This window comes from Saccharibacillus alkalitolerans (genome assembly GCF_011090185.1).
GTDB lineage: Bacteria > Bacillota > Bacilli > Paenibacillales > Paenibacillaceae > Saccharibacillus > Saccharibacillus alkalitolerans.
In genome coordinates this window covers 1-57,244 of sequence record NZ_JAAFGS010000007.1, presented here as the reverse complement: position 1 = coordinate 57,244, position 57,244 = coordinate 1, and the positions used below count along the sequence as shown (strand labels likewise).

Below are 57,244 nucleotides of genomic sequence, written 5' to 3'. Positions count from 1 at the left end.
AACCGACGTCCGCGATATGCACGCCCAGCACGTAGTTGCCGTTTTCCAGCCGCTCCACGTTGACCGCGTCGTCGAGGTCCTTGGCGTCTTCGCCGTCGATCGTCACGATCTGCTTGCCCCGCAGGTCGCGGCGTCCCGGGCTGTGGATCTCTTCTTCCGTAATCGTCTCCGGCGCCGCTTCCGCTTCCGCGAGCACTTCTTCGGGGAACGATTCCGGCAGTTGGTGCTTGCGGATGATCGACAGAATATCGACGCCCGGATCGCTGTTATAGCCCAGCACTTCGATGACTTCGCCCTGGGCGGCCGCCCGGCCTTCCGGATACGAAATGATGCTTACGACGACTTTCTGCCCGTTCAAAGCGCCGCCGGCCCGTCCGGCCGGAATGAAGATGTCGCGCGTGATGCGGCGGTCGTCCGGAAGCACGAAGCCGAACGATTCCTCGTCCTGGTAGGTGCCGACGATCTGCGTAATGGCGCGTTTGACGATCCGTACGACTTCGCCTTCCATGCGTCCGTTCGAAGAACGGCGCGACGCGATGCGGATCAGCACCGTGTCCCCGTTCATCGCGCTCAGCATGTCGTTCGCGTTGATGTACACGTCCGGATGCTCGCGGTCTTCGGGAATGAAAAATCCGAAGCCCTTGGCATGCGTCTGCAGCCGTCCGCGCAGCAGGTCCATCCGTTCCGGCACGCCGTAGCGCTGAGTGCGCGTCAAGACGATCTGCCCCGCTTCTTCGAGCGCGTTCAGCATTTTCATAAACTCCCGGAACTCCTCCGCGCCTTCGATGCCGAAGTGCTGTTCCAGCTCCTGGTAGGTCATCGGCTTGTACGCGCTCTCGCGCATGAAGCCCAGCAGCATATCTTCCGTTATCATCATAATCACCTCTAAATAGCTCCGGCTGCCCGCAGACCGCCCGGCCGGCTGCAGATCGCGTGTGCTCGATTTTTTGCTTCTTCTTAAATTCATTATACGTTAAAAGTACCCGTGACGGGACATGCTTAATCCGCAGCCTGCTCGGTGCATCTCCTTAAGCCGATACGCAAAAAAGCCTCCGTGTTCCTTGAATCCAAGGATCAACGAAGGCTTCCCCGGGCGGAAGGGTCCGCCCCGATCGTCGTTTAGTTGGTCAGAGCCGTAGTCAGGAGCGCGAGGATTACGAATCCCGCACCCAGTACGACGGTAATGCGCTCAAGAACCAGATCCAAACCGCGAGCTTTGGTTTTGCCGAACAGATGCTCCGCACCGCCGGAGATGGCGCCGGCGAGACCTGCGCTTTTTCCTTTTTGCAGCAGCACGACCGTGATCACGCCGACGGCAAAAATCACCAGCAGAATTTTCAGAAAGATTTCCATTGTAGTTCCACCTCCTAAGCGTAAGCAGCGTATCCTGTATATGAGTAGATTATTCCGGTTGCTTCATCGTCAATGTTGCTTAAACAAAACAGTACTTTTATTCTACCATAGCTCCAGATATTTGACAATCAAACAAAATGGCGCTTTCATCGGAACAACGTTAAAAAGCCGCGCCTCGGCTGAATGCTCCGCGGCACGGCTCGGTTCGATTGACGGTGTTGGGAACGTACCCGGGAGCGGCCCGCGCTTAGTTGCGCTGCTGCTTGCCTTGAACGGTACGGTCGGTCCACAGAATGTATCCGGCGGATACGGCCGTAAGGACCAGAATGGCCATGATGATCATGGCATCCGACATGCTCTCTTCCTCCTCTGCGATCTGGGTCTGGATGATTGGGTAAAAGGTCGCCTCTTCTGTGTCTGCTTGCTCCGAATCCCATCATCCTTTCCGAAATGTGGGCGGCATGCCGGAACCTTCGATTTCCGTCCGGAAATCCGGTGCCGTGACGCGGATGTCGGGATGACCGAAATCCGAAGAATACGCCGGCGCAATTCGTTTCGATTCCCCGAATCGCGAGGCTTTCATGAACCGTATCTTAACCCCTGCTGACACCCCGTGTAAAGGTTGAATCCTGCCTGTTTTGAAGGCTTTGAAGCCAATACCTGACACCAGAAAAACCCAGCGGGATAAAGCTTTCATTATCGCGAAAAATCTCCCGTTTGCTTCATTTTCCCCGGAAAAGGCGGCCGAAAAACGACGGATTTCCGATTTTTCGTTTTCTCGCGGTTCAACGTGCTCCGTTCGGCCGCTTTTCGTCGTTCAAAATCGCCCAGGCGCGCTCCAATTTTCGGTTGTACGCCGGGTCGTCCGCCGAGTTCATGAACCGCACCCGGCCGCTTCCGCCGCCCTCGATGCCGCGTTCGCCGAGGATGGCGGACACTCTTCGCACCGTCCCCGCGCTCCCGTCGATTACCCGGATGTGAGGAGGCAGAATATCTTCCAACATCCGCGTGTAATACGGATAATGCGTGCATCCCAGCACGATCGTTCCGTATTCGTTCAGATCGAACGGTTCGAACTTGCGCCGGAAATAGCCTCCGACCTCTTCGGGATCGAAGTTCAATCCTTCGCAGTAGTCCACCAGCTCCGGCATCGGCAGCGAATCGACGATGCCGTGGTCGTCCACCCGCGATACCAGCTGCATATATTTGGTCTGGCTGAGCGTAAGCTGCGTCGCCAGCACCAGCACGCGGCGGCCGCTGGCCCCGTTCATCTCGACGGCCGGCTTGACCGCCGGTTCCATCCCGATCACGGGCACCCGGTAGGCATGGCGCAGATCGGATACCGCCACGCTGGTTGCCGTATTGCAGGCGATAACCAGCGCTTTGACGTTTTCCCCGAAAATGCGCTCCGCCGCCTCGCAGACGTATTCCGTCACCTGTTCCTTCGTTTTGGGACCGTAAGGGACATGCAGCGTATCCGCGAAAAATAGGAAATCTTCATCCGGAAGCCGACGCGCCGCTTCGCGCAGAACGGTCAACCCTCCGATTCCCGAGTCGAAAAAAGCGATGCTCATGCTGCTTCCCCTGCCGTTTCGTTATTTTGGTCTCGTTTATCCTTTACGATTATAGACCCCCGGCAGCGAAAACGCCAAAAATTCCGCCCGCTCGGCCGAAAAACCGCCCGCCGCTCCCTATTCGGCCGATTTTCGCACCGTAAAGCGCAGCATCGGGCCGTCCCATTCCCGCTCGCGAGTCTCGAGCAGCTTCTCCGCCGCCTCGCAGGAGGCGATCGCCTCGCGCCAGAACGAAAGCGCCGGCGCATTCTCTTCCATCACGCCCAGCTTCCAGCGGCCGGGAAAGCGGCGGAACAATTCATCGGCCGCCCGGCGGCCGATGCCCTGCTTCCGATACTTTTTCATGACGAAAAATTCGACCATTTCGTATATGCCCAAGCCGTCCGCCTTCTCCGAGGACCCTTCGTCCGACGGGCCGATCAAGCGGATCAGCGCGAACCCCGCCAGCTTCCCGTCCGCGCGCAGCAGAAACGGATAGCGGCCGGGTTCGTTCCAGTAAGCGTCGAAATCGCGAAATTCGTACATCCCCGATTCGTCGACATCTTCGGGATCGAACTCGGTGAAATCGTATTTGTACAGCTGCAGCAGCTGCCGAAAGGCCGTTTTGTCCTCGTATCCGGCCGGTTGGCAGACCTCCGGAAGTTTTGCGTTCGTGTTCAATGTTCGACTCTCCTTTATCGTGGCTTCGGCCGCCGCCCGAACCGGCGGGCCGCAGGCGTCCTGCGCAAATATCCGTGAGCAGACTCGCTGCCAACCTTCTACGGATCGGTCCGGCAGGTCACCCGTGCGGTCACTCGAAATGACCTTTACGACTGCCTGCGCCGGTGCCTGTCAAATTGTTGCCTGGCCAATTAAACGATCGATTAGACGGCTGATTCTTCCGCCTCTCGAATCCGTTCCTTCATTTCCCGCGCGAACGCCGTTAACCGGTCTTCGGATATACTCGCCCTGTCGTCCGGCGTCCCCGTATATACGCCAAGATAAACGTCAAGCAGCGGGCGAATCACGTCCTGCCACTGCGGCAGCGACGCCAACCCCCACTCCCCGCCTTCTTTTTTCGACGCGATCCGGCTCTCTTTCAAGAACATCAGCACACGGCACAGATTGAGCGCCGTATAGACCGGGCTGCCCGAGATCTCCGCTTCCGCATTCGATACGTCGTGCAGAATGGAGCTCAGATAGTGCCGCGCGGGGATAGGAGGGTACAGCTCGCGCAGCGGCAGGCCGTGCAGCGCCATCCCTCGCTCGTAAGCCGCCGCGGCTTGGGCCGCCAGATCGGCGTCCTTATAGTCTCCGCAGACGTAATCGGGGTCGGACTCGTATCGGCTTCGATGTGCGGCCGAGTAATGGTAGAGGCAGGGGGCCGGATGTTCGAAATGCCGCATCGCCGACTCTTCGACCACGGTAAACTCGATATGCCGTCCTTCGGGCAGGCGGCCGTGCAGATCGAGCGCTTCCTGGGTCAGCCGCCGCAGCGCTTCCCGTTCGGGACGCCCCTTCAGCACGATCAGCAGGTCGATATCGCTTGCGGACGGGTTGAACCCGCCCATCGCCAGCGAACCGTGCAGATAAACGCCGCCGACTTGATCGCCCAGCGTCTGCAGGCATCGCTTCGTCATATCTTGGGCTTCGGCCAACGCCTCCCGGATGCTCCGGGCAGCTTCGGACAGGCGCGGGTCTCCAGGCTTTTTTTCTTTATCCACTCTGTGTCCTCCTGTCTCTGGCGGCGCGAAAAAGAAACCGGCCGTCGCCCCGCCGTGACCGCGAACTCCTTCGGCCGGCGTCATAATCTTATTGTAAAGGCTCACGGATGACGCGAATAGGCCGCGGACGGATTGAACGGTTCTCGGCGCATAGTCGATCCGACGATACGCGGTCACAGAAGAAAGCCGCCGCGGCAGAGCGACCGGTAAGACAACTTTAAGGAACCCTGATCACGCTATTCGCTCTTCGGGCGGCTTTTACGGATTGTAACGAACCGGGATAGCGTTATTTAGACCATATCGGCCTTAAACGGACCTTATCATAGCCAATAAGGATATGAGGGTTCGTTAGATTTAAAAAAAGGGCTGAAACGCGCGAATAGCGATAGGAGGGTTCGTTAGGGTGCCCAAAAGCACGCAGTGGCCGGAATTTTGCAGGCCGTGAGCCTTCTGCACCAATCGAATCGTGCGCGGAACTCAAAAAAGTCCCGTCTCCGGTAGACGGGACTTGCAAATAGACGAAACTTGCAAGCAGCCGGGGCGCTTAACGGCTTTTTCGGCGTTCGGCAGCGACAGCGACAGCGTTTAAACCAAACTTACAGAATAACGGATTGCGGATGCTGCCGTTGGCGCCGCTGTCGGTGCCTGCGCCTGCGTTTGATGCCGCGTGCCGTCTTGTCGTGGCGCATTTGTTCGCGTCAATCCTGGTCGGTCCGCGTCGGTCCACTTCGGTCCGCGTCAGCGCTCGTTAAGCGGCGCCGTGCCGTTCTTTTTCGCCCTGCGTCCGTAGCAGATTCGGCGCACCCGTTCCACGGACAGCGCATATCGGTCCGCCAGCTCCTCGATTCGCTCGCCTTTGAGGTAGAGGCGGACCATCTCGGCGTTGCGCGCTTCAAGCTCGGAGCGGCGGCCTGAGCATTCGCCCCATTTCTTTTTCGCGCTTCCGGGCGCGGGAACGTACAGCATTTCTCCGCCGGCGTAGCGCTGAAGCTCGCGCAGCAGTTCCGGCGGCAGGCATGCCGCCGCGTTGCGGTACAAGCTCCGTGATCCGGCTGCGCCGGGCGGTTCATTTCGATAATCGGACATGCGGCTCTCTCCTTCCCTATAGAACGGTCGGGTAGAAACAAAGCCTGTCCGGGTGATGCCGCCGTCGATCAGGCTCCATGCAGAGAGCGGCTCACGCCTTTACAGGCTTTGCATGGAGCGGCAGGGACGCGTGTCCCGTACGGTTTTGAAGCGATATGGGCAAAAAAACATGCACGAACCCTCCTTATAAATGTTAATCTGCGGCCGCCGCTTCAGCGCCCTGCGCTCAAAGCCTGATGCAGCGCGCCCACGGCTCCGCTGTAGGCGCCGTACTTCGGAATCTCCGCTTCGCAGCCGAGCATTTCGGTAAAACGCGCGGTCAGACCGCGCAGCAGTTCGTTGTCCTCGTACGAGGAGCCTACGTACACGACCCGGTTCGTGCCGTGCAGCCGCGCGGCCTGGACGCCGACCGTCACGACGATCTCCGCGACCATCCCGATCACGGCCGCCGCGTAATCCTGCGGCCGGACGCCGGCCGCGGGCGGATCGGGCCGCGCAAAATTCGCGGCGGTCAGGTCGCCGGCAATCGGCGGCGGCGCCGGGGCATAGATCTGCCCCACCGTCAGGTCCACCGCCTCCCGGTCGCCCAGCGGCGCCATCCGCGCGATTTCCGCGTAATCGCGCACCCCGCACAGCATGCCGGTCAGACCGACGATCGTGCCTCCGCCCAGACCGATCCCGCCGAGCCTCGGCCGCTCGGCCCCGTCGATCAGATGCAGCGACGTCCCGGTTCCGACGTTCACGAGCAGGAAAGGCCGCTCGGCCGGGTTCTCTTCGCCGCTCTCGTAGGCCAGAATGCGGACCGCCCCTTCGGTCGTCGCTTCGAATTCCGGTACGTCTACCGCGTTCAAGGCGTCCGGCAGCAGGCTTCTCAGCTTCGCAGCCTGCCCGCCCGCCAAGCCGATCGCCGTACCGGGAGGCAGATGATTTTCGATCCAGGCCGCCGCTCCCCCGATGTCGGAAGTCGGAAACTTGAACAGCCGGGGAACGCGGGAAGCGCGCTTCGCCTCTCTCCTGCCCGGCGCCGCGCCCTCCGTTTCCGCATCGTCCAAATAAGCGATCTTGATCAGCGTGCCTCCCGCGTCGATACCCGCGTATCTTGCCATATCCATCGTCCTCCCGCCCCGCGCCGTCGTCTCCCTGCGCTTTTGCCCGGTCCTTGCGCCGTCGATCGCGGCAGACGCAAGGCCGAACTTCCTCTTCTATCTTAAACGCCATTTCGCCGGCCGCCAAATTTTTTCGAATCTGCCCGTTTCCCCTCTTGATCTTTCGCCGCCGATCCTTTAAAGTAATACGAGTTGACATTGTATACCTCAATATAACGGTTTGAGGGTATCTACCGGGGACCATACCTCCCGACTACAAGTCGCGCCGAAGGCGCCTTTGCAGTCGGGAGTTTTTGCGTCCAATGCAGACTTCCGACCGCGATCGCGCGCACTAAGGCTTGTCTCAAACAAACGGAAGTTTTCCGCTCGCCTGAAACTCACTTGAATCGTGTGCGTTTCAGTCAACCGGGAAACTGATATCAAAGCGAGACAAGCCAATACTTCCGTGAAAAAGGAGCCCTGTCGCATCATGAACATCAAAGTCCTCGTTCTGACGATCGCCGCCTTCACCGTCGGCCTCGTCGAACTTATCATCGGCGGCGTACTACCGCAGATCGCCGGAGACCTGGGCGTCTCCGTCAGCACCGCCGGCCAGCTTATCACGGCCTACGCGCTGGTCTATGCCGTATCCGGCCCGACGCTGCTTGCACTGACGGCCAAAATCGAGCGCCGCAAACTGTACCTCTTGTCGCTGGTCGTCTTTATCCTGGGCAGCCTGCTCGCCTTCTGGAGCCCGAATTTCGGCGTCCTGCTGGCCTCCCGCTTCGTAACCGCGGCCAGCGGCTCGCTGATCACCACGCTGTCGCTGACTATTGCGGTCAAGGTCGTACCGGAAAACTTCCGCGCCCGCGTCATCGGCATCGTCTCCATGGGCATCAGCTCGGCCATCGTGCTCGGCGTGCCGCTGGGCGTGCTGGCCGCCGACAAGCTCGGCTGGCGCATTTTGTTCCTGTTCATCGCCGTTTTCGCCCTGCTGACCATGTTTGTCGTCTATAAGCTGATGGCTCCGATCGAGCCGCAGCAGGTCATGCCGCTTCGGCAGCAGTTGGCTTCCCTGAAGAACACCCGCGTCGCCGGCGCGCACTTGGTCACGCTGCTTATGCTTGCGGGACACTATACGCTGTACGCCTACTTCACGCCTTTCCTGGAAAACATCATGCATCTGAGCGCTTCCTGGATCAGCATCGTGTACTTCTTCTTCGGCCTCTCGGCCGTGGCGGGCGGCATGATCGGCGGCGTACTGTCGGACAGCCTCGGCGCCAAAAAGAGCATCCTGCTCGTCGTCGGCATCTTCGCCCTGTCGCTGTTCATTCTGCCGTTCACGGCTTCCCTGATCCCGCTGTTCGCGGTGCTCGTCTTCATCTGGGGGGCGCTCAGCTGGGCGCTGTCCCCGGCGCAGCAGAGCTATCTGATCGAAGCCGCGCCGGAAACGTCGGAGATTCAGCAGAGCTTCAACTTCTCCGCCCTGCAGGTCGGCATCGCGGCCGGCTCCGCGATCGGCGGCGTGGTGATCGACCGCGCATCGACCGTATCGGTCAACGCCTGGGTCGGCGGCGGCATCGTCGTGCTGGCCTTCGGCGTGGCGCTGTACACGCTGCTTCACAAGTCTTCGCCGCGCAGTACGGATGAGCGAGGCCGCAAGAGCGGTTCGAAGCTGGAACCGAACTTCGGCGGGGATTGAGACGGCAAGCCTCCGAAACGCAATGCAAAAGCCCCGCCGGCAGCGAGACTGTCGGCGGGGCTTTTCGATTCGCGATGCGGTTTTAAGAAACCAACTCTTCGCTTATTCAGAACGTTCATAAAGAACGCATATCTAATAAGGAGGTGCCTTTTTATGCTTTGGAGAACGCTCCTTTCCCTGATGCTGCTGACGTCCGCGATCGCTTTGACGGGCTGCGGAGACAAGAGCGGCCGGGAATTGATGATCGGCACTCGCGAAAGCAAAGACACCGTAAGTTTTGCCGAGCACCAAGCCGTCAAAGATCCGGAGTCCATCGAGGAATTCGTCTCTTTTGTCGAGAACGCTCCCCCTGCCGAAGCCGCAGCTGACGAAAAGAAAACCGATCCCGACTATATCGTCACGGTCAACGATTGGGACGATTCCGTCATGGAAACGTGGGTAAACTTATGGCTTCGCCCGGACGGCACGATCCTTTTCAATAAAGGAACAGGCAGCGGCGGCGCCGAATATTATGCGTTTGATCGAGAATCCAGCGACAAAATCAAAGAACGGCTCGGTCTTAAATAGGCCTTGCGGCAGGTTTGGAGGTTTTCAAGTGAATCAACAATTCGAATCGACGCTGGTCAGGCTGGCGCAGGGCGAACTGTCGCCGGAAGAATGGCGGGAATGGTGGGACCGTCATCGGGATTGGCTGGAAGGGCACTTATCCCGCGGCGTTTTTCTCAAACTCAAGCCGATTCGGCATGATTTCCGCTGGGCGCCTCTGCTGGCCAGCCAGCGGGGGGCCGCCGAATATTTGACCGCCCGGGGCGTCCCGTTTACGGAGTCGGACGAGTACCGACAGCAGCATGAACGGGAGTTCGCCGCTTTTCGTCTGGCCCAGCAAGAACGCAACAAAGCCCTTTTGGAGCAGCTGCGCGGCAAAGTGCCGGAATTGTTCCGCGTCTATCCGAAATTTGCCGCTTCGCTGCGGCATGTGTACACGGAATCCGACGTGCTGGATGCCGGCGCGCCGCTGCCTGAAATCGAGCGTATGGAAGAACTGCTCGATATGCGCCTGCCCGGCGACGTGAGGGAGCATTTTGCGGTCGCCGAAAACATTTCGATCGAAGGGATCCGCTTGGAGCTCGGCATGCTGCGCGATCTGGACATTAACGGCAAGCGCTATCTTTGTCTGGGCGAGTTCTGGAAAGAAGCCGACGGAGATCTGCTGCTGCTCAAGCCGGAAGCCGCGGACATATGCGCGGTTTATTATTACGCGCACGAACGAAACAAAGTATCCAAGCTCTGCAGCGGCATGAAGGCGTTGATGGAAAACAAATTCGCTTACTACAACCGCCGGTAAGCTCCTTTACCGGATCGGAATCGTTCGCCCGAGGTCCGCTCGCCGCAGCGGAAAACGCAAAAAAAGAGACGCCGCGTCCGGCGTCTCTTTTTTGTGCTGCGCGCTCCGTCCGGGCGTCCCCGGAAGAAAGCGTTCAGCGATCGGTCCGCCTTACGGCGGACCGTTTTTATTCAAGCTTCGCAAAGGTACGCGAAAGCTCTGATCGAAAATCCTGCTGCTCTAAAATCTTACTGGAATTTTTTCTGATCCAGGTTGTAGAACGATTTCAGGCCGTTGTATTGAGCCAGTTCGCCCAGTTGGTCTTCGATGCGGAGCAGTTGGTTGTACTTCGCAACGCGGTCCGTACGGGAAGGAGCACCCGTTTTGATCTGACCGGCGTTCGTCGCCACCGCGATGTCGGCGATCGTGCTGTCTTCGGATTCGCCCGAACGGTGCGATACGACAGCCGTGTAACCTGCGCGTTTTGCCATTTCGATCGCGTCGAAAGTCTCGGTCAGCGTACCGATTTGGTTAACTTTGATCAGGATCGAGTTACCGATGCCTTCTTCGATACCGCGGCTCAGACGCTCGGTGTTCGTTACGAACAGGTCGTCGCCGACCAGTTGGACTTTGTCGCCCAGTTTTTCGGTGAGCAGTTTCCAACCTTCCCAGTCGTCTTCGGCGCAAGCATCTTCGATCGTGATGATCGGGTACTTATCTACCCAAGCAGCCATGAGGTCGACGAACTCTGCGGAAGTGTAGGATTTGCCTTCGCCCGCGAGCACGTATTTGCCGTCTTTGTAGAACTCGGTGGAAGCGACGTCCATACCCAGGAAGATATCTTTGCCTGGCGTGTAGCCGGCTTTTTCGATCGCTTCGATGATTGTCGACAGAGCTTCTTCGTTGGAACCGAAGTTCGGAGCGAAGCCGCCTTCGTCGCCTACTGCCGTAGCCAGACCTTTGCTGCTCAGTACGGCTTTGAGGTTGTGGAAGATTTCCGCACCCATGCGCAGAGCTTCTTTGAAAGTAGGCGCGCCTACCGGCAGAACCATGAACTCTTGTACGTCAACGTTGTTGTCGGCATGCTCGCCGCCGTTGACGATGTTCATCATCGGTACAGGCAGCTGCTTCGCGTTGAATCCGCCCAGGTATACGTACAGCGGCAGGTCCAGAGCGTCTGCTGCAGCGCGGGCTACTGCCATCGAAACGGCCAGGATCGCGTTGGCGCCCAGTTTGCCTTTGTTCGGCGTTCCGTCCAGAGCGATCATCGCTTTGTCGATGCCCAGTTGGTCGAGAGCGTCCATGCCGATGACTTCCGGAGCGATCGTTTCGTTTACGTTTTTAACGGCGTTTTCCACGCCTTTGCCCATGTAACGGCCTTTGTCGCCGTCGCGAAGCTCAACCGCTTCGTGAACACCCGTGGAAGCGCCCGAAGGTACGATCGCGCGGCCGATTGCGCCGGATTCCAGGTACACTTCAACTTCTACTGTAGGGTTACCGCGGGAGTCGAGGACTTCGCGTGCGTAAACGTCAGAAATAATCGTCATTTTAAGTATCTCCTTTGAGTTCGTTTTATTGAAGGAGCCGAGTCCGTTCGCGGAACGGACGGACGCCGTTGCTCCATGTTGCCCTTTAAAAATTCGCTCTACCGTTAACTATGCCACATTCGGGCTTTAGTTGGAAGTTTTGCGAGCGGAAATGACCGACTTGCCCGTCATTTCGGCCGGCTGCGGAACCTGCATCAGATCGAGGATCGTCGGCGCGATATCGGCCAGGATGCCGCCTTCGCGCAGCGTGACATCTTCGCTCGTGACGATGAACGGAACCGGGTTCGTCGTGTGCGCCGTCTGCGGGCGCCCGAACTCGTCGATTTCCGTTTCCGCGTTGCCGTGGTCCGCCGTGATGATCGCCACGCCGCCTTTGGCGAGAACCGCGTCTACGACGCGTCCCACGCACTCGTCGGTCGTCTCGACGGCTTTGATCGTCGGCTCCATCATGCCGGAGTGTCCGACCATGTCCGGATTGGCGAAGTTCAGGATAATGCAGTCCTGTCTCTCCGCTTCGATCTCGGCCACGCAGGCGTCGGCCACTTCGCGCGCGCTCATCTCCGGCTGCAGGTCGTAAGTCGCGACCTTCGGCGAGTTGATCAGGATGCGCGTTTCGCCTTCCAGCTCCACGTCGCGTCCGCCGCTGAAGAAGAACGTCACGTGCGGGTATTTTTCCGTTTCGGCGATGCGAAGCTGCGTTTTGTTGTTGCTCACGAGCACTTCGCCCAGCGTGTTGGTCAGGTTTTTCGGCGAGTACGCCACGCTGCCCTGCACGTTGACGCTGTACGTCGTGAACGATACGAAGCTCAGCGTTTCCGGCTGACCTTCTCCGCGCTCGAAGCCGGCGAATCCCGGGCTTGTCAGCGCTTCGGAGATCTGAATCGCGCGGTCTGGACGGAAGTTGATGAAGATGATGGAGTCTCCCGTCTGAATCTTCGCGGTCGGTTGTCCGTCTTTCGTAATGACCGTCGGCAGCACGAATTCGTCCATGACTTCCTTCGCGTACGATGCTTCTACCGCTTCGAGCGGGCTCGAGGCGAATTCGCCTTCGCCGTAAACCATCGCGCGGTAAGCTTTCTCGACGCGTTCCCAGCGCTTGTCGCGGTCCATCGCGTAGTAGCGGCCCTGCACGGTCGCGATTTGGCCTACGCCGATCTCGGCGATCTTGTCGACCAGCTGCTGCATGTATTTCTTGCCGCTGTCCGGAGCGACGTCGCGTCCGTCCATGAAGGCATGGATGTAGACGTTATGGAAATCCATTTTCTTCGCCAGCTCGAGCGTCGCGAAGAGATGGTCGATATGGCTGTGCACGCCGCCGTCGGACAGCAGTCCGAGCACGTGGAGCGCTTTGCCGTTATCTTTGGCCGATTGAACGGCGCCGACCAAAGTCGGGTTCTCGAAGAACTCGCCGTCGCGGATCGACTTGGTGATGCGGGTCAGGTCCTGATACACGATGCGTCCCGCGCCGATGTTCAGGTGGCCGACTTCGGAGTTGCCCATCTGACCTTCCGGCAGGCCTACGGCTTCGCCGCATGCCGTCAGCGTCGTGTGCGGATACTTGCTCATGAAACGATCGTAGTTCGGCTTCTTCGCTTGGGCAACGGCGTTGCCTTCGGCGCCTTCGCGCAGACCGAAACCGTCCATGATGATCAATGCTACCGGTTTTGGAGCCGTCATTACTTCGCCCCCTCAACCAGGGCCACGAAGGAGTCAGGCTGCAGGCTTGCGCCGCCGACGAGTGCTCCGTCGATATCGCTTTGGCCTAAGTATTCCGTTACGTTCTCCGGCTTCACGCTGCCGCCGTACTGAATGCGGATGACGTCCGCCGTCGCTTGGTCGTACAGGCCGGCCAGAACGGTGCGGATATAAGCCGTCACTTCGTTCGCGTCCGCGGAAGTCGAAGATTTGCCCGTGCCGATCGCCCAGATCGGTTCGTAAGCGACGACAACCTGTGCCGCCTCTTCTTTGGACAGACCTTTGAACGCGCCTTCCGTCTGCACTTTGCAGACTTCTTTCGTTTGGTCGGCTTCGCGCTCTTCGAGCTTTTCGCCTACGCATACGATCGGAGTCAGGCCGTTGCGGAATGCCGCCACGACTTTTTTGTTGACGATCTCGTCGGTTTCGCCGAAGTACTGACGGCGTTCCGAGTGACCGATGATGACGTAGTCCACGCCGAGCTCTTTCAGCATGACGCCGCTGATTTCGCCCGTGAATGCGCCGTTGTCTTCGAAGTGAAGATTTTGTGCGCCTACTTTGATGCCCGTGCCTCTAACCGCTTCGGTCAAGGCAGGCAGGTTGGTGAACGGTGCGCAGATGACGGTTTCCACACCTTCCACGGCGGCTTTGCCTTTTACCGCTTCGGCGAAAGCCAGCGTCTCGGATACGGTTTTGAACATTTTCCAGTTGCCGGCGATGATTGGCGTTCTCACGAAATAATCCACTCCTTTTGGTGACTTCTCCGTTTGCGGGGAAAAGGGACGTTAGTGCACACTGAGGCGCTACAAGTTGTAAGGGCCTACGATCGCGTGTTGAAATTTGATTTCTCTTATTGAAGCATAACAGAGGTGGAAATCAAATTTCAAAGGCGACCACTTCGTTTCTCCGGCTCCTTGCAACTCTCCGCTAGGTCAGCGGTTGCGCGAACGTAACCCTTTAAGCCCTTCAACAGTTCGTTACGAAAACTCGTTCACGGGGAAGGCAGGATCGGTTAACGCGATCCTGCGTCTCTCCGGGGGCGAGCTTTTAAAAATTTCCAAGCTATCGTGCTATGCGACGATTCCGGCGGGATTCTCGGCCGCCGGAGCGGCCCGGGAATCGGATCTTACTTGTCGTTCAGAGCCACGACGCCCGGGAGGGCTTTGCCTTCCATGAACTCCAGGGAAGCGCCGCCGCCCGTGGAGATGTGGTCCATCTTATCGGCCAGGCCGAACTTCTCGGTCGCCGCAGCGGAGTCGCCGCCGCCGATTACCGTGTAGCCCGCCGTGTTGGCGCAAGCTTCGCCTACGGCGCGCGTGCCGTGGGAGAAAGGCTCGATTTCGAATACGCCCATCGGTCCGTTCCATACGACCAGTTTGGACTTCGAGATGACGTCGGCGTACAGTTCGCGCGTCTTAGGACCGATGTCGATGCCTTCCCAATCGGACGGGATGCCGTCTTCGACGTTGATGATCTTCGTGTTGGCCGAAGCGCTGAAGTCGTCGGAGATGACGATATCGACCGGCAGCATGAAGTTCTTGCCGAGCTTTTTCGCTTTCTCGATGAAGCCCAGCGCGACGTCGAACTTGCTTTCGTCCAGCAGGGATTGACCGATTTCATAGCCTTGGGCTTTGAAGAAGGTGTAAGCCAGGCCGCCGCCGATCAGCACGTTGTCGGCGATGTTCAGCAGGTTGTCGATCACGTCGATCTTGTCTTTGACTTTCGATCCGCCGACGATCGCCGTGAACGGGCGCTCCGGGTTCGACAGCGCTTTGCCGAGAACGTCGAGTTCTTTTTCCATCAGCAGACCGGATACGGCCGGCAGGTGGTGGGCAATGCCTTCGGTGGAAGCATGGGCACGGTGAGCGGCGCCGAATGCGTCGTTTACGAACAGATCGGCGAGCGAAGCGAACTCTTTCGCGAGTTCCGGATCGTTCTTCTCTTCGCCTTTGTGGAAACGCACGTTTTCAAGTACCAGCACGTCTCCGTCTTTGAGCTCGGCGATTTTAGCCTTGACCGCGTCTCCGATCGATTCGTCCGCTTTGGCAACCGGCTTGCCCAGCAGTTCGGACAGACGTTCGGCGGCAGGCGTCAGACGCATCGAATCGACAACTTCGCCTTTCGGACGTCCCAGGTGGCTCGCCAGCAGCACTTTCGCGCCTCTTTCGGTCAGGTATTCGATCGTCGGAATCGTTGCACGGATACGGGTATCGTCCGTGATCTTTCCGTCTTCGAGCGGAACGTTAAAATCGACGCGCACAAACACGACTTTGCCGCTTACTTCTACGTCACGTACACTTTTCTTATTCATAAATTTAATCCCCCATGCCCTCAAATTTGAAATCCAGGAATCCAAGGAATACGACTCGCAGGCCGGCGGCAACTTAGAAAAAGCGGAAACAAAAGTGCCCTGTTTCCGCTTTATGTGCATGTCGTACGTCGGCCGAGCCCTTGCGGACCAAGCCAACGTACCGACAAATGCTATTTACTTGCCGCTCTTCGCGCGAAAATGCCCGGAATTAATGAGCTTTTTTCGCGAAGAATTCAAGCGTACGAACGAGCTGTGCCGTGTAGGACATTTCGTTGTCGTACCAAGCTACCGTTTTAACGAGCTGCTTGTCGCCAACTGTCATTACGCGAGTTTGCGTAGCGTCGAACAGGGAACCGAAAGTCATGCCCTTGATGTCGGACGATACGATCTCGTCTTCCGTGTAGCCGTAAGTTTCCGGATCGGAAGCTTCTTTCATGGCAGCGTTGACTTCGTCAACCGTTACTTTTTTGTCCAGAACCGTTACCAGCTCCGTCAGGGAACCAGTGGCAACCGGTACGCGCTGAGCGCCGCCGTCGAGTTTGCCTTGCAGTTCCGGAATAACCAGGCCGATTGCTTTCGCAGCGCCGGTCGAGTTCGGGATGATGTTTTCTGCTGCTGCGCGAGCGCGGCGGAAGTCGCCTTTCGCGTGCGGAGCGTCCAGCGTGTTTTGGTCGCCTGTGTAAGCGTGGATCGTCGTCATGAGGCCTTGAACGACGCCGAATTTGTCCTGCAGCGTTTTAGCCATAGGAGCCAGGCAGTTCGTTGTGCAAGATGCGCCGGAGATAACCGTTTCCGTACCGTCGAGGATCTCGTGGTTAACGTTGTAAACGATCGTCTTCATGTCGCCAGTAGCCGGTGCGGAGATCACAACTTTTTTCGCGCCCGCTTTGATGTGCTTTTCAGCGCCTTCTTTTGTCGTGAAGAAGCCTGTGCACTCCAGAACGATGTCAACGCCGAGCTCTCCCCAAGGGAGTTCTTCAGGGTTGCGGTTCGCGATGACTTTGACTTCTTTGCCGTTCACTTTGAAGAAGCCGTCGTGTACTTCAACGTCTCCGTTGAATTTGCCTTGCGTTGTATCATATTTCAGCAGGTGCGCGAGCATTTTAGCGTCGGTCAAGTCGTTGATTGCTACGACCTCGATGCCTTCCACGTCTTGAATACGGCGGAAAGCCAGACGTCCGATACGACCAAATCCGTTAATTCCCACTTTTACAGTCATTGAACAGTTCCTCCTAAGTAGATGGTTTTTGAAGAAATGTTTTGATTAAGTGTTCATCGCGAAATCCCTCGAAAGAGCGTATTTCGGAACGAACATTTATTCAAGGCGGACCTTTTCATGCGTGATGAAAAAGAACTCGCCATGAGTAACGATGTATGTTCAGGCTTTCTCCAGCTCCCGGACGATTTCGAGCGCGGCCGCTTCGTCGATGACCAGAACGTCTTCCTGGCCGAAGCGCAGCACCGCATGAATCGCCTTCGCTTTCGATTTGCCTCCCGCGATGCCAAGCACGACGTCGGCCGCCTTGATATCGTCGAGTCTGAGTCCGAGCGTCAGCATGTTGTGCACGACGCTGCCGCTTTCGTCGAAGTAGTATCCGAACGACTCGGCTACCGCTCCTTTTTGTCCAAGCTCATGGGTCGTGTCGTTGTCCAGCTTGCGGCGTCTCGCCATATCCACCGCGTTACCGATCCCGTGCACGATAATGCGCGCGGTACGGATCTCGCGAACGATCTCCTGGATGTTGGGATCGTGGACAAGCGATTCATACGCGTCGCGGCTGAGCAGATCCGGCACGTGCAGCAGCCGGTAATCGGCGCCTACCCGCTTGGCCATATTGGAAGCGATGGTGTTGGCCTGGATCTCCAGGCTCTCGCCCAGACCGCCCCGGGCCGGCACAAACCAGCTTCCCTTGAGCGGCGCGTTGACCGGATGGGTCAACTGTTCGGCCATCTCGGCCAGCGTCGTTCCGCCGGTAACGGCCACGACGTCTCCACCGCGCATGACGCTGAGCAGCGCCTTCGCGCCGGCTTTGCCGAGTTCGCGTTTGGACAGCGGCGACTCTTCGCAGTTCCCCGGGACCACCACGACTTTGCGCAGTCCGTAGAAATGACGAATTCTCTCTTCCAAATTGGACAATCCCACTAATTCCTTCAATACCGGTTCCAGACGCTCAAGAAGGATTTGTCCGGCATCGCTGATTCGCATGCCCGCCGTGTCCGTCTCAATCAAGCCTTGAGCTTTCAACAGATCGGTCTCGGCCCTCAGCACGCGTTCGGTCATCTGCAGGGAGTTCGCCAGCGTTCGGCGTCCCGTCGTGCCCGTCAGCATAATCTGATGAAGGATGGTATACCTTTTCTTGAGAGTTTCCATGAGATCGGGAAGCAGCTGCTGCTGGATTTCAAGAATGTTCTGCATGCTATCCACCTCTGCAAACTTCGTCTGCCCGTATAATTTAAATTAATGGACATTTATTGTCCCGGGAACACTTTTTATGTCCCACAGCTATTCTAACCAATTTGACGCCCCGATGCAAGCTTTGCGGAACGGTTATTTTGCCTTCTCGCCCCGCCGGCTTATCCCTACTATATATAGAGAAAATCCGCTTGACGGCCCCACGATCTAGCAGAAGCTCAAGACCGTTTTTTACAGCATCAAGAGGGCTTGCAATTTCTCTTGCAGCCTTGTATAATAATGATTGCTGCTGTTTATGAATGTGCGCCCGTGGTCCAATGGATATGACGTAGGCCTCCGAAGCCTGAGATCCAAGTTCGATTCTTGGCGGGCGCGCCATTTTTGAATTCCAATTGCTTGCCAGAACAGGCAGCTCGTTCATTATTTAACTGTATTTGCTTGTCCTGACGCCGATAACGGCTATTTTTTTTGCAGAAAGTTTGACTTTCTTTGACTTTATGTTTGGAATTGTTTATCATATGGGTAATACCGGCTAGACGTTTATCGGACCTGATTGGACAAAGAGGGTTCGGCAGGCTGCCCAGCAGGACATCCATTCCAATTCTAATGACGGATATGATCCGTTCACAAGGAGGTTTTTCACTTGGGTTACATTCCTATGGTCGTTGAACAAAGCAACCGCGGCGAAAGAGCGTACGACATTTACTCCCGGCTGCTGAAAGACCGCATCATTTTCCTCGGCACCGAAGTCAACGACGTCGTGGCCAACGCGATTATCGCACAGATGCTGTTCCTCGAAGCGGAAGATCCGGAGAAGGACATCTACCTCTACATTAACAGCCCGGGCGGCTCCATCACGGCCGGCATGGCGATTTTCGATACGATGCAGTTCATCAAGGCCGACGTCTCGACGATCTGCGTCGGCATGGCCGCGTCGATGGGCGCGTTCCTGCTGAACGCCGGCGCCAAGGGCAAGCGTTTCGCCCTGCCGAACAGCGAGATCATGATTCACCAGCCGCTCGGCGGCGCTCAGGGCCAGGCTTCGGACATCGAAATCCGGGCACGCCGCATCCTCGCGCTGCGCGACAAGCTGAACCGCATCCTGTCCGAGCGCACCGGCCAGCCGCTGGAGCGCATCGAGAAGGATACGGACCGCGACTACTTCATGGACGCGGCGACCGCCGCGGAATACGGCATCATCGACAAAGTGATCGAGAAGCCGGTAGCCGAAGTCGGCGTGAAGTAAACGGAACTTTCGGGAAGCGCGAGCGGACCCGGGAGAACCAAGGAACGAAAAAAAGCCGTCCGGCATTCGCCGAAGGGCTTTTTTTTCTTTTTGCAACCTGGCCGGACCGCGCGCGTATATGCCGTCAAGGTCAAGACATCACTCTACACACATCCGGGGAGGAAAACGTCCATGCAGTTTCGCCACAACGATTTCCGCGTATTCAGTTCAGTGAAAAGAGACAATCTGATCATCGAGATTATGCAGGCGGGCGGCCTGCCGGAGAACTATAACGCCGAACTCGCCAAATCGGTCAATCATCACGATCAAGATCGTTTCAACTGGCAGCAGGTCCGGATTCTGATCGAAGATTCGTCGGTCATTCTCGAAGCGGGCGCGCTCCAGTATATGTTCGGCAGCATCGAGATCGAAAACCGCGCGGGCGGCGTGGGAGGCTTCGCCAAAAAATTCGTCGGAAGCGCCGTGACCGGCGAAACGGCGAGCAAACCGGTATACCGCGGTTCGGGCGAGATCTACCTGGAGCCGAAGCGCAAGGAGTTCACCTTTATCGAGCTGGCGGCGGGCGAAGAAATCATCGTCGATGACGGCCTGTTCTACTGCGCGGAAAATACGGTCAAAGTCGGCGTCGCCAAACAGGGCAACGTTTCGTCCGCCGTCTTCGGCGGCGAAGGGTTGTTCCAGACGAAAATCACGGCGTCGGCCAACAGCTACGTGGTCTTGGAACTGCCCGTGCCGGAATACGAACTGGTGCGTTACGAACTGAAAGGCGAAACGCTTAAAGTTGACGGCACTTTCGCGGTGCTGCGCAGCAGCACGATCGAGTTTTCGGTCGAAAAATCGACCAAGTCGCTCATGGGCTCCGCTTCTTCCGGCGAAGGCATGCTGCAGACGTTTCGCGGACACGGCGAAGTGTGGCTGGCGCCGACGCTTCCGATCCGTACCCGCTCGTTCTGAACGCGAACGGGGCCGGCAGGCAGGCATTTCGCAAGGCATACGCATGACGCAAAAAAAGCCCTTCTCTCCGTACTGTCGGAAGAAGGGCTTTCTTTTATGCTGTCCGGGCTTACCGGATTGACGACGAGTCTTCGGCAGCGCAAGCGGCGGGACGGTCAACGGCCCGCCGGACTGAAGAAATCCGGAAGCGCGATGCCTTCCAGCTGCGAAATATCGCCGGCTACGTCGGCGACGGTCGTTCCCTCCAGCACCTGCTCCATGGCGCGCTGGGCCGAAATGAAGATCGGGTTCATCGCGGCCTGGATGTTGCGGCCCACTTCGCAGTTCGGATTCGGGCTGTCGTGCACGGCAAACAACCCGCCTTCGCCGACGGCGTTCACCGCCTTGTACACGTCCAGCAGCGTAATCTCGGCCAGCGGCTTCTTGAGCCGCGCGCCGGCTACTCCGGCTCTCGCTTCGACAAGTCCGGCCCGCCCGAGCATGCCCGTAATCCGCCGGATCACGACCGGGTTCGTATTCACGCTGGACGCGATCATCTCCGAGGTAGCCGTTCCGGGCTGCGAAGCGCTAAGCAGAATCAGGGTGTGCACCGCGACCGGAAATCTTGTGCTGATATTCACTTCGCATTCCTCCCTTCCGGCGCGTACGCTTGGAAATTGAACGATTGCCGGGCCGCGAACCCGGCTTCCGAACGGCCGCTCCTTAAACATAAGCCGTCCGGTCCGTTGTTTTGTGCAATCATTGTAGTGACATTAACCGTTAAAGTCAACCCTGGGTCGTCTCGGCGCTGCAGACCGTCTGCGTCCAGCCGAAGCGGTCTTCCGTGTCTCCGCGCTGCAGCGAAGTCAATTCCTCGTACAAGCGGCTCGTCCATTCGCCGGTCTCTCCGCCGCCGATCTTGACCGTTTTGCCGTTCCAGCCGATTTCGCCGATCGGGGAGACGACGGCTGCCGTTCCCGTGCCGAACGCCTCGAGCAGCGTGCCGTCTTCGGCGCAGGCATACAGTTCGTCGATCGTAATCGGACGCTCTTCCACTTCGATGCCGAAGTCGCGCAGCATGTGAATCGACGAATCCCGCGTAATGCCGTTCAAAATGCTGCCGCTGAGCGAAGGCGTCACGATCCGGTTCCCGATGCGGAAGAACACGTTCATGCTGCCCACTTCTTCGACATACCTGCGATGCACGCCGTCCAGCCAGAGCACCTGCGAGTAGCCGGCTCCGTAGGCGTTTTCCTGCGCCTGCATGCTTGCCGCATAGTTGCCGGCCGTCTTCGCTTCGCCGACGCCGCCCGCGACCGCGCGCACGTCGCGCGTTTCCACATGAATCCGTACCGGATTCAGCCCTTCCGCGTAATAAGCTCCCACCGGAGACAAAATGATCATCATCTTGTAGCGGATCGAAGGATTCGCGCCCAGATGATTCTCCGTCGCGATGACGAAAGGACGGATATACAGCGACGTATTGGGAGCCGACGGCACCCAGCCGCGGTCCAGCTTGATCAGCTCTTTGAGCGCGTTCAGAACGAACGCTTCGTCGATCTCCGGAATGCTCATCCGGCGGCAGGAACGGTTGAACCGCTCGAAGTTCTTCTCCGGACGGAACAGGCGGATAGAACCGTCGGGTCCCGTATAAGCCTTCATGCCTTCGAAGATCGTCTGCCCGTAATGGAACACTTTCGCGGCAGGATCCATCGGAATCGGTCCGTAAGGCACGATCTTGGCATCATGCCAACCCTGTCCCTTGTCGTAGTCCATCGTAAACATATGGTCCGTCATATAAACGCCAAAAGACAGATTGGCGGTATCCGGTTTCGGTTTGCGCTGCGTCGTTTCTTCAATCTTCAGTTCACCCTGCATGATGCACGCTCCTCTTTTTATATTGAATCATATCAGTCTCTTACCTATATTAATAATATCCTTTTCGTCGGTTCTGCATACCCCAAAAGTATGAAAGGAGCAGAAAAAAGATGGATTTGCGCCAGCTTCGCTACTTCGCCGCCGTCGTTCGGGAGGGTCAAATCACCTCCGCCGCCAAAACGTTGAACATGGAACAGCCTCCGCTGAGCCGGCAGATGAAGCTGCTGGAAGAGGAACTCGGCACGCCTCTGTTCGATCGGAGCGGCCGCAGGCTTATTCCGACGGAAGCGGGCCGACGGCTCTACGAGCGCTCCGAAGAACTTCTCGTACGCCTCGAGGAGACGCTGCTCGAAATCCGGGAGCTGGGCGCCGGAATCGGCGGAACGCTGTCGATCGGGGCCGTCGTCTCCTGCGTCTCCCTGCTGCCCGGCGCGATCGAGCGCTTCGGCCGGGAACATCCCGCCGTCACCTTCAAGATTCAGGAAGGCGACCACTTCCAGCTCGCCGAGCTGCTGCGCAAACGTCAGATCGAGCTGATCGTCGCCCGCCTTCCGTTCGAAGCCCCGCCGGATGCCGGCGATTATGAGGTCGCTCCGCTCCCGCCCGATCCGCTGGCGGCGGCGGTGCCGGCCGGCTGGCCGGAATATGCCGATCGCGATTCCTTCTGCCTGAGCGAACTGGCCGACCGTCCTTTTCTGACGCTGAAGACCGACCGGACGACAGGGATGCACGAGCGCATCATGCAGGAGTTCGCGGCGAGGGGCGCCGTCCCCCGCGTGTTCTGCGAGTGCTCCAGCGTGGCGGTTATTCTGGCCCTCGTCGCCCAGGGACTCGGCGCTTCGCTGCTGCCCCGCTCGGTGCTCTCGTCGTTCCGCTCGGACGATTTCCGCATGCTTGAACCGGAAGACGCCGTTCTTCAGGCGGAAGTAGGTCTGGTATGGCTCCGGGACCGTTACTTATCCAGAAGCGCCGAGCGCTTTATCCGCGAACTCGTCGAAGGGAAGCCGCCGAGAACGTAAACCGGGCAAACCGTAAAAGCAGCAAGCTCCTTTGCCGGACGTGCGGCGCGTCCAACGAAGCGGCGGCCTTTCGAAAAAAAGCCCGGACCGTACCGCGCGGAAAAGATCCGCGCCGGTTCGGTTCCGGGCTTTTTGTTTTCGTGCAAGCGAGCCTAAGCGTCGAACAAACTCCGAGGCCGGCAGGCTTCCGCTCGGACGGCGCTTCCGCACCGTTCGGTTACAGTCCCGCGAACGGATTCGTTCCTTTCGGAAGCAGGGAAGCGAACGTGAAGTCGAAGGACGGAATACCCGCCGCATAAGGGGTGTATTCGTACTGCTGGAAGAAGATCGTGAATCCGCCGTTTTTCACGTAGAAATTCGGATCACTGCCGATCGTTTTGAATCCGTCGGTCTCGAGCAGGGAACCCTGCTTTTTGAATTCCGCGGCGATCTTCTTGTCGATGGCGCCGCGGTAATTCGGGTTCGCCTTCAGAAGCTGGCTCAGCGTTACTTCTTTGCCGGTCTTCAGGTCGAAATTGTAACCGGTCTGGAGCGTGCCGCCGTGAGCGCCTCCGTAGAACGCGTAATCCTGCGTCACGACGCTGAACAATCCGTCCCTATTATAGGAAATCATGAAGTTGGCGTCCGCTTCGTAATGCATATCCCGGCCTTCGTTCCATTCTTCGTATTTTTTGATGTCTTTCCCGAAACCGTTCAGGAACGATTGCGCGTGCTTTTTCAGCGTCGCATTGATCTTGTCGATGCCTTTGGCGCTGCCGGACAGCACCGGATAACGAATATCGACGACAGCGTTTTTCAAGTTGCTTTTAAGCGTCTTTTCGGTCACTTTGATGCCGGCGGCGGCCGCAGGCTTGAGCGTCACCGTTCCGGAAGCCGCATTCAAACTTCCGTCGATTCCCGCAAAATCGCTCAGCACGGACAGCGGCACATACATGGTTCCCGCCTTGGCTCGGCCTTCCGTTTGGAGTCCGACGCCGTTCGCGCTGATCCATACCTGATTTTGATAAGCGGACAGCGTCAGCGTGTTCGGCGAGGTGCCGAGCGTGTATTGACCGCTCGTTTTATCGTAAGTCAGCGACAGGCCGGCGGCTTTCGCCAACGCCTTCACCGGTACGTAAGTATCGCCGGCGGCTTGGAACGCGTTCGCGCCGAGCGCTTTCCCGTTCCAGGTCGCTTTGACGGTCTTTGTCGCCTGAGCGCTCGACGCTGCGGCTGCGACTTGAACGCCGGTCGTTCCGAGCATTGCGGTCGCGGGCAGCAGCAGACCGGCTGTAAGCACGGCCGCTGTCATCATTTTCGTCATTTTAGGCAAGGTCAGTGTTGCTCGTTTCATGTCGATTCAGCTCCTTCGCATCTTGCGGTGTCTGGTATCTCTATCCCTTTGTGAGTATACCGGAGCGGGAGCGCAAAAGTGTGACAGCGGGCATTACAGTATTGCAACTCCCGCACGGGCTTTTTTACAAAATTGTCAAAACTGCCGGGTAGACCGCCGACTCCCGGGTCAGGCGTCCGCGTTCCATTTCGGCGCGCCCATGATGCTGGACAGCCTGCCGCCTGGCGGCGCGGGACGCACTGGGAAATCGAGCTCCAAAATAATCATCGGCAGTTTGTTATTGTCCAGGTTCCGATCCGCAAAGTAGCCGTAGAACGAATACAGGTAACCGCACGGATAATTGTCCGCGTCCGATTCTCCGTAAGTCCGAAAAGCCGCATCGCCTTCCAGATCGTAAAAGTCCGGCTGGAGCCTTAGTTCGCGCGCATAGTCGGTTCCTGTCTCGAATCGATGTCCGAATTCCACCCGTTCGGCAAACCACTCGATCATCTGCGCAAGCTGACGGGCCGGGCGGCTGGGCGAAGCGATCAGAATCTCGGGATGTCCGAAGCTGTATTCCAATCCGATCGTGAAGGCATAGTTCATCCCTTCGTCCGACAGAACGATCGGCACCCATCCTCGCTGCATCAGTTCCGGAATGTAGGAAAGCCTTCTACGGGCAAAATCGGTATACTCCTGACAAAATAACGAGTAACGTTCGATCAGGTTACGGCCGGGATTTTCGTGCAGAAGTGTTCGGTAATATTGTTTTCGGCTTTCGGGAATGTTCAATGTTTCGATCAATGGAATCACCTCGCTTTTCGGTTCCGAAGAATTTGTAACCGCGTTCGTTTCTTACTCCTTTTATAAACCTCACGGTCGAATCCAAACAGTTTCGAATGCTTTTTTCGGAAAATATTCATGCTCTGCATAACGCAAAAAACCCCTGTGCGGCGCGAAATTAAGCAAGAAAGCCGCCATATCGCGAAGCGATGGCGGCTTTCTGTCGTTCCCTGTTTGTTCCCCTGGCGGAAAACGGAGAATTTTCGCTTATTTCATTTCGTACTGCACGGTCAAACGGGTCGTGATAGTGATTTCGCCCGGTTCGATCGCCGTCGAAGCGTTCATGTCGGCAGTCTCCATTTTAGCCATTGGATACTCGGCGTACACGATCGGAGCCTGCGCGTCGTCCTGACTGATTGTCAGCGCCGCGCCGAGCGTGCGGCCCGCGGCTTTGGCGATTGCGGCAGCTTTGACGTTCGCGCTGGTCATTGCTTTCGTGATGGCCTGCTCTTCGTATTGCTCGGGATTTTCGGACGCGAAGCTGATGTTCTGAATGCGGTTGGCTCCCGTTTCGGAAGCGGCATCGAGCAGCTGGCCGATCTTGTCCAGGTCGCGGTAGGTTACTTTCAATACGTGAACCGCGCTGTAATCCTTAATGGATTGACCGTCTTTTTCGCTGTACGTATAATTCGGCGACACATGGAACTGATCCGTTTCGATATCTTTGGCGGCAATCTTCCAATCCGTCTTGAGCAGCGCATTCAGTTTGTTCACCGAGGCCGCCGTTTTCTTCTGCGCCGCCGAAGCCGTGCTCGCGTTCGATTCGACTCCGATATAGAGGTAAGCGACGTCCGGCGTTACTTTCACTTCGCCTTTTCCGACTACATTAATGACGTTCATTGCAGTCACCTCCGCGGCATGCGCTTGACCGATCCCGACCGAAGCCGGAAGCGCCGCTCCTCCCACGAGCAAAGACCCGGCAATCAATACGCTGCCCAGCGGTTTCATCCACATTTTCATGAGCTTCTCCTCCTATTGTCGTTGATTACCCTCTAAACGTGGGCCGGCAAGAAAAGGTTGCAGCCGGGCAAACATAAAAAAGCCTTCCCGCGTCTATTCTCTGAATAGGCGGCGGGAAGGGCTGCGATCAAGCGGTCAAACCTAGTTTTACTATACACAGAGAGGCTGTCCGACCGTATCCGAATGTCAGGCGGCCGGTCCCTGCGTATCGGCCGGCGCGTCGTCCAAGTGCGAAGCGCCCGTTACGGTGCTGGTCAGCAGCAGATCGTTGATCGCCGCGTTCTCGGCGCGAGTCAGCACTTTTTTCGATTGGAAATCGGCGGCGCCGGCTTTGTCGACTTTCACTTCCGGGCCGTGATAGCCGAGCGCGACCAGCAGTTTTACCGCGGACTGTGCCCATTTGTCGGTCTTGCCCGACAGCTTGACCGGTGCGAGCAGCTCTTCGGGATATAAGCCGCCGAGCGAGTTGTAGATGATCACGGCCGCTTCCTGGCGGGTAATCGGGCGATCCGGCTCGAACATTCCCTTTGCATTGCCGGACACCAAGCCGTATTCATACGCCGTCTGGATCGCGGCCGCGTACGGATGCCCCTGAATGTCGGCGAACTCCGGCTTTTTCTCGGACAGCGGAATCGCGGAAGTCCGCATCAGCATGTCGATGTACTCGGCGCGGGTTACCGCCTGCTCCGGCCCGAAAGCTTGATTGGGATCATTCGGGTAGTAGCCGAGCGACTGCAGGTTCAAAATGTACTGCGCATAAGGATGCGTCGACGGAATATCGTTGAAGCCGGCAGGCTTCAGCCCTTTTTGTTCGTATCCCATCGGATTCAGATAAGGTTCTTTCAGATAGGAAACGCTGCCGTCCGCTTCGGTCTTGAAGGCCACCAACAGCTTGTTCGCGTCCATGAACAGCCCCGGCGCGACCTGCTGCAGCGCGCGCTCTCCGGTCAGCGGGTCGGAAATGACCATGCGTCCGCGCGATCCCGGCCCCACTTTGGAGACGACGCTTTCGACGCGCAGATCCTTGTACAGGCCCGAATAGCGGACGAGCTGCTCCGGCGATTCCGCGGTAAACGCGGGGAAAGACGCCGGCATCGCATACTGCGGGAAGAAACGGGCGATAAACGCGGCATACAGCTGCTCGCGCAGCCCGCCGTTTTGGTTGTAGACGACGAAGACGCCGGTATCCTGCTCAGGAATCAGGAACATCAGCGAGCTGGCGCCCGGAATGTCGCCTGCCTTGGTGATGACTTTGCTGCTGCTTCCGGCGCCCGGGAGCTGCGAAGGGGCTTCGAAGCCGTAAGTGGCGTCCGGCAGCAGCGGATGGATGGCCGAGCGGTACTCCGTCATCGAAGCGACCGTATCGGCTTTCAGCAGCTGCGCGCCGGAAGCCGTCTTTCCTTCGTTCAGGAAGGCGATCATGAATTTGGAAATGTCGTCCGCGGTGGACAGCATGCCGCCCTGAGGCATGACGGTCGGACGCACCGTATACGGCTCGACCGGCTCGCCGGCCGCATAACCGCTCGCCGCGCGCTTTTTCAGGTCGTCGGTCAAGAGGAAGCCGCTGCTTTTCATGCCGAGCGGAGCGAATACGTTCTTTTCCATGTACGTTTCGTAAGGCGTGCCGCTGGCCTGTTGGACGATGTAGCCGAGCAGCAGGAAAGCGAAATTGTCGTACATGTAAGCGGTACCCGGTTCGCGCACGACGTCGGGCATGTACTTGGCGATATAGTCTTTCATGCTGACGTATTCCTTCAGGTTCGGATTCAGGTCTTCCGGACGCGGGTCCTGAATTCGGAAGCCGCTGCGGTGCGTCAAGAGATCCGCGACCGTCACGGGTTCGGCGAACGGATTGTCGAAGGTTATGCCGCCGAGATATGTACGAATGTCGTCGTCCAGGCCGATCTTGCCCTGTTCCGCGAGCTGCATGATCGCCGCGGCCGTGAACGTTTTGGATACGGAAGCCATACGGAACACGTCGTTCTTCGGATCGACTTTACGCTTGCTGTCCACGTCGGCGTAACCGTAACCTTTTTCCGCGAGCACTTCGCCGTTTTTGACGACGACGACCGCGGCGCCCGGCGCCAATTCCTGGATCGCTTCCTGCGCGAAAAATCGGTCCAAAAACGACGTAACCGAAGAAGCCGTCAGCGCGGTGTCCCGGTCAGCGGCGGCTGCCGAAGCCGCAGGCTTCTCCGCGGCGGATACGAGCGCGGGCGGAAGCAGAGTCAGCGCAAGCGCCGCCGCCATGGCGGCTTTGGTCCATTTGACCGACGCCGCTTTCCAAACGTTATGTTTTTTCAAATCTTTCTTGCTCCCTTCGCTCTGTCAAATGGAGTTGCTCCGATGTTCTTGGAGGAAAAGCCCGCGTACGTCGGGATAGGGACGCGCGGGCTTACATAGCAGGCGTATCGGTACTACCTTTTACCCTCGGTCTCCCGCTCTCTAAACAGTTGTCCGCCAAATGAACCGCCGGCATCCGAACCGCCCCTACGATACGTAAAAACCCCCTGAAATTCAGGGGGCTTTGCGTGAGACGGACACAGGCAGGATAGCCGAATCCGCGATTATTGATTCTCCAGTTCTTCCTTGCTCACGAGGCTGATTAAAGCGTTTACAGCCTGCTCGGCGTCCGCGCCTTCCGCACTGATGTGAATTTCGGTACCGGAACTGATAGCCAGGCTCATGATCCCCATGATGCTTTTGGCGTTTACTTTTTTGTCTTCCTTTTCTACGAAGATCTCGGAAGAATATTTATTGGCTTCCTGAACGAACAAAGCCGCAGGTCTGGCGTGCAGCCCCGTCTTCAGTCGAACGACTACCGGGTGCTTGGTCATGAGCAATCTTACCCCCTATGCGAAATGAAGTTCCTGTCGAAACGCATTATTATATTCAGTATAACATAACTTCGGTTGCTCACACTAGTCTAAAAGCCTTCGCCGGGTTTTTAAGCGGGAAAAGGGACGGCCTCAGCCGCCCCGGATCTTCTCCGCCATGATATCGAGCTTGCGCAGCCGATGGTTGACACCGGATTTGCTGACCGTTCCCTTGAGCATCTCGCCCACTTCCTTCAGGTTGATCTCGGGATGGGCCAACCGCACTTCCGCCACTTCGCGCAGCTTTTCCGGCAGGTTTTCCAGCCCGACCTCCTTCTGCAGGAAGCGGATGTTGTCGATCTGACGCACGGCGGCGCCGATCGTCTTGTTAAGATTGGCCGTCTCGCAGTTCACGATCCGATTGACCGAGTTGCGCATGTCGCGCATGATGCGGACGTCCTCAAATTTGAACAGAGCCTGATGGGCTCCGATAATATTCAGCAGTTCGATGATCTTCTCGCCCTCTTTGAGATAGAAGATGAAGCCTTTCTTCCGTTCGATGCAGCGGGCGTTCAGGTTGAATTCGTTCGCCAGGTCGACGAGCGCCTGACAGTGTTCTTCATACATGGAGGCAATCTCCAAATGGTACGAAGAACCTTCCGGATTGTTGACCGAGCCTCCGGCCATGAAAGCCCCGCGCAGATAAGCCCGCTTGCAGCAGCTTTTCCCGACAATATCGGGACTGATGCCCGGCAGGAATTGAAATCCTTCCGACGTAATCTTCAGCGATCCGAGCAGTTCCTCGACGCCGGCCGGAATCCGCACGATATACACGTTGTTTTTTTTCAGGCGCATTTTCTTCCGCACCAGCAGTTCCGTATGCACGCTGAAATGTTTTTTGATCAACGAATAAATGCGGCGGGCAATCGCCGCGTTTTCGGTGGAAATGTCGAGATTTACTTTTCTGTTGGAGAGCTGGACCGAGCCGTTCATCCGGATCAGCGCGGACAGTTCCGCTTTTTCGCAGCAGGCGTCCGCCTCCACCATCGTCAGTTCCTTCTTGGTTTGAGCCGCGAACGACATGGACTGTTCACCCCTTTCGCATCATCCAGTCTTCCACAAGCCGGTTAATGTGTTCGCTCAATTTTTCCGCGTCGTGGCGCAGATACGTACCGTATTTGACGAAAGTATCGGCAATGACGGTACAGTTCGTGCAGGCCATCTCTTCCAGGTCCAAACGGACGGGAGTCGCCCCTTCCTCCGCGTAGCGCTTCTGTACGTCTTCGGGTATATGCCCGCTGTTGACCAGCACGTAGTCGAACAGATGGCTGCCGACATGGTCGTACACCGCCTGCAAATGGTCGCCCACGCTGAATCCGTCGGTCTCGCCCGGCTGGGTCATGACGTTGCAGATGTACATCTTGACCGCGCTCGAAGCAACGACCGCTTCGGACAGCTGCGGCACCAGGAGATTCGGCAGCAGGCTCGTATAGAGACTGCCCGGCCCCAGCAGGATCGCGTCGGCGCGCTGGATCGCCAGCACCGCTTCGGGCAGCGCCTCGACCTCCGCCGGCTCCAGGAAAATGCGCTTGATCTTCCCGCCGTATTCCGGAATGCTCGATTCGCCCGTGACGATCGTGCCGTCTTCCATCTCGGCGTGCAGGATAACGCCCTCCTTGGCGGCGGGATAGACCCGTCCGCGAACGGCGAAGACCCGCCCGAGCTCGCGCACGGCGGTTACGAAATCGCCCGAGATGTCGGTCATGGCCGCCAGGATCAGATTGCCCAGGCTGTGCCCCGCCAAGCCGTTGCCGTTCTTGAAGCGGTAGCTGAGCATCTCCGACAGCAGCGGTTCCACGTCGGCCAGCGCCGTGAGCACGTTGCGGATATCGCCCGGAGGCGGCATCTGCAGCTCGCTGCGCAGAATTCCGGAGCTTCCGCCGTCGTCGGCCACCGTCACGATGGCCGTAATGTCGAGCGGCTGCTCCTTAAGTCCCCGCAGCATCACGGACAGACCCGTGCCGCCGCCCATCACCACGATGCGCGGACGTCTTACGGGCCGCTGCGCCTGTTGCTTAGTATTCATGTATGTTCACTCCTCAGTGGCGGTCCCGATCGGCGTCCCGGTGATTGACGCGTACTCTTTCCGTTTCGCTTGCTCCCAGCATACGGCCTAAATATTCGGAAATGGCGACCGAACGATGCTTGCCGCCGGTACAGCCGATGCCGATAATCACCTGGCTTTTGCCCTCTTTCCGGTACTGCGGAATGAGAAAATGCAGCATATCGAGCAGCTTGGTCAAAAATGTCTGGGTCTCCGGCCATTTCATCACGTAATCGTAAACGTCGCTGTTCTGTCCCGTCAGAGGACGCAGATTGTCGACGTAATGCGGATTCGGCAGGAAACGGACGTCGAAGATCAGATCGGCGTCGATCGGCACGCCGTATTTGAAACCGAACGACGTCACGTTGACCGACAGCTGATTGCTCTCCATGTGGGCGAAGCGGGAAATAATCTTTTCCTTCAGCACGGCCGGCTTCATGTTGGTCGTATCGATGATCTGCGTTGCCGAATTTTTCAGCTCTTCCAGCATTTTCCGTTCCAGACGAATGCCGTCGAGCGGCATGCCGTCCGGCGCGAGCGGATGACGCCGGCGCGTCTCCTTGTAACGCTGCACCAGAACGGCGTCGCTGGCGTCGAAGAACAGAATCTCGCTGTGAATCGTAAAATGGTCCTTGATATAAGCGAGCGACTCGGACAGTGCGGCAAAAAACTCGCGGCCGCGCAGGTCGATGACCAGCGCAACCTTGGCGATTTTGCCGTTGGACTGTTCGATCAGCTCCGCGAATTTCGGGATCAGAACCGGCGGCAGATTGTCCACGCAGAAGAAGCCCAGGTCTTCCAGGCTCTGCACGGCGATGGTCTTGCCGGCTCCGGACATTCCCGTAATGATCATTAACGTGGCGGTCGAAGCGGTCGACGCCGGCGTATTTTCGCTTGGAATCTCGGCCATGCGGGTTCCCTCCCTGAATTGCGGTGATTGCGTGCGGGTTCTAGCGGATCAGCAGACCGGCCGCGCCGATCATGCCCGCGTCGTTGCCGAGCATCGCCGGCACGATCTGCACGCCGCGCTGCAGCGGCTCCGGCGTCAGCTGCGCGAACGTCTCGCGGATCGGGTTGAACAAGATATCGCCGGCTTTCGAGACGCCGCCGCCGATAATAAAGCTCTGCGGATTCAATACGGCCGCTACGGCAGCCATCGACTTGCCGAGATAGAACGCGGCCCGCTTGACGATGCGCAGCGCCACTTCGTCGCCGGCTTTGGCCGCGTCGAAGACGGTCTTCGCCGTAATCTGGCTGGCATCGGCAATGAAGGTGCGTTCGCCGCGCTCCACCGCTTCCTTCGCCATGCGGATGATGCCGGTCGCCGAAGACACGGTCTCCAGACAGCCGACCCGGCCGCAGCCGCACTGGATCGCTTCCAGGTCCGGCACGACGTCGATATGTCCGATCTCGCCGGCCATGCCGGAAAATCCTTGATAAATGCGTCCGTTGATGATGATGCCTCCGCCGACGCCGGTTCCCAGCGTATAGCAGACGCAGTTCTCGATGCCCGCCCCGGCACCGCTCCAGGCTTCGCCGAGGGCCGCGACGTTGGCATCGTTATCGATTCGTACGGGCTTGCCCAGCCGCTCCTCGAGGATGGCGCGGATTGGAACGTCCTTGAAGCCTATGTTCGGAGCCATGACGATGATTCCGTCACGGACGTTCGTGAATCCGGCGACGCCGGCACCGACCCCGGCCAGCTGCTCCCAGGAATAAGGCGAATCTTCGACGACCCGGCGCACGTAATCCGCCATGTTGGAGATTACCGTTTCCGTGCCCTCCGCCACTCCCGTTGGCCCTTCGTAAGTATGCAGCAGGACGCCGCTCTCGCTGCACAGACCGACTTTGATCGTGGTGCCGCCCAGATCTATCCCGACGTAGACATTTTCAGACATGATACAAGCCACCTTTTTTCTTCTAATATAGAAAATGATGAAGCCGTTTGCGTGAGTCCAGAAATCGTTTCCTTCGTATCCCACTATAAGCGAACGCCCGATTGCGGTCAAGCTGGCCCGGCATCGCGAAAAGCCTTGTCCCGCAAGGATCGAAAGCCTTTTCTCCGCTTCGTGCGGCGGCCGCCTGCCTGTTCGCCGCGTCCGCGTCCGGCGAGCGGCACGCCCGGGGGCGTTGAAACCGCTGCGCGGTGCGAGTTTTCGCCCTTCTCCGCTCTTCCGGCATGAGAAAACCCCTTCCCCGCGAAAAGCGGAAAAGGGGCGAATATTTGAACATTCGAATACAGGAGCCCAAATTTTCTTTCCGGGCGGATACCGAGACCCGACCCGGCACCTCTCCGTCCGGACGCCGACTGACGCGGGCAGCGGTCACGCTTCCGACAGGATGCGTTTTTGGCCTTCCAGTTCGCGGATCGGCGCCGCGTTCTGGGTGAATTCCAGCGTCCCCCGATAGGTTCCCCGCTCGTCCCGGATCGCGAAATAACGGATATATACGAATTTGTCTCGGAACGGGATCCAGAAATCCTCGTGATCCTTGCGTCCCGACTTGAAGTCGCGAAGCAGCTCTTCGACCACATGCACGCTCTGCGGCGGATGGCAGTTCTGCACCGAGCGGCCGATCACCGCTTTGGTGCGGGCGAAGATCCGTTCTTTCCCGTGGGAGAAATAGCGCACGATATCGTTCTCGTCGATAAACGTCAGGTCGACCGGCAGATGGTTCATGATAAGCTCCAGCTGCTGCACCGAGAGGATGCCGGTATCGAACCGGACGTAGCCTTCCGAGATCGGCGCGGAAGCGGAAGCCGCAGGCGAATCGGCTGCGGTTTCGTCCGGGCCGCCCGGACCCGGCGAAGGCTGCGGCGGCTGCAGAGGTCTGCCGCTTACGGAAGCGGCCAGCTCCGCCGCTTGTCTGGCCATTTCCGCGGCTTGGGCCGCCATCTTCGCCGCCTGTTGGGCGATGCCTGCCGATTGATCCGGCGCCGATGTCGCTTCGGCCGCCTCCGATTTTCGTTCTGCGGCGAGCATGTCCGCGACCCACTGCGGCATGGCCGCTCCGGAAGCGGCGCCCGCGGTTCCGCTTCCCTGTGCGAACGCCGGCATGGCCGCGGCCGCGGCTTTCTCCGCTCCCGCTTCGCCGGCTTGAAGGCCGGATTCCGCCGCTCCGGTCTGCGGTCCGATATGGGCCGCGGCCGCGGAACTTGCCGTCCCCGGCTCCGGCGCGCGAACCGGAACCCAGCGGGCCGTACCCGGAATCAGGCAGAAGCCGATTTCCTCGGTCTCCTCCGCGATTTTCAGCCATTCGTCTTCGGTCAGCTTTTTCAGCGCCATCGGCAGCAGGATGTTTTCTTCCTTGAAGATCATTTCCTCCACTTCGCGAACCGCGTTTTCGATCGCCGCCCGTACCGCCTCGCGATCTCCCGCGTATTCGGCCAGCAGCCGCTTCGCTTCCTTGATCCCGGCCCGGATGGCATCGTCGACGCCCCACATGACTTGAGTCGGACCGTAGATGCCGTAGCGCTCCAAGTAAGGGAACAGCAGATTTTCTTTGCGCGAATAATGTTTATCGACGTCCAGCAGCAGGTTGAGATCTTCCAGCAGCTTGAACCGGTTGGCGTCGGAATCGTCCTTCATGAATTTGTCCAGATGCAGCGAGATCGAAAATCCCGTCAGACGCTCCAGCTCCCGGTTTTCCAGCTTGAACGTGTGCACCGGATGACCCGGCTGCTCTTCCGGCGCCGCAGGCGCGGAGCCGTGGATGTCCGAGATCGAACCTTCGAAAATGGACGCGTGGACGGAGCACAGCCGCTGCACTTCCGACACCGGAATGCCTTCCTCGCGCATCAGCGACTCCTCGAGCAGAGAGATTTCCTCCACTTCGACGCTGCCGACCGCTTCGCGGAAACGCTCCTTCACCAGTGCCGGATCGGCTCCTTCGTGCAGCTCCTTGATGATCGCTTTCAGTTCTTCTCTTCGGTGCAGCCTGTCTTCGTCCATCGTTCCGGCCGCATGCTCGCGATTATTGATCAGTTCGCTCATGATTTTCTCCTCCTTATTTCCCTGCTCGATCTCTCTCCGGTTCGTCTGCCGCCCGAGCCGATCTATGATTCTTCCACCTCGTAACCGTGCGCTTCAAAAGCCTGCCGCACCGCCGCCGGGTCGATTCGTTTCATCTTTGCGCCCTTCAGGGGCGTCATGAACTTGCCCATCGTCTCCAGCATCCCCGGTTCCGCGATCCGCCGAAATCCCAGTCCCATCATGATCGTCGACACTGCCGGATCCTCGGTCACCAGCTCGTAGACGCTCCGATTCAAATCGATTTTTTTGCCCATGGTCCGCCCCTTTCCGCCGCTTTCGCGCAGCCTGCCGCTTGGCCGATATCGCTTTAAATTTGCATGAAAACTATTCTCAATCAAAATGTAGCACGCCCTCCGTCGACGACTTGTGATTTCACGCACAATCTTTTTCGGCAATAAAAAAAGAGCCGCTGCAAGATGCCCCGGCTGCTCTCGAAAGTTACGTAAATGCGGGAAGCGAACAGACTCCGAGAAAAACCCGTCAGCGCAGGCTTCCGAAGCGGGTTTTTTACGAAAGTCTGTACTTCACCGAATTTCTCCTTCCGCGTCCTCTCTGTCAGTGAAGGGAGTTTCGTTTTCACGAATAGCTGCGGAGAAGCACTTATTTGGCTCAAAAAGACTCGTTTCAATAAAATAGCTGCAGGAGGGCAGTTATTTCTTTTTTAAGCCTCTGTTTTTCAAGCTTTTTCGCGAAATAGCTGCTCTGGTGCAGTTATTTATAAAAATCGGCCGGGCAAAGAGGAAATAACTGCCGATGCGCACTTATTTCCACAGCGTATGCGAACCGGCCTGCCATTCTCGCAGCAGACGGAAGCACGAAAAAACCCGGCACTTCGTTTGAAGAGCCGGATTTCCGCTTCCTGCTTCCCTTATTCTTCTTCCTCGCGCAGCAGCTGCTCCAGCATCGATTCCCGGTTGTTGAGGAATTCCCGCGTTATGATATAATGCTCCGTTTCCTCCAGCTTGCACTCCCGCACTCCCCCGGCCGTCAAGTTGTACAGCCGGGAATCCGGGTACGCCATCAGCAGCGGGGAATGCGTGGAGACGATAAACTGTCCGCCGCTGCGGGCCAGCTCGTGAATCCGCGTCAGCATCGCCAGCTGCCTTACCGGCGACAGCGCCGCTTCCGGCTCGTCGAGAATATACAGGCCGTTCGGCCCGAACCGATGCATGAACGTCGCGAAAAAAGCTTCCCCGTGCGACTGTTCGTGCAGCGAACGGCCGCCGTAACTGTCGATGATTTTGCCCTTGGCCTCCGGATCTCGGTCCAGCTCGTCGATCGTCGTCGCTACATTGTAATAGCTCTCCGCCCGGAAAAAGAATCCGTCCCGAGGACGCGCCGTTCCCCGAATCAGCCGGAGATAGCGATGCAGGGGAGAATGCGTCTCCGCCGTCGCGAAGTTGAAGTTGAGCGTGCCGCCTTCCGGGTTGAACCCCCAGGCGGCCGCGATCGCTTCGAGCAGCGTCGACTTGCCGATTCCGTTCTCGCCCACGAGGTAAGTGACCCGTTCGTGGAATTCGATACGCTCCAGCTCCCGCACCGCCGGCAGGTTAAACGGATACTTCTCCGGCGTTTCGACCTTCTCCCGCAGCAGCTCCGCCTTCCGCAGATAACGGCGGTCCGGTCCGCCTCCCGTTCTATCGTTCATCGCCTCGCTCCTCTCGCTTCATGCTTTTTCTCCACACCAAAAGAACGCACCGACAAAAGATTCCGTTAGCGGATTCTCGTCGGTGCGTTCCGTATGGGCGTCGCCCGGTACATAGGAGGAGCGAGGTGCGGCAGGAACCGGCCTCGCCTCCCGAGATTCCGGTCTTAGCGGTCGAGCGACTCGCTCCAGTCGTGCACGACGCTGCCTTCGAGATATTTCTCGCAGTCCATCGCCGCCATGCAGCCGCTGCCCGCAGCCGTGATCGCCTGGCGGTATTTCGTGTCCTGCACGTCGCCGCAGGCAAAGACGCCCGGAATGTTGGTTTCGGTCGTGCCCGGTTTAACCACGACGTAACCGTGTCCGTCCAGTTCGACGTGTCCCTGCAGGAACGTCGTATTCGGCGTATGGCCGATCGCCACGAATACGCCGTCCGCCTCGATCAGTTCTTCCTGGCCGGTCTCGTTGTTGAGCACTTTCAGCCCTTTCAGGCCGGTCTCGCCCGCCACCACTTCAAGCGGTTTGCGGTTGAGCGCCCAGGATACCTTCTCGTTTTCGCGCGCGCGGTCCTGCATGATCTTCGAGGCGCGCAGCTCTTCGCGGCGGTTGACGACCGTCACTTCGGTCGCGAAGCGCGTCAGGAAGCTGGCTTCTTCCATCGCGGAATCGCCACCGCCGATGACGATCAGCTTTTTGCCGCGGAAAAAGAAACCGTCGCACGTCGCGCAGGTGCTGACCCCGCGTCCGATGTTGTCCTGCTCGCCCGGAATGCCGAGGTAGCGGGCCGAAGCGCCGGTCGAGATAATGACCGAATCCGCTTCGATCGTGCCGGAACCTTCGACGGTGATCTTGAACGGACGCTGCGAAAAATCGACCGCGTCGACCCAGCCGTTCATGAATTCGGCGCCGAAGCGTTCCGCCTGCTTGCGCATATTATCCATCAATTCCGGTCCCATAATGCCGTCGGGGAAGCCCGGGAAGTTCTCAATGTCGGTGGTCGTCGTAAGCTGACCGCCCGGTTGAAGTCCCTCGATCACGAGCGGGTTCAGATTGGCGCGGGCCAGGTAAATGGCCGAAGTCAGGCCGGACGGCCCCGTTCCGATTACGACTGTCTTGTATTTCTGCATACAGGCATCCTCCTCAGGTTTCGTAAAAAATGATAGGCGGGGCTTTACAGCCCCTTCCGATGGTCTCTTCCCGGCATCGTCATGCGCTCCTTGATGCCGCAGACCTGGTCGATTCGCTTGGCGTAACGTCCGACGGTCGATGCGGATACGCCGTGCCGGCGCCCGATCTCCTCGTAAGTCGCTTCTCCGCGATGCAGCTTGTCGGCCAGGTAATCCAGCGCGGCCGCCCAACCCTCGACGTACGAGAGTACCGGCACGTCGGGATACAGCCGACGCAAAAAATCGGTCCAAAGCGCTTCGAGGTCGCGGCGCAGGCCGAAGTCGCCCGGCGCGCACGAAGCGCGGATCGCCGCGTCCAGCACGTCCTGCCAGCGCTTCTCCCATACCGGCAGCTCGGCCGGTTCCCGGGAGAACTTCGGCGCCGGCAGTTCGTCTTCTTCGGCGGAATCGGCCTGCTCCGGGTCGCTCTCGCCGAGTGCGGCCCGCGCCAGGTCGCGCAGTTCCGCCGTTTCGGTGTCGTCGCCGGCCAGTTCGCGCAGCGCTTCGTTCATTTCCTCGTCGGCGAGCGGACGGCAGGCTTGAAGCGCCCTGCGCTTGTCTTCTTCGCTGCCCGAACGCAGCGTGCGAATCAAGGCGGCGCGAATCGCCGGCGAGTCTTCCGGCAGCCGCTCTTCCCAGCGCCGCCATAGTTCCGAACGGCGCACGGCCTCGAGCCGGTAATGGTAATTGACCGGCTCCGTGATTCCGCAGACGCGCCATTCCGGCAGCCGCTTCAAATAATAAGCGGCCGCTTCCGCTTCCGGATCGAGCTTCAGCGTCTGGTTCCACATCTTCTCCGCTTCGTCCGGTCTCCCGCTGAGCAGGGCGGCTACGGCGCAGTAATGGTGAATCGAAGCGTCTCCGGACGCGTCCTCGCCCGCCAACAGGCGGCGAAAGTGTCTGTAGGCCGCCTCATGCTCGCCCAGAATGCCGAGCGTGGTCGCAAGCTTGAACGCATGCTCGCGATGGAACGGCACGATTGCCGCCAGGCGGCCGGCCAGCCGAGAAGCTTCTTCGGCCCCGAGCGGGCCGGAATGCCGGCGGAAAATCGCCAGATTGCACAGGCCGTGCAGGTTCCCCGGCTCGCGCAGCAGCACGTCTTCCACCTTTTCCAGCGCCCGGTCCGTCATGCCCATATAATAATAGGCCAGCGCCAGATTATTGGCCGCGGCGGCAAACTCCGGATATTCTTCCAGCAGTTCTTCGAGCAGCCCGGCCGCTTCGGCAAACATGCCTTCCTCCAGCATCGTGCGGGCGCGTTCGTGCCGGTCCGAACCCCGGCGCGCCAGTACGCTGTGATCGCGGATTTTGCGCTTGAGCTCGATCTGCAGCAGTTCGATCATCTCTTCCGCTTCGTGCAGAAATTGTCCCGCGGCATCTTCTCCGAGATAAGCCAGCAGCGCTTCTTCCGCCTCTTCGAACCGTTCCATGTTGGCAAAGTTGTTCGCCATGTAAAAACGGCATTCCGTCATGGCGGGATCGACCTGCTCCAGCACATGCAGCAGCACCGCGTTCGAGGCCTCGTAATCGCCCATCTCTGATAATATACCCGCCATGTTGCAGTGATTCACCGGATTGTCCGGCTTTAACTCCACAGCTTTGCGAAAATATTTCAACGCCTTGTCATATTGGTAGCGATCCAGCGCACGGACGGCTCTTTCGAAGAAAAAGCTTTCGTCCATCGTCAAAGAAACCACGTTGGTCCGCGGATTCTCTTCACGCCGATAGTTCCCGTTCACCTGAGCAAGGCCCCCTTTGTTAACTGCTTAAAGTCGAAAATTTCTGTATGGACCGGATCAAGCGATGCTTAGTCCCCGGTCAAGGTATAAGTATAACACAATTTTTTTTCGCATACTTCCCGTCCGGCCATTCTTAAATGCCCGAATCGCTGAACAGCGTCGCGAGGGAGCCGCCCTCCAGAATGATATGGATGGCGCGAGCGAGCATAGGCGCTACGGGCAGTACCGTAAAGCGGGCCGAATGGTCTTCCGGCAGCGCGATCGAATCCGTAATGACGACTTCCGAGATGCCCGGATGATCGAGCCGCTGGAGCGCTCCGTCCGAGAAGACGGCGTGCGTGGCGCATACGATCGGATCCTTCGCGTTGCGCTCCTTCAATCCTTCGACGACTTTGAGAATCGTCGAGCCAGTGTCGATCAGATCTTCCATGATGATCGGCGTGCGGCCTTCCACCTCGCCGATCACATGGGTGATCATCGCCTGATTGTGGGACGGACGCTTTTTGAGCATGATGGCTACCGGCGAGTCGAGCCGGTTCGCCAGTTTCTCGGCCAGCTTCGCGCGACCCGCGTCCGGCGAAACGACGACCGGATCTTTGATATTTTTGCTGCGCAGATAATCGGCGATCAGATCGAGCGTCGTCAAGTGATCGACCGGGATATTGAAAAATCCTTGAATCGCGGCCGCGTGCAGTTCGATCGTGACGACCCGGCTCGCTCCCGCCGTCGTCAGCACGTCCGCGACCATTTTGGCCGAGATCGGCTCGCGCGGCGCCGCTTTGCGCTCCTGCCGGGCATAGCCGTAATAAGGAATGACCACGTTCACCGTGCGCGCCGAAGCCCGCTTGGCCGCGTCGATCATGACGAGCAGCTCGACGAAGTGCTCGTTGATCGGATGGGACAGCGACTGGACGATAAAGACGTCCAGATTGCGAATGCTCTCCTCGTAATGGACGTAGCTCTCGCCGCTCTTGAATTTGGTCAGCTTGACCCGGCCTGGCGTGACCCCCAGACTGTCGCAGATCCGGTCCACCAGTCCCGGATTGGACGACCCCGAAAATATACGCATCCTGTGCTGCATGGCACCCTCCCGCATGTTCTTGTTTAAAAATCTCGCCGCGGTCCGCGGCGCAAATGGACTCTGATTCTTTTTCGGCTTCTTTTCCCATAACCTTCATTAAACTTCATTGACCTGCCTTGATTATACCCCAATCCCCGGTAGCGTAAAAGCAAAGAGACGCCGATCAAGGCGTCCCGTTCAAACTCTATTCCGCCAGCGGCGCCATGACGCGCCTCCGGCGGTCGAACGTCGCGACTTCCCGCACGCCGAGCGACAGCAGCTGCGCCCGGGCCCGATCCAGATTCTCCGACAGCTTGGCGGGATCGTGGGCGTCGGAACCCAGCGTCAGCGGGATACCTAGCGCAAGCGCCCGGCGCAGCAGTCCTTCCGACGGGAACATTTCCGCGCACGGCTTGGTCAGGCCCGACGCGTTCAGTTCCATGGCGATTCCGCTGCCTGCGATGCGGCGCAGCGCGGCTTCCTCCAGCGCTTCCTTCTCTGCCGCCTGCTCCGGCGCAGGGGCGAAGCCGAAGCGCTTGATGACGTCAAAATGGCCTACGATATCGTAAAATCCGGTATCTGCCGCGCGGCCGACCGCTTCGTAATACGTCCGGTACACGTCCAGCGGGTCGCGTCCTTCCCACTGCGCCGTCTGGCGAAAATCCGTGACGTCCCACTCGCCGAGAAAGTGCACCGAGCCGATCACGTAATCCCACGGATACGCGCTCACCATCTCTTCGATCTTTTCCTCATGGCCTTCGATATAGTCGCCTTCGAGACCGAGCTTGATGTCGATCCGGTCCCGGTACTTCTCCTTGAGCGCCAACACTTCCTCCACGTATCTCGGCAGCTCATCCATCGGCATCGCCATCTCCGGATAATAATTCGCCGGATCGACGTGGATCAGCGGCATGTGGTCGGACAGCCCCAGCTGGTCCAGGCCGAGTTCGATACCTCGGGCAACGTACTGCTCGAGCTTTCCGACCGCGTGGCCGCAGCGCTCGTGGTGCGTATGATAATCGATCAGCATACGGATTCTCCTCCTTGTCCGAAAAAAGCGGCAGAACCCCGGGATCTACCCGGGCATCCGCCGCAGTTTCGCTTCTTAATACTGATCCCGGCGCGGGCGTTCGTGCCGGCCGGCAAGCTCTCTCATGATGTCGTCGAGCGGCAGCTTGCGCTCTTCCAACAGCACGAGCAGGTGATAGATCAGGTCGCTCACTTCGAGACGCAGTTCGTCATTGTCGCCGTTTTTGGCCGCGATGATCGACTCGGCCGCTTCCTCGCCGACCTTTTTCAAAATCTTGTCGATGCCTTTGGCGAACAGATACGTCGTATACGCGCCTTCCGGCCGCTCGATATACCGCTCCGCAATGACGCGTTCCAGCTCGCCCAACACGTCGAACCGTCCGTTCGCCCCTGCCGCGGAAGATGCCGCAGGCGTCCGCGCCGACTCCGGCTCGACGCCCAGCACGCGCTCGCTTTCCGCTCCCGCGTCTGCCGGGCTGCCCTCGACGGATGCCGCAGCGTCCCCAAGCGCCGCTTTGTTGAAGAAGCAGCTTACCCGTCCCGTATGGCAGGCCGGCCCCGCCGGCGCCACGCCGACCAGCAGCGCGTCTCCGTCGCAGTCGTAGCTCAGCGTTACGATTCGCTGCACATTGCCCGAAGTCGCGCCTTTGTGCCAGAATTCCTGCCGGGAGCGGCTCCAAAACCAGGTTTCGCCCGACTCGATCGAACGCCGCAGCGACTCTTCGTTCATGTAGGCGAGCGTCAGCACTTCCTTGCTCTGCGCATCCTGCACGATCGCCGGAGCCAGTCCCTGCGCATCCCATTTTACGTTCGCCGCGAACTCCTCCGGCGAAACGGTCACATCGCTGTCTCGGTTCATCTGATTTCGACTCCTTTTTGCTTCAATTGATTCTTCAGGTCCGGAATCGCGATCTCTTTGTAGTGGAAGATGGTCGCCGCCAGTCCCGCGTCCGCCGTGCCTTCCGTAAACACATCGTAGAAGTGCTCCGGTTTGCCCGCTCCGCCCGAAGCGATGACCGGCACCGACACCTCGCGGCACACCGCCCGGGTCAGATCCAGGTCGAAACCGTCCTTCGTGCCGTCCGCGTCCATGCTCGTCAGCAGAATCTCGCCCGCTCCGAGCGACTCTGCGCGGCGTACCCACTCCAGCGCCTTGATGCCGGTCGGCTTGCGTCCTCCGTGGGTGTAGACTTCCCATTCCTGCCAGTCGGGGTTATACTTGGCGTCCACCGCCAGCACGATGCATTGGGAACCGAAGCGGCGCGCGCCCTCGGCGATCAGCTCCGGCCGCAGCACCGCCGCCGTGTTGACCGCCGTCTTGTCGGCGCCCGCGCGCAGAATGCGCTTCATGTCGTCCACCTGCGAGATGCCCCCGCCGACCGTGAACGGGATCGTGATTTCGCCCGCCGTCTGGCGCACCACTTCGGCCATCGTCGCCCGGCCTTCCACCGAAGCGGAAATGTCGAGGAACACCAGCTCGTCCGCGCCTTCCCGGTCGTAGACCGAAGCCAGCTCCACCGGATCGCCGGCATCGCGCAGATTGACGAAATTGACCCCTTTGACCACGCGTCCGTCCTTGACGTCCAGACACGGAATAATTCGTTTCGCGAGCATGCGGCTCCTCCTTCCGATTCTTATTTCGGCAAAAAAACGTGCGTGCGATCCGCGAATGTTGTCCGTCCGCGCGCCTCCGCTTCCCGCCTTTTTTCTCCTGCCGTTCTACCGGCCGACCGCGGCCAGCGCCGATGCCAGATCGATGCTGCCCGTGTACAGCGCCTTGCCGACGATCGCGCCTCCGATGCCGTCGCCCGCATGCGCCGCCAGACGCTCCAGGTCGCCCTGCACGGTGACGCCGCCCGAAGCGATGACCGTTTTGCCGGACGCTTTGGCCAGACTCAGGATCGCTTCCACATTGGGTCCCTGCATCATCCCGTCGCGCGAAATATCGGTGAAAATGAACGTTTCCGCTCCCTTGGCCGCCAGCTCCTTCGCCAGGTCTTCCGCGCGCACTTCCGACGTTTCCAGCCAGCCTCTCGTCGCCACGAATCCGTTTCTCGCGTCGATTCCGATCGCCGCGCGGTCGCCGTACTCCGCCAATACTTTTTCCGTGAACGCCTTGTCCTCGATCGCCGCCGTGCCCAAAATGACCCGGCTGACGCCGAGCGAGAGCAGCAGCTTCACGTCTTCGAACGTACGCAGACCGCCGCCGACCTGCACCGGCACGTTCAATGCCGAGGCGATGCCGCCGATCAGCTCGTGGTTGACCGGCCGGCCTTCCTTCGCTCCGTCGAGATCGACCAGATGGACATATCGGCCGCCCAGCGCTTCCCACTGCTTCGCCGCGTCCAGCGGGCTTTCGTTGAACACCGTCTCCTGCGCGTAATCGCCCTGCAGCAGCCGCACGCACTTGCCGCCCCGAATGTCGATCGCCGGATAAATCGTGAATGCCGTCATATACCGCTCTCCTTTTCGCCTGTGCTTTCTGTCAAAAAAACCGCCGCCGCTGCCTTGTTTCCGCGGTCGTTACGCTCCTGCAGAGCCTTCGGACAGTTTCAAAAAATTGCGCAGCAGATTCATGCCCAGCTCCCCGCTTTTCTCCGGGTGGAACTGCATGCCGTACACGTTGTCCCGCCCGACGATCGCCGTGACCGGCAGTCCGTAGTCCGCCGACGCGATCAGATCGCCGGGCTTGTCCAGTTCCACGTGATAAGAATGGACGAAGTAGACGTGTCCCTGCTCGAGCCCGTCCAGCAGCGGCTCGTTTGCCCGTGCGAAGTTCAGCCGGTTCCATCCCATATGCGGCACTTTCAGCTCGCCCGCTTCGAAGCGCACGGCCCGGCCGGGCAGCAGTCCCAGTCCTTCGTGCTCGCCGTGTTCCGCGCTTCCGTCGAACAGCAGCTGCATGCCGAGGCAGATGCCGAGCAGCGGCATGCCTTCGCCCGCGGCGCGGCGCACCGTCAAGTCCAATCCGGTATCCCGCAGATGGCTCATCGCGTCGCCGAACGCGCCCACGCCGGGCAGCAGCACGCCGGACGAGCGCATGATTTCCGCCTCGTCGCCGGTGACGAGGTAGTCGTAACCGAGCCGCTCCACCGCCTTGCTGACGCTGTGCAGGTTGCCCATTCCGTAGTCGACGATGGCGATCGTCATGTTACAGCACTCCCTTCGTGGACGGTATGCCGCTCACGCGCGGATCGATCGAAGTCGCTTCGTCGAGCGCGCGTCCGAGCGCTTTGAATACCGCTTCGATCATGTGGTGCGTATTTCGGCCGTAGTGCACGATGACGTGCAGCGTGATGCGCGACTCCAGCGCGAATTTCCACAAGAACTCGTGCACCATCTCCGTGGAAAACGTGCCGACCAGATTCGACGGATATTCCGCCCGGTACTCGAAGTGCGGACGCCCGCTTACGTCGATAATGACCTGGGCGAGGGCCTCGTCCATCGGAATAAACACGTTGGCGTAACGCTTGATGCCGCGTTTGTCGCCGAGCGACTGCAGCAGCGCGCTGCCCAGACAGATGCCGATATCTTCGACCGTATGGTGATCGTCGATATCGATGTCGCCGTCCGCGTCCACTTTCAAGTCGAACTGCCCGTGCTTGGTGAACAGGTCCAGCATATGATTGAGAAAAGGAACTCCCGTCGAAATCTCCGACGTGCCGGTGCCGTCGATCCCGAACGACAGCTTGATATCCGTTTCGTTCGTCTTGCGCGCGATGCTCGCGCTGCGCGATTTTTCGTTTTCCTGATTGGCTTCCGTCATGGATGCGCCCCCGTTCTCTTCGTCGTTTTTCGCTTCCTGCCGATACTTCGCCGTACCGCCCGCTCCTTGAATTTATTGTCCGTTCAAGTTTCCCGAGCCTTCTTTTTTGACCCGGACTTCGATCGCGCGCGCGTGACCTTCCAGTCCCTCGCGCCGCGCCAGCTCCATGATCGTCGCCGCATTTTGCAGCAGCGCCTGCTTGCTGTATTGGATGAGGCTTGATTTTTTGATGAAATCGTCCACGTCGACCGGAGAGGCGAACCGCGCCGTTCCGTTGGTCGGAATGATATGGTTAGGTCCGGCAAAGTAATCGCCCACCGGTTCCGAGCTGTACGGTCCCAGGAAAATGGCGCCGGCGTTCTCGATCAGGCCCAGATAATCCGCCGGATTCTGTACCATCACTTCCAGATGCTCCGGTGCCAGCCGGTTGACGACTTTAATGCCTTCTTCGACGCTGCCCGTCACGATGATCGCGCCGTACTTCTCGATCGAGGCCCGCGCGATGGTCTCGCGCGGCAGCAGCGACAGCTGACGTTCCACTTCGGCGGAGACGTACTCCGCCAGCCGCTGCGACGTCGTAACCAGAATCGCCGAAGCCAGCTCGTCGTGCTCCGCCTGCGACAGCAGATCGGCCGCCGCATATTCCGGATCGGCCGTCTCGTCCGCAAGAACGACGATTTCGCTCGGTCCGGCCAGACTGTCGATATCGACCAGCCCATATACTTCGCGTTTGGCCAGCGCGACGTAGATGTTGCCCGGGCCGCAGATCTTGTCGACCCGTTCGATGCTCTCCGTACCGTAAGCCAGCGCCGCCACCGCCTGCGCGCCGCCGACCCGGTAAATCTCGGTCACGCCGGCTTCCGCGGCGGCGACCAGAATATACGGGTCGATGCCTTCCCGTCCGCCCGTCGCCGGCGGCGTCACCATCACGATCTCCGGCACGCCGGCCACCTGGGCCGGAATAACGTTCATCAGCACCGAGGACGGATAAGCGGCCTTGCCGCCCGGCACGTATACGCCGACCCGGCGCAGCGGCCGGATAATCTGTCCGAGCATGCCGCCGTCCGGCTGCAGCTCCATCCAGGAATTGCGCTTCTGACGTTCATGGAAGGCGCGAATATTCGCGGCGGCGGCCCGAATCGCCTCTACAAACGATTCTTCGACATGCCCGTATGCCGCCTGCAGCTCTGCATCGGTCACGCGAAGCTGCGAAGCGTCGAGCTTCGTCCGGTCGAAGCTTTCCGTATAGCGCAGCAGGGCCGCGTCGCCTTCCGCTTTGATATCGCCGACGATGGCCTTGACCGCCGCGATTTGTTCCTCCGATCCGTATTCCGCGTCCCGCCGCAGATCGAATTCCGCTGCCGGTACAATCCTCATGGTTCTTCCTCCCGCTTTTAAGACTTCACCGCTCCCGGCATCACTTTCTCCAGCCGGTCGCACAATTCCTGGATTTCGTTGTTTTTCATCCGGTAGCTGACCCGGTTCGCGATCAGGCGGCTCGTAATGCCGAAGATGCTTTCCCGTTCGACCAAGCCGTTATCCTTCAGCGTCTGTCCCGTTTCCACCATGTCGACGATGCGGTCGGCGAGACCGATCAGCGGCGCCAGCTCGATCGAGCCGTTCAGCTTGATGACTTCGACCTGCTCGCCCTGTTCGCGGAAATAACGCGTCGCCACATTCGGATACTTGGTCGCCACCCGCAGGTGGATGCCCGGTTTCCAATCGGGCAGCGCGATCACCGACATCCGGCATCTGGCGATACCCAGATCCAGCAGCTCGTAGACGTCGCGATTTTCTTCGAGCAGCACGTCCTTGCCCACGATCCCGATATCGGCGACGCCGTATTCCACGTAAGTCGGCACGTCGACCGGCTTGGCCATAATGAATTCCATATTCGCTTCCGGAATCGGAATGACCAGCCGGCGAGAGTCGTCGACATCGTCCGGAATGAAGATGCCGGCCTCGCGAAACAGCTGCGACGCCTTCTTATAGATGCGGCCTTTCGGCATCGCCACCTTCAGCACCTCTCCCATGTCTCTCTCCTCCTCTTTTTAAAAATCGTCCAGCCTATGCTTTCGCGATTGCTTGTTTGTCCCAAAAGTCTTCTTCCGTGCCGAAGGAGCTCATCCCCTGCTCGCCGGCGCATTCTCTCCGGTAAAAAGCAGCACCCGGGCGTAACGTCCGCCGTCGCCGGCTTCCGCGGATTCTCCCGTTTCGTTCGCAAGCCGCGTCACCGCCGCCTGTCCTTCCGTTCTCAGCCTTCCGGCCTCCGCCAGCGCTTCCGCCCGGCGCGCCGCGTCGTAGACGATCAGAACCGGAAGCTCTTCTTCCGGCGAAGGATCTTCGACGCCGTCGAGGATCCGGTTCGTCTTCAGCGCGAAGCCGGTCGCCGGCACGTCGCGGCCGAACTGCCGCAGCAGATTGTCGTAGCGGCCGCCGCTGCAGACCGGGAAACCGAGTTCGGCGGCGTAGCCTTCGAACACCATGCCCGTATAATACGAAAAATCCCCGATCATCGTCAGATCGATCAGCACATGCTCCGACACGCCGTAGTCGTCCAGCGCTTCCCACACGCTGCACAGATGCCGCAGCGACTCCAGAGCGAGCGGGTGCCGGCTCAGCCCGGCCGCCTGGTCGCATACTTCGCGGCCGCCTCGCAGCCGCAAAATGCCTTCGAGCTCCTCCTGCTGCTCGCGGTTCAAACCGAGCGATTCCGCGGCTTCGCGGAAGCCGACGTAGTCGCGATGCAGAAGACGCTCCTTCAGCGCCTTCTGATCTTCCGAGCGGCCGGGCAGCGCTTCGTCGAACAGCCCGTTCAGGAAGCCTACATGCCCGAGCGCGAATTTGAACGTCTTCACGCCGGCCGCCTGCAGCGAAGCGATGGCCAGCGCCACCACTTCCGCATCCGCCTCCGGCGAGCGGTCGCCGATCAGCTCGACCCCCGTCTGGAAAAATTCCGCTTCGCGTCCCGCTTCTTCCTCGATGGCGCGGAACACGTTCGCGTGGTACGACAGCCGAAGCGGCAGCGGTTCTTCCCGCAGCAGCGAAGAAGCGACGCGCGCGATCGGCGCCGTCAGGTCCGATCGCAGCACCAGCGTCTGCCCGCGGTTGTTCAGCAGCTTGAACAGCTTGCGGTCTGACGTCGAGCTCGCGATCCCTACCGTGTCGTAGTATTCGATCGTCGGCGTCTTGATCGTCTCGTAGCCCCAGCGCGCCATGCAGTCGAGCACGCCGCGTTCGATGCGGCGCAGACGCTTGGTCGCGCGCGGCAGATAATCTCGGACGCCGACCGGCTTTTCAAATCCTTTCGGTTTGGACATTTGATTCACCCCTGTGTGTTCGTCTTCGGATCGCTCTCCGACTTCATCTATTTATACCCGGTTCCGGGATCGAATCTTCTCTTCACCCTATCGGAAATCCGGCTTATCGGCAGCCGGATCGCTCGTAACGTTAGCGTCGATCCTTTTAATTGCTTTATTATGGTACAGTGATAACATGGTAGTAAAATAAAGCGTACGACTATATTATCACTTTGTCCGTATCGGAGTCAACGAGGAGCGTCTTTTGTCGAATGAACCGTCCGACGGCGACGACAAAAACCCTTTTCCGTCAAGAAGCGGAAAAGGGTTTTCGGTTTTGCGTTTTCGATCAAACGTTGCGATTGGTCGCCGATGCCGGCGCCGCCGGACCCGTTTTCTTTTTGCGCAGGGAAGCCGGCACGCTGCCCAGCAGCACCCAAGCCCCCGGAATCCAACGCAGAATCGTCTGCGTGACGATCCAGGAGACGAGCAGCGCGCAGATCAGGCCGCCGTAGATCCAGGCAAAATACGTCACCGACCCCATATGCACATGGCTGAAGAACCAGTCTTCCGTATCCCGGTAGTAACCCAGCACGAGCGGATGCACCAGATACACGGCAAAGGACAGTTCCCCCAGACGCGTCAGCAGCTTGATCAGCCATTTCGGCCCTTTACGGAACAGGACGAACGATGCGCGCATCAGCACCATCGCCGTCAGCAGGGTGTGAAGATTCCACAGCAGCTCGTACCAGAGCGAGTTCGCGACCAGTTCGCCCTGCCGGATTTCTTGATAGAACCAGACATGCGCCGCAACGACGGCCGCCCAGGAAATCCACAGCGCCGCATTCCAGAACTTGGCTTTCGCGGACAAGTCTTTGGCGTCGCTCATCAGCCAACCGCGTATTTTATCGAAGTAAATCGCCAGAAACGCGCCGATCATATAGTAGGACAAGTATGTAATCGCAAGACTTCCTTTGGTCGGATAATGCAGCTCGTATTTATTCCAGAACACGAAAGCCCACTGCAGAATGAGTCCGATCGGAATCGCCCAGCGCGTAAACCATTTGGACGATTTGAACAAGAAGAGCATCACCGGGAACAAAATGTAGAATTGTACGCTGATATACACGAAGTACAAATGCGTATACGCCGTGCCTTCCCGCAGGTTTTTCCAATAGCGGGCCAGCATGTCGCCGTACGTCTCCGTGCCTGCTCCGAGCGTACCCGCCACATGCATTTTATAAATAAAATATATGGCCGAGATCAGCACGTAAGGCAGCAAAATATACAGCATTCTTTTTTTGTAGAATCCTCCGACCAGCTTGCCGTTCAGCGGACGGTTGTAGTAGTTGTAGAACAGCACGAAGCTGCTCAGCATGATGAACGAAGGCGTGCCGTATCGAAAGAACACGTTAATGAAGTTAATCAGATAAAAAGCTTTCAAATGGACCGACTCGATCGTTGCAAAGGAAGTGGAATGGACATGCAGTACACCCAGGATAGCCAACGCGCGGAACGTGTCCAGCTGCGGCAGCCTTTCTTTTTTGATTGAAACAGAACTCAACTTGATTGCTCCTTTCCCGACCGTCCGCTTCAAGCTCGCTTCAAGCGATCCGGTTCGCCTGCAGGTCTTCTCGTCCTGCAAATCTATGCTGTTCGAAGCGAAAAGCGGGACGGCTCGGCCGCCTCCCGCTCACGCTCCTTCTGCATTATACCCGACGCGGATCTTCTGTACGCCGCTTTGGCGGCAACTTTCGGAAAATGTTAAACAACGGGCAAGGACATACCGTCAAAATTCAAGGATTTTTCCGTTCGATGATCCGCAGCGGATTGCCGCCCACGAACGTTCCGGCTTCCACGTCGCGGTGAACGACCGAACCGGCCGCGACGACCGCGCCGTCGCCGATCGTTACGCCCGGAAGAATGGTCGAGTTGGCCCCGATCATCACTTCGTCGCCGATGATAACTTCGCCCAGCCGATATTCGCGAATCAGATACTCATGCGCCAGAATGGTCGTATTGTACCCGATGACGGTATTGCGGCCGATCGTAATCTTTTCCGGGAAAAAGACGTCCACCATAACCATAAGCCCGAAAGCCGTATCCCGGCCCACTTTCATGTGGAGGATACGGCGGTAGATCCAGTTTTTCAACTCCAGGATCGGGCAATAACGGGCGATTTGGATAAAAACAAAGTTTTTGATGCCTTTCCAAGGGCTGACCGTTTTGTAGATCTGGCGCAGAGAGTTCGGACCGTCTTCAACGAAGTACCGCTCCGTTTTTCTCATGCTTCCCTGCGCTCCGTTCCGGTCAGTCTGTATAGATCCCGCATATCGTGCAAGATATGGTCCGGGCCGTAACCCGACAGAATCTTCTCGCCCTTGAGCGACCAGGCGACCGCTGCGGCGCGCACCCCTGCGTTCTGAGCCGACTGAATGTCCGCCGGGCTGTCCCCGACCATCAGCGCCGTTTCGCGGTCTGCTCCCATAAGCTCCAAGGCTTTCAGGACCGGCTCGGCATGGGGTTTCGGATGGGTCACGTCAGTCACGGTTACGACCGCGTCCATATAGCGGTACAGGTCGAACATTTCCAGCACCTTCATAGTGGTCGGCCGAATCTTGGTCGTGACGACGCCGAGCCGGATGCCGGCCGCATGAAGATCGCGTACCACCTCCTGCACGTACGGAAACGGCTTAACCATCGCGTCGTGATGGGCCAGATTATAGGTGCGATACGCTTTTTCCAATTCTCGCACATCCTCCAGGCCGGAGAATACGCGGAGCTGATTCTCCAGCGTCGTGCCCATGTGGGGAATAATCGTTTCCCGCGTCAGCGGAATATCGCTCATCGCATTCATGAAAGAATCGATGATCAGCTCGTTCGTATCGATAATCGTGCCGTCCAGATCGAACAATACCGTCTTGATTGCAGAATTCATGATGTCACTCCTTGCGGGTAGAATCTTCGCCCGGAGGCGGGGTGTCGGGCCGCCCGGAAGACGCGGCGGGGTCCGTTTCGCCCGAACGGGCCTGCGATCCGCGGGTCGGTGCGGAAGGGGCTTCCACACGGTGCTTCTCATCCACCGCTGCCGGAGCCGTCTCCAGTTTCGACGACACGATCGGATCGGAATACCGGATATTGGCCTGCCCGTTTTGACGGCGAATGATGATCAGCGCAATGGCTACCACGAAGAAGACGATGGCCAGAAGCTGCGAAATTCGGACGTTGCCGTAAGCCGGATCGAGGTACCCTTCTTCGAACCCGAACCAGGTCATCGGCGTCCACATGCCGTGGATCAGCGAAGCCAGCCAATTCGGACCCTGGAAAGCCAAGCTGTCGGTCCGCAGCGCTTCGATAAAGAAGCGGCCGATCGCGTACCAGATGAAATATCCGATAAAAATTTCGCCCGCGCGCACGAATTTCCGGCGGCGAATGATAAAAATCAGAATGATGCCGAGAATATTCCAGCATGATTCGTACAGGAACGTCGGATGACGATAGACGCCTTCGATGTTCATCTGATTCACGATGAAGTTGGGCAGATGCAGCGTGCCGCGCAGGAAGCTCTCGGTCGTTTCTCCGCCGTACGCCTCTTGGTTGACGAAGTTGCCCCATCGTCCGATCAGCTGTCCCGCCAGCAGGCCCGGCGCGCAGATATCGGCGATGCGCCAGAAGCTGTATCCTTTGATTCGGGTGTAGATGACGGCACACACCACGGCGCCGATCAGCGCTCCGTAGATGGCGATCCCGCCTTCCCAAATCGCGAATACTTTGAGCGGATTGTCCTTGTACTGGTCCCATTGGAACGCGACGTAGTAGATCCGCGCGCAGATAATGGCGGAAGGCACGCCGAACAGCAGAATGTCCATGAACAATTCCTGCGGCAGCCCAAACCGTTTTCCTTCGCGCATGGCCAGCAGCAGGCCGACTACGGCTCCCAGGCCGAGAATCAGCCCGTACCAGTGCACGGCCAGCGGCCCGATTTTAAAAGCGATCGGATTGATCGCCAATAATGCACTCATTCTTGTTCCCCCTAATACGTTGTCTGCGCAAAACTCGATTTAAATCGCTGTCCGATATTGAAGCTGCCCGGACGACAACGTCTTAATCCAGATCGTCCATGTCGTCGGCGATCGTTGCGGTCAGCTTATGGGTAAACTGCTGCGCCGCGTTGTATCCCATCCGTTTCAGACGGAAGTTCATTGCCGCGACCTCGATGATGACCGCCAGATTTCGGCCCGGGCGGACCGGCACGGTCACGAGCGGCACATCGGTATCGATGATGCGAGTCGTTTCCTCATCGAGGCCGAGGCGATCGTACTGCTTGTCGGGCTGCCAGTTCTCCAAGCGAACGACCAGCGTGATCCGTTTGTGGTTGCGGATCGCGCCCGCTCCGAACAGCGTCATGACGTTGATGATCCCCACGCCGCGAATTTCCAGCAGGTGACGGATCAGCTCCGGCGCCGTACCGTCGAGTTGATTGTCGGCGCTTTGCCGAATTTCGACCGCGTCGTCCGCGATCAACCGGTGGCCGCGCTTGACCAGTTCCAACGCCGTTTCGCTTTTGCCGATGCCGCTGCTGCCGGTAATGATGATGCCTACGCCGTATACATCCACCAATACGCCGTGGATCGTCGTCGTCGGAGCCAGCTTGCGTTCCAAAAAGTCGGTAACGCGGCTGGACAGGCTGGTCGTCGACATTCCGCTGCGCAGAACGGGAATGTCCCGTTCCGAACTGATCTGCACCAGCTCTTCGGGCACGTCGAAAGACCGGGTCACGATAATGCACGGCGTCTCTTCGCTGCAGAGCCGGCTCATCCGGTCCATCTTGTCTTCTTTCGAGAGCATATGATAAAAAGTCAGCTCGGTCTTACCCAGCAGCTGAATCCGCTCCGGTGAATGATACTCAAAGTATCCGGCCATTTCGAGCCCCGGCCGGTTCAGATCGTCGACGGCGATCGGACGGCGCAGCCCACTCTCGCCCGATACGACTTCAAATTGGAACTGTTGGACAAGCTCGGCTACTTTTACCTTTTTAGCCATTCCGTAATCTTCCCTTCTGATGGTCGTTCTGATATGGAATCGTCGTACCGCTTTTTGCACACTATCCTATTCATCGTAAAGGAAATGTTCGTTGAAAGCAATGCTCCTTCGCCTGCCCCAAATGCGAAAAAGCCGCCCGGAAGGGCGGCCCTTTATACTCGCTCGGACAGCAAACGGAATTATTTCGCGTCGTAGAAGACGTTGACTTCCGACTCTCTGTCGAAGATATGCACTTTGTTCATGTCGATAGCCAGTCTGACCTGCGAACCTTCGCGTACGCTGGAACGTCCGTCTACACGGGCAATCGTCGTGTCGCCGCCCAGGCCGCTCAGATAAAGCAGCATTTCGTGACCGAGGTTCTCGGTAACGTCGACGTTGGCCGCGAAGATCGTGTTCGGCGAAGCTTCCAGGAATACAGGCTCTTCGTGAATATCTTCCGGACGCAGACCCATGATAACTTCTTTGCCCACCATCGACTTGTCGCGCAGGATTTGCGCTTTGCCGCGCGGAACTTCAACATCAAGGCCTTGAGCCTGGAAGTGCAGCGCGCCGCCTTGATCGACCAGCTTGCCGTTAATGAAGTTCATTGTCGGGGAACCGATAAATCCGGCAACGAAAATGTTCGTCGGATTGTTGTACAGTTCTTCCGGCGGAGCTGCCTGCTGAATGATGCCATCTTTCATAACGACGATGCGATCGCCCATGGTCATGGCTTCGATCTGGTCGTGCGTTACGTAGATGCAGGTCGTTTCAAGGCGTTTTACGAGCTTCGTGATTTCGGCACGCATCTGACCGCGCAGCTTGGCGTCCAAGTTGGAGAGAGGTTCGTCCATCAGGAACACTTGCGGATCGCGGACGATCGCGCGTCCCAGGGCAACCCGCTGACGCTGACCGCCGGAGAGAGCTTTCGGTTTGCGTTCGAGCAGGTGCTCAATATCGAGAATTTTAGCCGCTTCGCGTACGCGCTTCTCGATTTCGTCTTTTTTCACTTTGCGGAGTTTCAGACCGAAAGCCATGTTCGAGTATACGTCCATGTGCGGGTACAGGGCGTAGGATTGGAATACCATCGCGATATCGCGGTCTTTCGGAGCGACGTCGTTCACGACGCGGTCGCCGATATACAATTTGCCTTCGGAAATTTCTTCGAGACCCGCGATCATGCGGAGCGTCGTCGATTTTCCGCAGCCGGAAGGACCGACCAGGACGAGGAATTCTTTGTCTTTGATATCAAGGTTAACGTCGACTACCGTTGCTTTGTCGGAACCTGCATACTTCTTATAGATATGTTCTAAGCGTACACCAGCCATTGAATGTTGCCTCCCTGTATTGAGGATATGTGTATGGAGCTGAGCTGCTTTCTGTTTACCTGTTCCCATAGTACCCTGAATACGCTTTCTTGGCTATTCGCAAACTGCACAAAAATCGTCTCAGTCTTTTGTCACTTTATCCAATAGCACCGCCAGCCTCATTAATACGGCATCTCCGAAGTTGCGAACGTCGAGCCCGGTTTCCTGCTTGACCTTGTCCAGCCGGTAAATGAGCGTATTGCGATGGATATACAGCCTCTTCGCGGTTTCGCTTACATTGCAGTTCATCCGAAAAAACGTCTCGAGAGTCGTCAAGGTTTCGCTGTCTTCGAGCACGACCGCGCGCCCTTCGATCTCCTCCATGAATCGCTCCCGCTGCTTGGCCGGAACGCTGTAAACGAGACGTTCCAACCCCAGTTCCCACGGCAGATGCACATTCCGCGTCACATGGAACGTTTTGCCGAGAAAGACGCTCTCTTTCAGCAGACGCAGCGCGGGCACAAGGCCGTACGCAGGCTGCAGAGGCTCGGATACGGACAGATTGAAAATCCCCGCCCATTCGCTTGCAATCAGCTCGTACAGCCCCAACCCGAAAGCCTCCAGCAGTTCGCGGTCGGATTCTTCCTCTTCGTCCCGTTCTTCCGAAATCTGCATCACATCGAGCCGGTCGACAAGCAGAAGCCATTCCCGGTCATGCAGCGGAATTACGAGCACTTCCCTTTCCAGAAAGGTCGACAGCAGCTGGTGGAGCTCCTCATAGCCGCCGAGCGAATTCTGAGCCCCCTCGCAGATCAGCAAGAACGGAATCATTTCCGCAAAGAGCCGGTTTTTCAACAGCAGCGTATCCGGCAGCTCCTGCGGAGACTCGCCGCGCTCCATCCTCTCCGCAAGCCAGCGGCCCAGCTGCTGAACCTCGGTCTCCCTCTCGGGAAGAGGCTCGCCGGCATCCAAAGACGCGGATTGAACAAGAAGAGAAATCAATTCGCGAACGGACGGTTCCAGTCGGTCGTCCGCAATCCGAACCGCCAATCGCTCTTCGGTTGCTTCCCGAGTGTCCGCCGCAAAAAACCAAGTCGATCCGGCTTCTACCGTACCCTGCTCGGGCAGGCCGTCTGTCGAGAAGCGATCGCCGGCTCTCTCGGCATGCAGGGAGGCGACGGCTTTAAGCCTATCCTGCCAGGGAGAATTCTCTATCTTAATCAGTTCAACCGGCCTGCCGACGATCGATTCCAGCCGGCTCCGAATTTCCTGCACATTCATGACAAGCCCTCCAACACCCGTTTTCTTCTCATCTTAACATAATGCCGAATACGCAAAAAAGCCGCATCCCGTAAAGATACGGAACGCGGCTTTTTGATGAGCCATGAAGGACTCGAACCTTCGACACCCTGATTAAAAGTCAGGTGCTCTACCAACTGAGCTAATGGCTCTCAAAAACTGGTGGAGGCTGATGGATTCGAACCACCGAACTCGGAGAGAACAGATTTACAGTCTGCTGCGTTTGGCCACTTCGCTAAGCCTCCACAAAATATAAAGATGGCTCGGGACGGAATCGAACCGCCGACACAAGGATTTTCAGTCCTTTGCTCTACCAACTGAGCTACCGAGCCATACTCAATGAAGCTGATATTCAATTAAATTAAATGGCGGAACTGACGGGATTCGAACCCGCGGTCTCCTGCGTGACAGGCAGGCATGTTAGGCCTCTACACCACAGTTCCAGGCCAATTAAATGGTGCCGGCGAGAGGACTTGAACCCCCAACCTACTGATTACAAGTCAGTTGCTCTACCAATTGAGCTACACCGGCATATATATGGTGGAGGCTGAGGGGATCGAACCCCCGACCCTCTGCTTGTAAGGCAGATGCTCTCCCAGCTGAGCTAAGCCTCCATGGGAATAAAGATAAAATAGCGGCGGAGGGGATCGAACCCCCGACCTCACGGGTATGAACCGTACGCTCTAGCCAGCTGAGCTACACCGCCATATTACATTGCCATTTCTCTTCTATTATAGAAGGGAATGGCGGAGAGAGAGGGATTCGAACCCTCGCACCGCTAACGCAGTCTAACCCCTTAGCAGAGGGTCCCCTTATAGCCACTTGGGTATCTCTCCAAACCGGTTTTTTCCGTGCGATTATTCTTCATCGAATACAATCCAGGAAAATAACCTCACTAGAAAAGACATGCATGTTGCAGTTTCACTCAAGGTTTGCACCTTGAAAACTGGATCCGAAACGATCGCTTCGCGTCACCG

53 protein-coding genes, 9 tRNA genes and 1 riboswitch (1 of these 63 cut by a window edge) are annotated in these 57,244 nt (G+C 58.3%); of the genes, 7 read left to right on the top strand and 55 right to left on the bottom strand.

From position 1 onward, the window contains the following. The 8 genes from rnr to GYN08_RS17880 form a co-directional block, all read right to left on the bottom strand. Positions 1–874, bottom strand: partial view of a ribonuclease R gene (rnr, locus tag GYN08_RS17915; RefSeq protein ID WP_166277470.1) — the 5' portion only. Its footprint begins 2,153 nt before the window's first position; only the first 874 of its 3,027 coding nucleotides appear in the window; it begins with the start codon at positions 872–874; its stop codon lies off the left edge, out of view. A gap of 245 nt (positions 875–1,119) precedes the next feature. Beyond that, a complete protein-coding gene (gene secG, locus GYN08_RS17910) occupies positions 1,120–1,353 on the bottom strand; it encodes a preprotein translocase subunit SecG (protein ID WP_166277090.1) in 234 nt (77 codons plus the stop codon). Positions 1,354–1,789: 436 nt separating this feature from the next. Next, a complete protein-coding gene (locus GYN08_RS17905; RefSeq protein ID WP_166277087.1) occupies positions 1,790–2,050 on the bottom strand; it encodes a hypothetical protein in 261 nt (86 codons plus the stop codon). An 88-nt stretch (positions 2,051–2,138) separates the two neighbouring features. Further along, the gene (gene murI / locus GYN08_RS17900; RefSeq protein ID WP_166277084.1) at positions 2,139–2,927 is read right to left on the bottom strand and encodes a glutamate racemase; all 789 of its coding nucleotides are present in this window, start codon (positions 2,925–2,927) and stop codon (positions 2,139–2,141) included. Positions 2,928–3,044: 117 nt separating this feature from the next. Further along, positions 3,045–3,587: a GNAT family N-acetyltransferase gene (locus GYN08_RS17895; protein ID WP_235946369.1), complete on the bottom strand. Its 543-nt coding sequence runs from the start codon at positions 3,585–3,587 to the stop codon at positions 3,045–3,047. 203 nt (positions 3,588–3,790) lie between these two features. Continuing rightward, positions 3,791–4,630: an aminoglycoside adenylyltransferase domain-containing protein gene (locus tag GYN08_RS17890; protein WP_166277081.1), complete on the bottom strand. Its 840-nt coding sequence runs from the start codon at positions 4,628–4,630 to the stop codon at positions 3,791–3,793. A 738-nt stretch (positions 4,631–5,368) separates the two neighbouring features. After that, on the bottom strand, positions 5,369–5,716 hold the full coding sequence (locus GYN08_RS17885) for a CD3324 family protein (protein ID WP_235946368.1): 348 nt from the start codon (positions 5,714–5,716) through the stop codon (positions 5,369–5,371). Positions 5,717–5,928: 212 nt separating this feature from the next. Continuing rightward, on the bottom strand, positions 5,929–6,822 hold the full coding sequence (locus tag GYN08_RS17880; protein ID WP_166277078.1) for an acetate and sugar kinases/Hsc70/actin family protein: 894 nt from the start codon (positions 6,820–6,822) through the stop codon (positions 5,929–5,931). A 177-nt stretch (positions 6,823–6,999) separates the two neighbouring features. Beyond that, a riboswitch (purine riboswitch) is annotated at positions 7,000–7,098 on the top strand. Between the two features lie 193 nt (positions 7,099–7,291). On the opposite strand from GYN08_RS17880, the gene GYN08_RS17875 reads away from it, so the two are divergent. From GYN08_RS17875 to GYN08_RS17865, 3 genes are all read left to right on the top strand, one after another. Then, entirely contained in the window at positions 7,292–8,503 is a 1,212-nt protein-coding gene (locus GYN08_RS17875) for an MFS transporter (protein WP_166277075.1), read from the top strand. A 153-nt stretch (positions 8,504–8,656) separates the two neighbouring features. Beyond that, the gene (locus GYN08_RS17870) at positions 8,657–9,070 is read left to right on the top strand and encodes a hypothetical protein (RefSeq protein ID WP_166277072.1); all 414 of its coding nucleotides are present in this window, start codon (positions 8,657–8,659) and stop codon (positions 9,068–9,070) included. A 28-nt stretch (positions 9,071–9,098) separates the two neighbouring features. Beyond that, entirely contained in the window at positions 9,099–9,848 is a 750-nt protein-coding gene (locus GYN08_RS17865; RefSeq protein ID WP_166277069.1) for an SMI1/KNR4 family protein, read from the top strand. A gap of 227 nt (positions 9,849–10,075) precedes the next feature. On the opposite strand, the gene eno is transcribed toward GYN08_RS17865, so the two are convergent. The 6 genes from eno to GYN08_RS17835 all read right to left on the bottom strand — a co-directional run bounded on the left by eno (position 10,076) and on the right by GYN08_RS17835 (position 17,796). Further along, positions 10,076–11,374, bottom strand: coding sequence for a phosphopyruvate hydratase (gene eno, locus GYN08_RS17860; RefSeq protein ID WP_166277066.1), 1,299 nt, complete (start codon positions 11,372–11,374; stop codon positions 10,076–10,078). 126 nt (positions 11,375–11,500) lie between these two features. After that, entirely contained in the window at positions 11,501–13,051 is a 1,551-nt protein-coding gene (gene gpmI, locus GYN08_RS17855; protein WP_166277063.1) for a 2,3-bisphosphoglycerate-independent phosphoglycerate mutase, read from the bottom strand. Continuing rightward, complete coding sequence (gene tpiA / locus GYN08_RS17850; RefSeq protein WP_166277060.1) at positions 13,051–13,803, bottom strand: triose-phosphate isomerase; 753 nt, start codon at positions 13,801–13,803, stop codon at positions 13,051–13,053. The genes gpmI and tpiA overlap by 1 nt, the downstream gene beginning before the upstream one ends. Positions 13,804–14,195: 392 nt before the next feature. Then, complete coding sequence (locus GYN08_RS17845; protein ID WP_166277057.1) at positions 14,196–15,380, bottom strand: phosphoglycerate kinase; 1,185 nt, start codon at positions 15,378–15,380, stop codon at positions 14,196–14,198. A 208-nt stretch (positions 15,381–15,588) separates the two neighbouring features. Further along, on the bottom strand, positions 15,589–16,599 hold the full coding sequence (gene gap / locus GYN08_RS17840) for a type I glyceraldehyde-3-phosphate dehydrogenase (RefSeq protein ID WP_166277054.1): 1,011 nt from the start codon (positions 16,597–16,599) through the stop codon (positions 15,589–15,591). Positions 16,600–16,758: 159 nt separating this feature from the next. Then, positions 16,759–17,796, bottom strand: a complete 1,038-nt coding sequence (locus GYN08_RS17835) for a sugar-binding transcriptional regulator (protein WP_166277051.1) — start codon at positions 17,794–17,796, stop codon at positions 16,759–16,761. Positions 17,797–18,096: 300 nt separating this feature from the next. Between GYN08_RS17835 and GYN08_RS17830 the strand changes: the two genes are divergently transcribed. The 3 genes from GYN08_RS17830 (at position 18,097) to GYN08_RS17820 (ending at position 19,993) form a co-directional block, all read left to right on the top strand. Further along, a tRNA-Arg gene (locus GYN08_RS17830) sits at positions 18,097–18,171 on the top strand. 265 nt (positions 18,172–18,436) lie between these two features. Next, positions 18,437–19,039: an ATP-dependent Clp endopeptidase proteolytic subunit ClpP gene (gene clpP / locus GYN08_RS17825; protein WP_166277048.1), complete on the top strand. Its 603-nt coding sequence runs from the start codon at positions 18,437–18,439 to the stop codon at positions 19,037–19,039. Positions 19,040–19,210: 171 nt separating this feature from the next. Continuing rightward, positions 19,211–19,993, top strand: a complete 783-nt coding sequence (locus GYN08_RS17820) for an AIM24 family protein (protein ID WP_166277045.1) — start codon at positions 19,211–19,213, stop codon at positions 19,991–19,993. Between the two features lie 155 nt (positions 19,994–20,148). Here the strand turns inward: GYN08_RS17820 and GYN08_RS17815 are convergent, their stop codons facing one another. Further along, positions 20,149–20,613, bottom strand: a complete 465-nt coding sequence (locus GYN08_RS17815; protein WP_166277042.1) for an Rrf2 family transcriptional regulator — start codon at positions 20,611–20,613, stop codon at positions 20,149–20,151. A 145-nt stretch (positions 20,614–20,758) separates the two neighbouring features. Beyond that, positions 20,759–21,850: a branched-chain amino acid aminotransferase gene (locus GYN08_RS17810; protein WP_166277039.1), complete on the bottom strand. Its 1,092-nt coding sequence runs from the start codon at positions 21,848–21,850 to the stop codon at positions 20,759–20,761. 110 nt (positions 21,851–21,960) lie between these two features. Here GYN08_RS17810 and GYN08_RS17805 point away from each other — a divergent pair, with 110 nt between their 5' ends. Next, positions 21,961–22,869: a LysR family transcriptional regulator gene (locus tag GYN08_RS17805; protein ID WP_166277036.1), complete on the top strand. Its 909-nt coding sequence runs from the start codon at positions 21,961–21,963 to the stop codon at positions 22,867–22,869. 217 nt (positions 22,870–23,086) lie between these two features. On the opposite strand, the gene GYN08_RS17800 is transcribed toward GYN08_RS17805, so the two are convergent. From GYN08_RS17800 to GYN08_RS17605, 39 genes are all read right to left on the bottom strand, one after another. Further along, positions 23,087–24,202, bottom strand: a complete 1,116-nt coding sequence (locus GYN08_RS17800; protein WP_166277033.1) for a PdaC/SigV domain-containing protein — start codon at positions 24,200–24,202, stop codon at positions 23,087–23,089. A 168-nt stretch (positions 24,203–24,370) separates the two neighbouring features. Continuing rightward, complete coding sequence (locus GYN08_RS17795) at positions 24,371–24,985, bottom strand: DUF4262 domain-containing protein (protein WP_166277030.1); 615 nt, start codon at positions 24,983–24,985, stop codon at positions 24,371–24,373. Positions 24,986–25,231: 246 nt separating this feature from the next. Further along, complete coding sequence (locus tag GYN08_RS17790) at positions 25,232–25,984, bottom strand: SIMPL domain-containing protein (RefSeq protein WP_166277027.1); 753 nt, start codon at positions 25,982–25,984, stop codon at positions 25,232–25,234. A gap of 186 nt (positions 25,985–26,170) precedes the next feature. Beyond that, the gene (locus GYN08_RS17785; protein ID WP_235946367.1) at positions 26,171–28,288 is read right to left on the bottom strand and encodes a beta-lactamase family protein; all 2,118 of its coding nucleotides are present in this window, start codon (positions 28,286–28,288) and stop codon (positions 26,171–26,173) included. A gap of 263 nt (positions 28,289–28,551) precedes the next feature. Beyond that, positions 28,552–28,821, bottom strand: a complete 270-nt coding sequence (locus GYN08_RS17780; RefSeq protein ID WP_018978064.1) for an HPr family phosphocarrier protein — start codon at positions 28,819–28,821, stop codon at positions 28,552–28,554. A gap of 132 nt (positions 28,822–28,953) precedes the next feature. Further along, entirely contained in the window at positions 28,954–29,883 is a 930-nt protein-coding gene (gene whiA, locus GYN08_RS17775; protein ID WP_166277024.1) for a DNA-binding protein WhiA, read from the bottom strand. Positions 29,884–29,890: 7 nt separating this feature from the next. Next, positions 29,891–30,886, bottom strand: a complete 996-nt coding sequence (locus GYN08_RS17770; protein WP_166277021.1) for a gluconeogenesis factor YvcK family protein — start codon at positions 30,884–30,886, stop codon at positions 29,891–29,893. Between the two features lie 13 nt (positions 30,887–30,899). Beyond that, positions 30,900–31,814, bottom strand: a complete 915-nt coding sequence (rapZ, locus tag GYN08_RS17765) for an RNase adapter RapZ (protein WP_166277018.1) — start codon at positions 31,812–31,814, stop codon at positions 30,900–30,902. A gap of 40 nt (positions 31,815–31,854) precedes the next feature. Then, positions 31,855–32,802 (bottom strand): ROK family glucokinase, encoded by a 948-nt coding sequence (locus tag GYN08_RS17760; RefSeq protein ID WP_166277015.1) that lies wholly within the window; start codon positions 32,800–32,802, stop codon positions 31,855–31,857. A gap of 426 nt (positions 32,803–33,228) precedes the next feature. Next, on the bottom strand, positions 33,229–34,896 hold the full coding sequence (locus GYN08_RS23820) for a DUF438 domain-containing protein (RefSeq protein ID WP_235946366.1): 1,668 nt from the start codon (positions 34,894–34,896) through the stop codon (positions 33,229–33,231). 62 nt (positions 34,897–34,958) lie between these two features. Next, positions 34,959–35,189, bottom strand: coding sequence for a DUF1858 domain-containing protein (locus GYN08_RS17745; RefSeq protein WP_166277013.1), 231 nt, complete (start codon positions 35,187–35,189; stop codon positions 34,959–34,961). A gap of 614 nt (positions 35,190–35,803) precedes the next feature. Next, positions 35,804–36,583 (bottom strand): AAA family ATPase, encoded by a 780-nt coding sequence (locus GYN08_RS17740; protein ID WP_166277010.1) that lies wholly within the window; start codon positions 36,581–36,583, stop codon positions 35,804–35,806. 164 nt (positions 36,584–36,747) lie between these two features. Beyond that, positions 36,748–37,707 (bottom strand): thioredoxin-disulfide reductase, encoded by a 960-nt coding sequence (gene trxB, locus GYN08_RS17735; RefSeq protein ID WP_166277007.1) that lies wholly within the window; start codon positions 37,705–37,707, stop codon positions 36,748–36,750. A gap of 44 nt (positions 37,708–37,751) precedes the next feature. Continuing rightward, positions 37,752–39,485: a tetratricopeptide repeat protein gene (locus tag GYN08_RS17730; protein WP_166277005.1), complete on the bottom strand. Its 1,734-nt coding sequence runs from the start codon at positions 39,483–39,485 to the stop codon at positions 37,752–37,754. 133 nt (positions 39,486–39,618) lie between these two features. Continuing rightward, positions 39,619–40,566, bottom strand: coding sequence for a ribose-phosphate diphosphokinase (locus GYN08_RS17725; RefSeq protein ID WP_166277002.1), 948 nt, complete (start codon positions 40,564–40,566; stop codon positions 39,619–39,621). Positions 40,567–40,750: 184 nt separating this feature from the next. After that, positions 40,751–41,575 (bottom strand): histidinol-phosphatase HisJ, encoded by an 825-nt coding sequence (gene hisJ / locus GYN08_RS17720; protein ID WP_166276999.1) that lies wholly within the window; start codon positions 41,573–41,575, stop codon positions 40,751–40,753. A 75-nt stretch (positions 41,576–41,650) separates the two neighbouring features. After that, a complete protein-coding gene (gene hisIE / locus GYN08_RS17715; protein WP_166276995.1) occupies positions 41,651–42,433 on the bottom strand; it encodes a bifunctional phosphoribosyl-AMP cyclohydrolase/phosphoribosyl-ATP diphosphatase HisIE in 783 nt (260 codons plus the stop codon). After that, complete coding sequence (hisF, locus tag GYN08_RS17710; RefSeq protein ID WP_166276992.1) at positions 42,430–43,188, bottom strand: imidazole glycerol phosphate synthase subunit HisF; 759 nt, start codon at positions 43,186–43,188, stop codon at positions 42,430–42,432. Before hisF ends, hisIE begins: the two co-directional genes overlap by 4 nt. A 105-nt stretch (positions 43,189–43,293) precedes the next feature. Then, positions 43,294–44,028: a 1-(5-phosphoribosyl)-5-[(5-phosphoribosylamino)methylideneamino]imidazole-4-carboxamide isomerase gene (gene hisA / locus GYN08_RS17705; RefSeq protein WP_166276989.1), complete on the bottom strand. Its 735-nt coding sequence runs from the start codon at positions 44,026–44,028 to the stop codon at positions 43,294–43,296. Between the two features lie 69 nt (positions 44,029–44,097). Then, positions 44,098–44,724, bottom strand: a complete 627-nt coding sequence (gene hisH, locus GYN08_RS17700; protein WP_166276986.1) for an imidazole glycerol phosphate synthase subunit HisH — start codon at positions 44,722–44,724, stop codon at positions 44,098–44,100. A gap of 1 nt (position 44,725) precedes the next feature. After that, a complete protein-coding gene (gene hisB / locus GYN08_RS17695; RefSeq protein WP_166276983.1) occupies positions 44,726–45,340 on the bottom strand; it encodes an imidazoleglycerol-phosphate dehydratase HisB in 615 nt (204 codons plus the stop codon). A 72-nt stretch (positions 45,341–45,412) separates the two neighbouring features. Next, positions 45,413–46,717, bottom strand: coding sequence for a histidinol dehydrogenase (hisD, locus tag GYN08_RS17690; protein ID WP_166276981.1), 1,305 nt, complete (start codon positions 46,715–46,717; stop codon positions 45,413–45,415). Between the two features lie 17 nt (positions 46,718–46,734). After that, positions 46,735–47,373 carry an ATP phosphoribosyltransferase gene (gene hisG / locus GYN08_RS17685; RefSeq protein WP_166276978.1) on the bottom strand — a complete coding sequence of 213 codons (639 nt, stop codon included), beginning with the start codon at positions 47,371–47,373 and terminating at the stop codon, positions 46,735–46,737. Positions 47,374–47,463: 90 nt separating this feature from the next. Beyond that, complete coding sequence (locus GYN08_RS17680) at positions 47,464–48,660, bottom strand: ATP phosphoribosyltransferase regulatory subunit (RefSeq protein WP_166276975.1); 1,197 nt, start codon at positions 48,658–48,660, stop codon at positions 47,464–47,466. Positions 48,661–48,988: 328 nt separating this feature from the next. Further along, positions 48,989–50,203: an acyltransferase gene (locus GYN08_RS17675; RefSeq protein WP_166276972.1), complete on the bottom strand. Its 1,215-nt coding sequence runs from the start codon at positions 50,201–50,203 to the stop codon at positions 48,989–48,991. Between the two features lie 232 nt (positions 50,204–50,435). Then, a complete protein-coding gene (locus GYN08_RS17670) occupies positions 50,436–50,927 on the bottom strand; it encodes an acyltransferase (protein WP_166276969.1) in 492 nt (163 codons plus the stop codon). Beyond that, positions 50,924–51,577 (bottom strand): pyrophosphatase PpaX, encoded by a 654-nt coding sequence (ppaX, locus tag GYN08_RS17665; RefSeq protein WP_166276966.1) that lies wholly within the window; start codon positions 51,575–51,577, stop codon positions 50,924–50,926. Before ppaX ends, GYN08_RS17670 begins: the two co-directional genes overlap by 4 nt. A gap of 4 nt (positions 51,578–51,581) precedes the next feature. After that, positions 51,582–52,661 carry a prolipoprotein diacylglyceryl transferase gene (gene lgt / locus GYN08_RS17660; RefSeq protein ID WP_166276963.1) on the bottom strand — a complete coding sequence of 360 codons (1,080 nt, stop codon included), beginning with the start codon at positions 52,659–52,661 and terminating at the stop codon, positions 51,582–51,584. Between the two features lie 82 nt (positions 52,662–52,743). Beyond that, positions 52,744–53,682 carry an HPr(Ser) kinase/phosphatase gene (hprK, locus tag GYN08_RS17655; RefSeq protein WP_166276960.1) on the bottom strand — a complete coding sequence of 313 codons (939 nt, stop codon included), beginning with the start codon at positions 53,680–53,682 and terminating at the stop codon, positions 52,744–52,746. 179 nt (positions 53,683–53,861) lie between these two features. After that, entirely contained in the window at positions 53,862–54,989 is a 1,128-nt protein-coding gene (locus GYN08_RS17650) for an ABC transporter ATP-binding protein (protein WP_166276957.1), read from the bottom strand. A 120-nt stretch (positions 54,990–55,109) separates the two neighbouring features. Then, entirely contained in the window at positions 55,110–56,249 is a 1,140-nt protein-coding gene (locus tag GYN08_RS17645; RefSeq protein WP_166276954.1) for a PucR family transcriptional regulator, read from the bottom strand. 97 nt (positions 56,250–56,346) lie between these two features. Further along, positions 56,347–56,419, bottom strand: a tRNA-Lys gene (locus tag GYN08_RS17640). A gap of 8 nt (positions 56,420–56,427) precedes the next feature. Beyond that, a tRNA-Tyr gene (locus GYN08_RS17635) sits at positions 56,428–56,512 on the bottom strand. Between the two features lie 14 nt (positions 56,513–56,526). Continuing rightward, positions 56,527–56,599, bottom strand: a tRNA-Phe gene (locus GYN08_RS17630). Between the two features lie 34 nt (positions 56,600–56,633). After that, a tRNA-Asp gene (locus tag GYN08_RS17625) sits at positions 56,634–56,710 on the bottom strand. Positions 56,711–56,722: 12 nt separating this feature from the next. Beyond that, positions 56,723–56,798, bottom strand: a tRNA-Thr gene (locus GYN08_RS17620). A gap of 7 nt (positions 56,799–56,805) precedes the next feature. Continuing rightward, positions 56,806–56,881 (bottom strand) — tRNA-Val (locus GYN08_RS17615). Positions 56,882–56,899: 18 nt separating this feature from the next. Further along, positions 56,900–56,973: transfer RNA gene (locus GYN08_RS17610), tRNA-Met, on the bottom strand. A 38-nt stretch (positions 56,974–57,011) separates the two neighbouring features. Then, a tRNA-Ser gene (locus tag GYN08_RS17605) sits at positions 57,012–57,103 on the bottom strand. Positions 57,104–57,244 lie beyond the last annotated feature (141 nt).

Coding starts and splice junctions, on each gene's coding strand:
- GYN08_RS17845 (WP_166277057.1), bottom strand. CDS start 15,380: ATGAATAAGAAAAGTGTACGTGACGTAGAAGTAAGCGGCAAAGTCGTG.
- GYN08_RS17780 (WP_018978064.1), bottom strand. CDS start 28,821: ATGACCAAGCACCCGGTAGTCGTTCGACTGAAGACGGGGCTGCACGCC.
- lgt (WP_166276963.1), bottom strand. CDS start 52,661: ATGAGTGCATTATTGGCGATCAATCCGATCGCTTTTAAAATCGGGCCG.
- GYN08_RS17745 (WP_166277013.1), bottom strand. CDS start 35,189: ATGGGCAAAAAAATCGATTTGAATCGGAGCGTCTACGAGCTGGTGACC.
- GYN08_RS17805 (WP_166277036.1), top strand. CDS start 21,961: ATGGATTTGCGCCAGCTTCGCTACTTCGCCGCCGTCGTTCGGGAGGGT.
- rapZ (WP_166277018.1), bottom strand. CDS start 31,814: ATGGCCGAGATTCCAAGCGAAAATACGCCGGCGTCGACCGCTTCGACC.
- hisA (WP_166276989.1), bottom strand. CDS start 44,028: ATGACGGCATTCACGATTTATCCGGCGATCGACATTCGGGGCGGCAAG.
- GYN08_RS17740 (WP_166277010.1), bottom strand. CDS start 36,583: ATGAACGATAGAACGGGAGGCGGACCGGACCGCCGTTATCTGCGGAAG.
- GYN08_RS17760 (WP_166277015.1), bottom strand. CDS start 32,802: ATGTCTGAAAATGTCTACGTCGGGATAGATCTGGGCGGCACCACGATC.
- GYN08_RS17800 (WP_166277033.1), bottom strand. CDS start 24,202: ATGAAACGAGCAACACTGACCTTGCCTAAAATGACGAAAATGATGACA.
- hisF (WP_166276992.1), bottom strand. CDS start 43,188: ATGCTCGCGAAACGAATTATTCCGTGTCTGGACGTCAAGGACGGACGC.
- GYN08_RS17650 (WP_166276957.1), bottom strand. CDS start 54,989: ATGGCTGGTGTACGCTTAGAACATATCTATAAGAAGTATGCAGGTTCC.
- GYN08_RS17875 (WP_166277075.1), top strand. CDS start 7,292: ATGAACATCAAAGTCCTCGTTCTGACGATCGCCGCCTTCACCGTCGGC.
- gpmI (WP_166277063.1), bottom strand. CDS start 13,051: ATGACGGCTCCAAAACCGGTAGCATTGATCATCATGGACGGTTTCGGT.
- GYN08_RS17835 (WP_166277051.1), bottom strand. CDS start 17,796: ATGCAGAACATTCTTGAAATCCAGCAGCAGCTGCTTCCCGATCTCATG.
- GYN08_RS17820 (WP_166277045.1), top strand. CDS start 19,211: ATGCAGTTTCGCCACAACGATTTCCGCGTATTCAGTTCAGTGAAAAGA.
- GYN08_RS17905 (WP_166277087.1), bottom strand. CDS start 2,050: ATGAAAGCTTTATCCCGCTGGGTTTTTCTGGTGTCAGGTATTGGCTTC.
- murI (WP_166277084.1), bottom strand. CDS start 2,927: ATGAGCATCGCTTTTTTCGACTCGGGAATCGGAGGGTTGACCGTTCTG.
- hprK (WP_166276960.1), bottom strand. CDS start 53,682: ATGGCTAAAAAGGTAAAAGTAGCCGAGCTTGTCCAACAGTTCCAATTT.
- hisG (WP_166276978.1), bottom strand. CDS start 47,373: ATGGGAGAGGTGCTGAAGGTGGCGATGCCGAAAGGCCGCATCTATAAG.
- whiA (WP_166277024.1), bottom strand. CDS start 29,883: ATGTCGTTCGCGGCTCAAACCAAGAAGGAACTGACGATGGTGGAGGCG.
- hisB (WP_166276983.1), bottom strand. CDS start 45,340: ATGACGGAAGCCAATCAGGAAAACGAAAAATCGCGCAGCGCGAGCATC.
- GYN08_RS17870 (WP_166277072.1), top strand. CDS start 8,657: ATGCTTTGGAGAACGCTCCTTTCCCTGATGCTGCTGACGTCCGCGATC.
- GYN08_RS17770 (WP_166277021.1), bottom strand. CDS start 30,886: ATGAATACTAAGCAACAGGCGCAGCGGCCCGTAAGACGTCCGCGCATC.
- hisH (WP_166276986.1), bottom strand. CDS start 44,724: ATGACGATCGCCATCGTCGACTACGGAATGGGCAACCTGCACAGCGTC.
- GYN08_RS17670 (WP_166276969.1), bottom strand. CDS start 50,927: ATGAGAAAAACGGAGCGGTACTTCGTTGAAGACGGTCCGAACTCTCTG.
- GYN08_RS17880 (WP_166277078.1), bottom strand. CDS start 6,822: ATGGCAAGATACGCGGGTATCGACGCGGGAGGCACGCTGATCAAGATC.
- GYN08_RS17680 (WP_166276975.1), bottom strand. CDS start 48,660: ATGTCCAAACCGAAAGGATTTGAAAAGCCGGTCGGCGTCCGAGATTAT.
- eno (WP_166277066.1), bottom strand. CDS start 11,374: ATGACGATTATTTCTGACGTTTACGCACGCGAAGTCCTCGACTCCCGC.
- GYN08_RS17790 (WP_166277027.1), bottom strand. CDS start 25,984: ATGAAAATGTGGATGAAACCGCTGGGCAGCGTATTGATTGCCGGGTCT.
- trxB (WP_166277007.1), bottom strand. CDS start 37,707: ATGCAGAAATACAAGACAGTCGTAATCGGAACGGGGCCGTCCGGCCTG.
- hisD (WP_166276981.1), bottom strand. CDS start 46,717: ATGAGGATTGTACCGGCAGCGGAATTCGATCTGCGGCGGGACGCGGAA.
- ppaX (WP_166276966.1), bottom strand. CDS start 51,577: ATGAATTCTGCAATCAAGACGGTATTGTTCGATCTGGACGGCACGATT.
- GYN08_RS17645 (WP_166276954.1), bottom strand. CDS start 56,249: ATGAATGTGCAGGAAATTCGGAGCCGGCTGGAATCGATCGTCGGCAGG.
- gap (WP_166277054.1), bottom strand. CDS start 16,599: ATGACTGTAAAAGTGGGAATTAACGGATTTGGTCGTATCGGACGTCTG.
- hisJ (WP_166276999.1), bottom strand. CDS start 41,575: ATGCTGATCGATTATCATACGCACCACGAGCGCTGCGGCCACGCGGTC.
- GYN08_RS17810 (WP_166277039.1), bottom strand. CDS start 21,850: ATGCAGGGTGAACTGAAGATTGAAGAAACGACGCAGCGCAAACCGAAA.
- hisIE (WP_166276995.1), bottom strand. CDS start 42,433: ATGAACCGAGACAGCGATGTGACCGTTTCGCCGGAGGAGTTCGCGGCG.
- secG (WP_166277090.1), bottom strand. CDS start 1,353: ATGGAAATCTTTCTGAAAATTCTGCTGGTGATTTTTGCCGTCGGCGTG.
- GYN08_RS17725 (WP_166277002.1), bottom strand. CDS start 40,566: ATGCAGCACAGGATGCGTATATTTTCGGGGTCGTCCAATCCGGGACTG.
- GYN08_RS17885 (WP_235946368.1), bottom strand. CDS start 5,716: ATGTCCGATTATCGAAATGAACCGCCCGGCGCAGCCGGATCACGGAGC.
- GYN08_RS23820 (WP_235946366.1), bottom strand. CDS start 34,896: ATGAGCGAACTGATCAATAATCGCGAGCATGCGGCCGGAACGATGGAC.